Below are 56,736 nucleotides of genomic sequence, written 5' to 3' on the forward strand. Positions count from 1 at the left end.
GCATGGGCGGGGATATCACCGTCAGCAGTAAGCCGGGAGAAGGTTCGCTGTTCACGCTGACCGTGCAGGCCCCACGCGTGGCGGATGAGGTTGAAGATACCCTCGACGATGACCATATGCCGCTGCCAGCGCTGCATGTGCTGCTGGTGGAAGATATTGAACTGAACGTTATCGTTGCCCGTTCGGTGCTGGAAAAGCTCGGCAATAGCGTCGACGTCGCCATGACGGGCAAAGAGGCGCTGGAGAAATTTACGCCGGGTGAATATGACCTGGCGCTGCTGGATATTCAGCTGCCGGATATGACCGGGCTGGATATTTCCCGCGAGCTGAAGGCTCGCTTTGACAAAGAAGATCTTCCGCCGCTGGTAGCGCTGACCGCTAACGTGCTGAAAGACAAAAAAGAGTATCTGGATGCCGGAATGGATGACGTTCTGAGCAAGCCCCTTGCGGTGCCGGCGCTGATGGCCGTCATCCAAAAATTCTGGGATAACCAACAGCCTGACGCCGAGAAGGAGCCCGTAATGACTCAAGTTGATAATCAGAAACAGCAAGCATTACTTGATATACCGATGCTCGAACAATATCTGGAACTAGTCGGACCGAAGCTAATTACCGATGGCCTCGCGATATTTGAAAAAATGATGCCGGGTTATTTAAGTATTCTGGATTCCAATATGACCGCCCGCGACTGGAAGAGCGTGGTTGAGGAAGGGCATAAAATCAAAGGCGCCGCAGGGTCGGTCGGCCTGCGCCATTTGCAGCAGGTTGCCCAGCAAATCCAGTCGCCGGACCTTCCTGCATGGACAGATAATGTGGGTGAATGGATTGAAGAACTGAAACAAGAATGGCAGCACGATGTGAATATTTTGAAGGCCTGGGTTGCGAGCGCCGCCAAAAAATGACCCCGGATAAACCGGGGTGCGCGAACACTGCGCCAACACCAGGGAAACCGTGGATTGCGCCAATTATTTGTTTTTCATCAAGCGGCACAACCCGTTATTCGCGAGTTGCTCAAAATTAAGATAGCAAATCTTAAAAATTTTGTTACATGAACCAGTAAAATATGTGAACCATAGCGGCCAAATTATCATAGCTGATAATTCTGGCCGCATGACCAAAAGGAAGAGCCATATGAAAAAAGTTGGCGTGGTGCTCAGCGGTTGCGGCGTCTGCGATGGCAGCGAAATCCATGAGGCGGTGATTACGCTGCTGGCGATAGCGCGTGCGGGGGCTGAAGCTGTCTGCTTCGCACCCGATAAACCTCAAGCAGAGGTTATTAATCACCTTACCAATGATAAGGTAAATGAATGTCGCAATGTCCTCGTTGAGGCTGCCCGAATCACACGTGGTGCCATAACGCCATTAGCGAAAGCGGAGGCTGATGAGCTTGATGCTTTGATCGTACCTGGCGGATTTGGCGCGGCTAAAAACCTCAGCAATTTTGCTCTGGAAGGTGCCGGGTGTCTGGTCGACAGCGAATTGCGTCGGCTAACCCGCGACATTCACGCGCAGGGTAAACCGATTGGCTTTATGTGTATTGCGCCGGCCATGTTGCCAAAAATTCTGGATATGCCGGTGCGCCTGACAATTGGTACAGACATCGACATTGCTGAAATACTCGAAGAGATGGGCGCGGAACATATTCCCTGTCCGGTGAACGATATCGTAGTCGATGAAGAGCATAAGGTGGTCACTACGCCGGCTTACATGCTCGCCACTCGTATTGATGAAGCCGCTAGCGGTATAGAGAAACTGGTAGCGCGCGTACTGGATCTCAGCGCATGAAGAAAGGGCGTTTTGCGCTGCTGACAGGGATTAAGCGCTGGGTTTTACGGATAATATTGACCGTTGTAGGGCTATGGATAGCCGGCATTATTCTGTTTAGCTTTCTTCCGGTGCCGTTTTCAGCGGTGATGGCCGAGCGGCAGCTAAGCGCCTGGCTGACGGGCGATTTTGGCTACGTAGCGCATTCGGGCTGGGTAAGCATGGATGAGATTTCCCCGTGGATGCCGCTTGCGGTGATTGCCGCCGAGGACCAGAAGTTCCCTGAACATTGGGGGTTCGATATGGCCTCTATCGAAAAAGCGATCTCCCACAACGAGCGCAACGAGAATCGCATTCGCGGCGCTTCCACGCTATCGCAGCAAACGGCCAAAAATCTCTTTTTATGGGATGGACGAAGCTGGGTGCGCAAAGGCCTGGAAGCCGGGCTTACGCTCGGGATGGAGGCAGTGTGGACGAAGCGCCGTATTCTGACCGTTTATCTGAATATCGCTGAGTTTGGCGAAGGCACGTTTGGCGTCGAAGCGGCGGCGCAACGTTATTTTCATAAGCCAGCAAGCCGTTTGACGGCGGCAGAAGCCGCATTGCTTGCCGCAGTGCTGCCCAATCCAGTTCGTTTTAAAGCGAATGCGCCATCAGGCTACGTGCAGCGGCGACAGCAGTGGATCCTGCGGCAAATGCGCCAGCTCGGCGGCGAAGGTTTTCTGTTCCGGCACCAGCTGCGTTAGACGCCTGACTGGCGCATTTGCCTGGTATGCCGGTATTCCTGCTGCCCTTAATCCAGGCCTTCTGCTTCTGATAAGACGGCTTTGCTAAGCAGCGGATCCTGAATAAACCGCTGCCACTGCCGCGCCTGTTTGCGCCTGCAAAACCAGCCGGACCAGGTTGCCAGCGGCAGCAGGGCTGCTTCTCCAATATTATCCACCACGACCGGGACGACCCTGGATTCGCTGACGCGCTGGCACAGAATGTTCTGCGCCTTGAGGTTCATCGTGACAATGCGGTTGTTGGTCAGCCACGCTCTTAGCTCGTCCAGCACCGCTCGCAGAGCGCGGCCGTTGCCGTTTTCAAGACACTGGTGCGCAAAGGCGGTTAGCGAAACGGAGTTGCTGCCGTCGTAGTCCTTCACTATATCGTAAAGGTAGCCCGTTCCCAGACTGGTGCTAACCGTGCCGTGGTAAGCCGGTAACCCTGACCAGTCTTTCAGACGGCGGGAAAGATGAGCGTAATAGCCAAGCTCGCGCTTTAACTCTTTGGCCCCGCTGCTGTCCTGGTTATAGACGATTTTAATGCATAAATTCGGATTATCCGGGTGAGCGTAGCATTTTCGGTGGCGACCGGTACCGAGCAGCGTTGTGTTAGAAAGCGAAATCATAGCGCTCTTCCTGATCCTCATTCTTTGCGGAGTTATTACTGATGATTTCAAGTCTACAGAGCGAACTTCAATGACGGTAAAACGAGCAGGCGATTCAGGGCTGTCATTCTTAAGAAAACCTTAAGAAAGCGCTAAAAGCTAAAAATTTATCGCACGCAAAGCCAGGAATAATTTTTTTGTGCGATCTGCCACGGCATGCTTTGACGCACGGGAAGCGCCGAATGAGGGAAGCGGGGCGATTTTTACCGCAGGTTGACGGCGGCTGTGAAAAGCGTTAACCGGCTTTCTGGTGGTATGTATGACAGAGGGTTGCTAAGCGCCGGGCTGCGCTGGCGGAAAAGAGCGCGTGGGGAAAAAGATCAGTCTTCGTCAAAACCGGCGTTGAACAGCGCGATAACCGCTGCCAGCGCCTGCTCTTCCTGCGGACCGGTGACTTCAATTTCAATCTGCCCGCCTTTGGCCGAATCCAGCATCAGCAGGGCGATAACGCTGCTGGCTTCGGCTTCGGTTCCCGCTTCATTCCGCAGCATCACTTCTGCATCAAAGCTCTGCACCAGCTCAAACAGTTTCATCGCCGGACGCGCGTGCATGCCCAGCTTATTGGTGATTTCAACGGTATGTTTTACGGTCATGTTTTACGTTTTTCCAGCGTACGGTGGCGAGACTGAACGTTCTTACCGCGCGAGCGGAAATAGTCGGCCAGCTGCTCGGCAATATAAACCGAACGGTGTTTACCGCCGGTGCAGCCGATGGCGACGGTCAGGTAGCTACGATTGTTGGTTTCCAGCATCGGCAACCATAGCTCAAGGTAGCTGCGAGTCTGGTAGATAAAGTTATGGACTTCCGTATGCCTGTCGAGGAACGCGGCGACAGGGCGATCCAGACCGGTCATTGGACGCAGTTTAGGGTCCCAGTGCGGGTTCGGCAGGAAGCGCACGTCAAACACGTAATCGGCGTCAATCGGAATACCGTGCTTAAAGCCGAAGGACTCAAAGACCATCGTCAGCTCACGCTCGCGTTTGCCCAGCAGGCGTGTGCGCAGCATTTCCGCCAGCTCGTGCACCGACATTTCCGAGGTATCGATGATCAGATCGGCTCGGGACTTTAGCGGCTCAAGCAGATCGCTCTCTTCGTCGATGGCGCTTTCCAGCGATAAATTTTTGCTGGAAAGAGGATGCAGGCGGCGGGTGTCGCTATAGCGTCGGATCAGCGTGTTGCGATCCGCATCAAGGAAAAGAAGCTGCGGGGAGAAAGCATCAGGCAGATTTGTCATTGCCTGTTCGAAGATCTCCGGGTTTTCCGGCATGTTACGCACGTCGATACTGACCGCCGCAGATATTTGCCGCTCGGCGAGGGTTTTTGCCAGATCCGGCAGCAGCACTACCGGCAGGTTATCCACGCAGTAGAACCCCATATCTTCCAGTGCACGCAAGGCTACAGACTTCCCTGAACCAGAGCGGCCGCTGACTATCATCAGCACCATGTCATCTTTCCCCCGACATCTCAGGCTGTGGCATGCGCGATGCCACAGCCAGATTATTCACTTTCACTACCGTTTTCAGTATTGGTAATGATCTGATAAAGCTCTTCGTCGCTGCTCGCCGCACGCAGCCGGCGGCATATCGTTTTGTCCGCCAGGCGCTTTGCCACCAGGGACAGGGTATGCAAATGTGTTTTGGTCTGATCGGCAGGCACCAGCAAAGCAAACAGCAGGTCGACAGGCTGGTTATCAATCGCATCGAAAGCGATAGGCGTTTCCAGCTGAATGAAGACCCCAACGGCGCGCAGGGTATCTTCTTCAAGCTTCCCGTGTGGAATGGCGATGCCATTACCAATACCGGTGCTCCCCATGCGTTCACGCGTCAGCACCGCTTCAAAAACGATTTGTGACGGCAGGCCAAGCTGCTTTGCCGCCAGCTCGCTGACGATTTCCAGCGCGCGTTTTTTGCTCTGGCAGTGAACGCCACTTCGGGTACATTCCTGGTTAAGGACATTACTAAGCTGTAGAACGGAATCGTTGTTCATCATAAGTTCACCTAAGCATCCTGTTATGCTAACGGCCCGTTGACCTTGGGACAACGAGCCGTCGAGGCGTAAACAGATACCTGGATTATCAATGTTGTTTTAGTTTATCTTTATGTTTAGTTAACTGGCGAGCCAGTTTATCGATGAGGCCGTCAATGGCCGCGTACATGTCCTGGCCTTCGGCACTGGCATGTAATTCGCCCCCGTTCACATGCAGCGTAGCATCCGCAAGGTGGGTAACTTTTTCCACTTTTAACACAATGTAGACCTGATTAATGCGTTCGAAGTACTGCTCCAGTTTGGCAAACTTCGCATTCACAAAATCGCGCAGTGCGTCCGTGATCTCGACGTTTTGTCCCGTAATGTTGAGCTGCATAGTGTCTTCCTTATCAGTTGAGTCAGACCAGCTGCTTACGCTGATTTGACGGTGGTATGGATAAAGACTCTCGGTACTTCGCAACGGTGCGGCGTGCCACCATGATGCCCTGATCTGACAGCATAGTCGTTAACTTGCTGTCGCTAAGAGGTTTCACCGGGTTTTCCGCAGCAATTAATTTCTTCACCAGCGCACGTATTGCCGTAGAAGAGGCTTCGCCACCGCTCTCGGTATTCACGTGGCTTGAGAAGAAATATTTCAGTTCAAAAATGCCCCGCGGGCTATGCAGATATTTCTGAGTCGTCACGCGTGAAATGGTGGATTCGTGCATTTCCACCGCCTGCGCAATGTCTGCCAGCACCATCGGCTTCATATGTTCTGCGCCGTGCTCAAAAAAACCTTGCTGCTGTTCGACGATGCAGCGACTGACGCGCAGCAGCGTATCGTTGCGGCTTTCCAGGCTTTTAATCAGCCATTTCGCATCCTGCAGATTGCTGCGGATATACTGCGAATCGCTGTCGCTTCTACTGCTGGTGCCGAGCGCGGCATACTGCTGATTTATTTTCAGGCGTGGAATGCTATCTGAATTGAGCTCAACGGTCCATTGTCCCTGGGCTTTACGCACCAGCACATCCGGGATCACATATTCAGGTTCACCGGTTTGAATGGACTGTCCGGGACGAGGATCCAAAGACTGGATCAGGCACATCGCCTCTTTCAGCACGTCTTCTTTCAGACGCGTGACGCGCATCAGGCTACGAAAGTCGTGATTGGCAAGCAGATCCAGATGTTCGCTGACAATCAGGCGCGCTTCGTTCAGCCACGGCGTCTCTTTAGCGTATTGGGAAAGCTGAATCAAAAGACAGTCGCGCAGATCGCGTGCCGCCACGCCAACGGGATCAAAACGCTGTACGCGTTTGAGCACCGCTTCCACTTCATCAAGGCTCACCTCGTCGTTGCCCATGCTTTCCAGAATTTCTTCAAGCGTGACGGTGAGATAGCCGGTTTCATCAACGGCATCAACGATGGAGGTGGCAATGGCGGTGTCGGTGTCGGTAAAAGGAGTCAGGTCTACCTGCCACATCAGATAGTCCTGAAGTGACTGGGTGGTTTCGCCCTGATAAACGGGAAGCTCGTCGTCGATGTAATCAGTACCGGTGCCGGAAGGGGTGCCTGCGGTGTAAATTTCATCCCAGCTTGCATCCAGCGGAAGCTCGTCAGGCATCTCTTTTTGCTCAAGCGCCTCCCGGGTATCCAGCGCTTCGTTTTCGCGGGTTTCCTGAGTGTCGATCTCTTCATGCAGCTCGGTTTGCTCAAGCAGTGGATTGCTTTCCAGCGCCTGCTGAAGCTCCTGCTGTAACTCCAGCGTCGACAGCTGCAGCAGACGGATGGCCTGTTGCAGTTGCGGAGTCATAGCAAGTTGTTGGCTAAGCCGAAGTTGCAAACCTTGCTTCATATTCAGAGCGAACTTCCTCAGATATATACTCGCCATACTTCAAGCTGCAGGGGCGCTGGCTGCACTCTCACCGGTCACTTACTTAAGTAAGCGGCCGGGATTACTTCCCTTTCCAGGGGCCGCTGTGTGCAGCGTTCAAAATTGCTTACGCAGATTTTGTCATTCTCTTGCCGCCTGGCTGCAACTTGGATTAGTTAGAGTATTCGTATTTATACTGCCTACCCTATCAGAGTCTGAACTCTTCGCCCAGATAGACGCGCTTAACTTGCTCATCTTCCAGGATTTCACCCGGCGTGCCGTGCGCGATTAAATGCCCCTGGTTGACGATATAGGCACGTTCACAAACCGCAAGGGTTTCGCGTACGTTATGGTCCGTAATCAGCACGCCTAGCCCGCTGTCGCGTAAATGCTCGATGATCCGCTTGATGTCGATAACTGAAATGGGATCAACGCCGGCAAAAGGTTCATCCAGCAGAATAAATTTTGGATTGGCGGCTAAAGCCCGGGCGATTTCCACACGACGGCGTTCACCGCCGGACAGCGACTGACCGAGGTTGTTACGCAAATGCTCAATGTGGAACTCTTCCATCAGTTCGTTCGCACGATCTTCACGCTGCTCTGTGCTCAGATCGTCGCGGATTTGCAGCACCGCCATCAGGTTATCAAACACGCTCAGACGACGGAAAATCGAAGCTTCCTGAGGCAGGTAGCCGATACCCCGACGCGCACGGGCGTGAAGCGGCAATATGCTGATATCTTCATCGTCAATGATGATGTTGCCCGCATCACGCGGCACAATGCCAACGACCATATAGAACGTCGTGGTTTTACCCGCGCCGTTGGGTCCGAGCAGGCCGACAATTTCGCCGGATTTAACGGTCAGACTAACGTCTTCCACCACACGACGGCCCTTATAGGCCTTGGCGAGGTTTTTCGCGATTAAAGTTGCCATAACGAATCAGTTGCTCTTTTTGGGTGCCGTTGCCTGGCCATTTTTATTCTGCAATTGTGAAGGCACCAGAATGGTGGTCACGCGCTTACCTTTCTCGCTAAAGGCCTGCATTTTTTGCTCTTTGACCAGATAAGTAATTTTGTCGCCTTTGATATTGCTGTCGAGCTGTTCCAGGAACGCATCGCCGGTCAACACCACAAAGTCGTTCTGCAATTCATAATGCATGGTGGAGGCGTGGCCTTTTACCGGCTTGCCGCTGTCCTGCATCTGATAAAACGTGGCTGGCTTACCAAAGCCGTCGATAACCTCTTTACCCTGTTCACCGCCAGGGCGGGTCACCACGACTTTATCGGCGTTGATCTTGATGCTGCCCTGCGTAACAACAACGTTGCCGGTGAAGGTAACGACGTTGCCCTGCATATCCAGCGACTGCTGATCTGATTCAATATGAATAGGCTTCTCTGTATCACCGGTCAGCGCAAAGGCCGAAAAGCTGGCTGCCAAAAGCGTACTGGTTAATACCAGGTTACGGCTGAGATTGTTTATTCTGGATTTCATAGGATGTTCTAACCTTTTCAATCAGCTCGGCATTTTTGCTGCGTAAGTTTCCGCGCATTTTCAGGCCGCTGGAGTTAAAGCTGGTACCGTACAGCGTCACCAAATCATCGGACGCAACATCCTGAGTGATGAGGTTAACCTGCGCATTGTCTGTGGTAATTTTGCGTAGCTGCGAATCGGGAGTCAGAGCTGTGAGAACAACGTTCCCATACAGATACAGCATGCGATCATTAGTTAGTTTGGCGCGATCTGCCCGTAATGACCAGGTCGCAACTTTATTTTCATCGTACTGCGTCATTACCGGGTTGGTGAACCACGAAATGGCCGCTTCAGAAAAATATTCAACGTGTTCTGCCACCAGACGATAATTCAACGCTCCTTGCGGGTCATAGACTATCGTCGTGGAATGTTCGCTTTTATAGGTTGGCTCGTTATTGTTCACGGAGACCGGCGCAACGATGTCTTTATCGGCCAGGTTTATGCCGATCAGCACCAGTGCTGCAAGCGACAGCAGGATGATAAACCAACGCCTTGTTTTACTCATATGGATAGCCCTTTGGCCTCATCAAGCTTTCCTTGCGCCAGTAATAACAGGTCACAGACTTCGCGTACGGCGCCGCGTCCGCCGTTGATGCGGGTAACGTAATCCGCACGCGGCGTCAGCAGCGGATGCGCATCGGCAACGGCGACGCCGAGCCCGCACTCCGCCATCACCGGCCAGTCGATAAGGTCGTCACCGACATACGCTACCTGTTCTGGCCGCAGGGCGAGTTTATGCAGCAGATCGCGAAAAGCCAGCAGCTTATCCGATTGGCCCTGATAAAGATGGCTGATGCCTAACGTTGCACAGCGGTCTTCGAGCAGCTTTGCCTTGCGACCGGTAATAATAGCGATTTCAATTCCGGAGGTGAGGGCGCAACGAATACCGTAGCCGTCACGCACGTTAAAAGCCTTCAGTTCTTCGCCGCTGTTGCCCATATAGATCAGGCCGTCTGACATAACGCCGTCGACATCCAGAATAAGCAGGCGCACGTTTGCTGCCCGCGCCATCACGCGCGCGCTCACGGGCCCATAGCAGGTATCGAGCGGCGCTTCATGGTTACTCATTAATTCTAATCCTTTGTTAAACCACGCCTGCGCGCAGCATGTCGTGCATATGTACCACACCGAGCAGCTGGTCGCCATCGGCAACCAGCACTGAAGTAATATGGCGTGACTGCATCAGGTTTAAAGCATCTACCGCGAGCGTTCCTGGACGGACGCGAATACCGCCTGTGGTCATCACATCTGCAATGTTGAGGGTGTGCAAATCGACGCCCATATCAAAGACGCGGCGCAGGTCGCCATCGGTAAAGATGCCTTCGATTTTCATCAGGTCGTTACAGATAACCGTCATGCCCATATTTTTACGGGTAATTTCCAGCAACGCATCGCGCAGCGACGCCTCTTTGCTGACATGCGGGATCTCATCGCCGGTGTGCATGATATCGTTGACGCGTAATAACAGTTTACGTCCCAGCGCGCCGCCAGGATGCGAAAGCGCGAAATCCTGTTGGGTAAAGCCGCGTGCTTTCAGCAGCGCGACCGCCAGCGCATCGCCCATCACCAGCGTGGCCGTAGTGCTGGTGGTAGGGGCCAGACCCAGCGGGCAGGCTTCCTGGGGAACTTTGATGCAAAGATGGATATCGGCGGCGCGGCCCATGGCGCTTTCAGGACGGCCCGTCATACAAATCAGCGGCACCTGAAGGCGCTTAAGCACGGGAATCAGCGCCAGAATTTCGTTGGACTCGCCGGAATTGGAAATGGCGATGACCACGTCCTGCGCGGTAACCATACCCAGATCGCCGTGGCTTGCTTCACCAGGATGAACAAAAAAGGCGGGCGTACCGGTGCTGGCAAAAGTCGCCGCCATTTTTTTACCGATATGGCCTGATTTACCCATTCCCATGACGACAACTTTGCCTGAGCAATAGAAAATCTTTTCGCAGGCCAGGGAGAAGTCTGCATTGATGTATTGATCAAGCTGCGCCAGGCCTTCACGTTCAATATTCAGGACGTCCTTGCCTGCCTGTTGAAAGTCAAAACCCGGCTGTAAATCTACATGTGACATATTTTCCGTTTCCGCTTTATCCAACGACCGGTGATGCCACAAACCATAGCATCACTATCCATACGATGAACCCACATGTTAACAGAGCGCCCGCCGCCTTGCCGATAGAGCGAGGCCTGCGCCAGCAAAGTAATGTGAAAATGGCACTTACCGCTAACATTACCCAGTAATCCCGCGCGAAGGCCAGAGGGTCAATATCGCCCGGGGCGATAAGAGCCGGGATACCCAACACAAAAACAATATTGAAAATATTCGAACCAATGATATTGCCGATGGCAATGTCATCTTCACCTTTTCGCGCGCCCGCGATAGTGGTCGCCAGTTCCGGAAGGCTGGTGCCGACGGAGATAATCGTCAGGCCAATAACCAGCTCGCTTACGCCGAAGAAATTCGCAAGCACGGTGGCATTGTCGATAACCATGCGTGTCGCCATAGGCAAAACGATAAGCGACACCGCAAGCCACAGATACGCCACGGAGCGGCTGCCTTCGCGCGGTAATTCGGCCATTTGTTCCCGCGTCAGGCTGTCGTCTCCTTGCCGCTCGGCCAGGCGCGCGATCTTCACAATAAACAGCAGGTACAACACGGCCATCGCGATAAGCAGCAGGCCTTCGATTCGGCTGAGCCGATTATCAAAAATGAAAAATCCAGCCACTACGCTCAGAATTAACATTAGGGGTAATTCGCGCCGCAGGATATCGGAATTCACGGTAAAGGGGTGTAAAAGCGCCGCGAGCCCGAGTATCAGCATGATGTTAGTTATATTGGAGCCCAGCGCGGTACCGATCGCTAAATCCTGCTGGCCGTGCAGCGCTGCGGAGCCTGCAACTATTATCTCCGGCAGAGAGGTGCCGATACTCACAACGGTCATGCCGATAATTAACGGCGGGACCCCAAAATTGCGGCAAAGTAGAGAAGCGGCAAACACCAGGCGGTCAGCACCATAGACCACCAGAAGTAAACCGATAATTAACAGAGCCGTAGCTAACAGCATGCAAAATCCTTTATTAAGGTATAATCGCCGGTCCTGGCCTGGAAAATGCCGGCTTGCGTACAGATCTGAAGAGCGTGGCAATCATTCTTAATTCTGACTTTATGCGTCCGAAAAGTAAAACAAATGCCTGCTTTCGCTAAGTGCCGCAGGTAATATTCTGTAAAAATGACGGGTTTCCGCTGTGTTTTAACACCAAGCTTTATCAACAGACTCTTTAAAAGGAAGGATGATGAGCCAGACCGCGACGAATCTGGTCGACATCCGCGGGGTGAGTTTTTCCCGTGGCGATCGGCGCATTTTCGACAATATCTCTCTGACCGTACCGCGGGGCAAGATCACTGCTATTATGGGGCCTTCCGGGATAGGGAAGACCACATTGCTGCGTCTGATCGGCGGCCAAATCCCACCGGATAGCGGCGAAATTCTGTTTGATGGTGAAAACGTTCCGGCTATGTCACGCTCGCGGCTATTTACCGTGCGTAAGCGCATGAGCATGCTGTTCCAGTCCGGCGCGCTGTTCACCGATTTCAACGTTTTTGAAAACGTCGCCTATCCGCTGCGCGAGCATCGCCGCCTGCCGGAGCCGCTGTTGCGCAGCACGGTAATGATGAAACTTGAAGCGGTTGGCCTGCGTGGCGCGGCGAAGCTGATGCCTTCTGAACTCTCCGGTGGGATGGCTCGTCGTGCGGCGCTGGCCCGTGCTATTGCGCTGGAGCCGGACCTCATCATGTTCGATGAGCCATTTGTTGGCCAGGACCCTATTACCATGGGCGTGCTGGTAAAATTAATCTCAGAACTGAACAGCGCGCTGGGTGTGACCTGTATCGTGGTTTCCCACGATGTCCCGGAAGTGTTGAGTATCGCTGATTACGCCTACATCGCCGCCGATCGGCATATCGTGGCTGAAGGCAGCCCTGAAGCGCTGCGTGAGAATCAGGATCCGCGCGTGCGCCAGTTCCTTGACGGTATCGCGGACGGCCCCGTGCCATTCCGTTATCCCGCAGCGGACTATCAACACGATCTACTATCAGAAACAGGGAGTTAGCGGAAATGCTCTTTAATGCACTGGCATCGTTCGGACGACGCGGCTTAAAAACCTGCGCCTCGTTTGGCCGGGCCGGGTTGATGCTCTTTAATGCGCTGGTAGGGAAACCGGAATTCCGTAAACACGCGCCGCTGCTGATGCGTCAGCTCTATAACGTTGGCGTCCTGTCGATGTTAATTATTATCGTCTCCGGCCTGTTTATCGGTATGGTGCTCGGCCTGCAGGGCTATCTGGTGCTGACCACCTATAGCGCGGAGTCAAGCCTTGGCATGCTAGTGGCGCTCTCGCTGCTGCGCGAGCTGGGGCCGGTGGTTGCCGCATTGCTCTTTGCCGGGCGGGCCGGTTCCGCCTTAACCGCTGAAATCGGCCTGATGAAAGCGACTGAGCAGCTCTCCAGCATGGAGATGATGGCCGTCGACCCGCTACGCCGCGTCGTATCGCCGCGTTTTTGGGCCGGCGTTATTTCGCTGCCGCTGCTTACGCTGATCTTCGTTGCCATCGGCGTCTGGGGCGGGTCGCTGGTTGGGGTGAACTGGAAGGGTATTGATTCTGGCTTCTTCTGGTCTGCCATGCAGAACGCCGTTAACTGGCGTCTCGATTTAGTTAACTGTGTCATTAAAAGCGTGGTATTTGCCATTACCGTAACGTGGATTGCGTTATTTAATGGTTACGATGCTATTCCGACGTCCGCAGGGATTAGCCGGGCAACGACACGTACCGTTGTGCACGCTTCTCTGGCCGTTCTTGGCCTTGATTTTGTGCTCACAGCACTGATGTTTGGGAATTGAGTTCATGCAAACAAAGAAATTTGAAATTTGGGTTGGGGCGTTCTTACTGGTGGCGCTGGTCGCGGTTATCTTCCTGTGCCTGAAAGTCGCTAACGTTACCTCGCTGCGCAGCGAACCGACCTATCGTGTATACGCCACCTTCGACAATATTGGCGGGCTAAAAGTCAGTTCTCCGGTTCGTCTGGGCGGCGTGGTCATTGGTCGCGTGGATGATATCTCGCTTGATGAGAAAACCTACCTGCCGCGCGTCACGATGGAAATCGAGCAACGCTACGACCACATCCCGGACACCAGTTCGCTGGCGATTCGCACCTCCGGCCTGCTGGGCGAGCAATATCTTGCGATGAATCTTGGTTTTGACGACCCGGAACTGGGCTCGTCTATCCTTAAAGATGGCGGCACCATTCAGGATACGAAATCAGCCCTGGTGCTTGAAGACCTGATCGGCCAGTTCCTGTATAAGAGCGGCAACGGCGATAAGCAGAATGCCGGGGATACCCATCCGGCGCCCGCTGAGAATAATGAAGCAGCGCCGCAGTCAGGCACGACGAACTAATCAAAGAGGATATTATGTATGTTTAAACGTCTTGTGATGATCGCCATGCTGGTGATTGCGCCGTTGGCGATGGCGGCAGACCAAAGCAACCCTTACAAGCAGATGGAAGAGGCGGCGCAAAAAACATTTGACCGTCTGAAAAACGAACAGCCTAAAATTCGTCAAAACCCGAACTATCTGCGTGACATTGTAGGCCAGGAACTTCTGCCATATGTGCAGATAAAATATGCAGGCGCGCTGGTTCTGGGCCGCTATTACAAAGAAGCAACGCCGGCTCAGCGTGACGCGTACTTTAAGGCTTTCGAAGAATACCTGAAACAGGCCTATGGCCAGGCGCTGGCTATGTATAACGGTCAGACCTACCAGATTGCGCCGGAACAGCCGCTGGGGAACGCCGATATCGTCGCCATTCGGGTGACGATAGTCGATCCGAACGGCCGTCCGCCGGTGCGTCTGGATTTCCAGTGGCGTAAAAACAGCCAGACCGGTAAGTGGCAGGCTTACGACATGATTGCCGAAGGGATCAGCATGATCACCACCAAGCAAAACGAGTGGAGCGATATTCTGCGCACCAAAGGCATTGACGGCCTGACGGCGCAGCTGAAATCTATCTCCAGGCAGCCGATTACCCTGGAACAGAAAAAGTAATGGCAGAGCAGCTAAGCTGGGAACGTGAAGGCAGCACGCTGGTTCTGGCGGGTGAACTGGACGGCGATACCGTCCATTCTCTTTGGCAGGAGCGGGCGCAGGCGATGGTCGGCGTGCAGGCGTTCAGTCTTGCAAAGCTGACACGCGTGGATACGGCAGGGCTGGCGTTACTTATCCATCTTGTCGCCCTTGTCAGAAAGCAGGGTGGCGAGCCGGTATTGCAAGGCGCGAGCGACAAACTCCAGACGTTGGTCAAACTTTATAACCTGCCGGATGGCCTGTTACCCGCCTTTGCAAGCTAGTGTTTTCATAGCGTTACTCTTCGCGCCCTCGATCTGTTGAGATCGGGGGCTTTTTGCTTATTTAAGCCGACGCCACTTTCCTCTAAGATGTGTGGCTAATTCATTAACCGACGAATATATATCCCATGGAAAATCATGAAATTCAGACAGTGCTGATGAACGCACTGCCCCTCCAGGAAGTCCACGTTTCCGGTGACGGTAGCCACTTTCAAGTGATTGCGGTGGGTGAACTGTTCGGCGAGTTAAGCCGCGTGAAGAAGCAGCAGACGGTTTATGCGCCGCTGATGGAGCTTATCGCCGATAACCGTATTCACGCCGTTTCGATCAAAACCTATACCCCACAAGAGTGGGATCGCGATCGTAAGCTAAATGGTTTTTGAGCAATCCGCCCTGCCGGGTTGTAAAGAGTTGAATTTAATAGAGAGCTGTTGCAATGGATAAATTTCGTGTGCAGGGTCCAACCCGCTTAAGCGGTGAAGTGACGATCTCAGGCGCAAAAAATGCAGCCTTGCCGATCCTCTTCGCAGCGCTGTTGGCTGAAGAGCCGGTTGAGATTCAGAACGTTCCAAAACTGAAAGACATCGATACCACGATGAAGCTGCTCAGCCAGCTGGGAACCAAAGTTGAACGCAATGGCTCCGTGTACATTGATGCCAGCCAGGTCAACATCTTCTGTGCGCCTTATGAGCTGGTGAAAACCATGCGCGCTTCTATCTGGGCGCTGGGTCCGCTGGTGGCGCGTTTCGGTCAGGGCCAGGTTTCTCTGCCGGGCGGCTGCGCCATCGGCGCTCGTCCGGTCGATCTGCATATTACTGGCCTTGAGCAACTGGGCGCGGAGATCAAACTGGAAGAAGGCTACGTTAAAGCTTCCGTCCAGGGTCGTCTGAAAGGCGCACACATCGTGATGGATAAAGTAAGCGTGGGCGCCACCGTGACTATCATGAGCGCCGCAACGCTTGCCGAAGGCACTACCATCATTGAAAACGCCGCACGTGAGCCGGAAATCGTCGATACGGCGAACTTCCTCAACACGCTGGGGGCAAAAATCAGCGGCGCAGGCAGCGATCGCATCACTATCGAAGGCGTTGAGCGTCTGGGCGGCGGCGTTTATCGCGTACTGCCAGACCGCATTGAAACCGGTACTTTCCTGGTGGCGGCGGCTATTTCCGGCGGCAAAATTGTCTGCCATAAAGCCCAGCCGGATACGCTGGATGCGGTGCTGGCGAAGCTGCGCGAAGCGGGTGCCGACATCGAAGTGGGTGAAGACTGGATTAGCCTTGATATGCACGGCAAGCGCCCAAAAGGCGTGACGGTGCGTACCGCTCCGCATCCGGGATTCCCGACGGACATGCAGGCCCAGTTCACGCTGCTGAACCTCGTTGCCGAAGGAACCGGCGTAATCACCGAAACCATCTTCGAAAACCGCTTCATGCACGTGCCTGAGCTTATCCGTATGGGCGCGCATGCTGAAATCGAAAGCAACACGGTTATCTGCCACGGCGTGGAAAAACTCTCCGGCGCGCAGGTCATGGCGACCGATTTACGCGCTTCTGCAAGCCTGGTGCTGGCAGGTTGTATCGCGGAAGGCACGACCGTTGTTGACCGTATCTACCACATCGATCGCGGCTATGAGCGCATTGAAGATAAGCTTCAGGCGCTGGGTGCCAACATTGAACGTGTTAAAGGCAGCGGCGGCGGCGAATAAGCCTGCTCGTTCAGAAAGCAAAAACCGGGGTTTCCCCGGTTTTTTGCTTAAATGAAACCTCTTACTGTCGAAGCAGCGCTGGCATTTTTAAAGGCTGGCTTCTTCTTCGGCCAGCCGCACATCCGCTTCGCTGACAATGGCTTCCAGCTCGCTCAGCATATCGTCGTAGCTCAGTTCAGATTCAACGGCGCTTGTTACCGCAGCCGCTGATGAAGTTGATTGCACCACTTTCTTGCTATGTTTCCTGGTAGTTGCTTTCTTGCTCATTGAATACTCCCGGTTTTAACAGCCCAGACCGTGCTTCAGACGGGCAAATCTATCAGCAATGCACGCAGCGGGGTATCGGCGACCAGCGTAATGTTAGCCTCGTCACGGATAAACGCGCCGTCGCCGCAGGTCAGCCCTTCTTGTTCTTCCGTATGCGTTACGGCATGAACCGTACCGTGAATGGACTGTAAATAGGCGCGCGGTCCGTGCAGCTCAAAGCTCAGCTCTTCGCCTTTTTCCAGCTCAATATGATAGAGCCACACCTGCTGGCGCAGTTGCAGACTCCCTTTACTGCCGTCTGGCGAGGCGATTAACTGCCGGGCCACGTTAGCAATGTCGATTTTTTGCAGCAATGCATTTTCCCGCTCAGGGCAGGCGTCCAGCCAGATTTGCAGGCGAGTCAGCGACTTATCTTTACTGAGGTTATGCTCGCTGTAGCTGATGCCCGGCTGCGTGGAAAGCAGCAGCGCCTCCCCGGCTCTGGCCTGCACGTGATTGCCTTCGCTGTCGCGGTATCCTGCCTCGCCCTCCAGAATCAGATTCAGAATATCGACCTTCGGATAGGTACGCGGCTGGAATGATGCGCCGGGCGCCAATACTTCCTGGTTGAGAACACGCAAAGAGGCATAGCCCAGCAATTTCGGGTCGAAATAATGTCCAAAGGAAAACGTATAGCGCGCCTGCAGCCACCCGTAGTCCGCTTTCCCGCATTGTTTGGCAGTTCTTGGCGTAATCATATTCTTGACCTCTTTTTTCACTCAACCCATGGTAAAGGCCTGGACGATGCATTGTTAGCCAGTTAATCTGCTTGGTATGTTCAAATTTCCTGAATGAGAACGAGATGGCCAGAGAGAGAGCATTGACGCTTGAGGCGTTAAGAGTAATGGACGCAATTGACCGGCGTGGCAGCTTTGCCGCCGCGGCGGATGAGCTGGGGCGCGTTCCCTCAGCGTTAAGTTATACCATGCAAAAATTAGAAGAAGAGCTGGATGTCGTCCTGTTTGACCGTTCGGGTCATCGCACAAAATTCACCAATGTCGGGCGCATGTTGCTTGAGCGTGGCCGCGTGCTGTTGGAAGCGGCTGATAAATTAACGACGGATGCCGAAGCGCTGGCGCGCGGCTGGGAAACTCACCTGACTATCGTCACCGAAGCGCTGGTGCCTACGGCGCGGCTGTTCCCGTTGATTGATAAACTGGCCGATAAAGCTGATACCCAGCTTTCTGTCATCACCGAAGTGCTGGCCGGGGCATGGGAGCGTCTTGAACAGGGTCGCGCGGATATCGTGATCGCACCGGATATGCACTTCCGATCGTCAGCAGAGATTAATTCACGCAAGCTCTACAAGGTGATGAATGTCTATGTCGCCGCACCCGACCATCCTATTCATAGCGAACCGGAACCGCTGTCAGAAGTCACACGCGTGAAATATCGCGGTATTGCGGTGGCGGATACCGCACGCGAACGCCCGGTGTTAACGGTGCAACTGCTGGATAAGCAGCCGCGCCTTACCGTGAGTACCATTGAAGATAAACGTCAGGCGTTGCTGTCAGGGCTTGGCGTGGCAACCATGCCTTACCCGCTGGTGGAGCAGGACATCGCCGAAGGGAGACTGCGCGTGGTCAGCCCCGAATACATCAATGAAATAGACATAATTATGGCGTGGCGACGCGACAGCATGGGTGAAGCGAAAGCCTGGTGCCTGCGTGAGATACCGAAGCTGCTGAAATAGTCAGGATGCTTTCGCCCTCTCGCTGGAGAAAGGGCGAAGTGAGAGGATAATTATTCGCTTACTAACCGTGGTTCCGAAAGCTTCGGATCGCTCCCGAATCGGTTTTCATCCGGCGTACCGTTCTGGCAGTTAAACGCCAGAATGACCAGCCAGCCAACAATCGGAATCAGCAGCAGCAACAGCCACCATGCAGAACGATCGGTGTCGTGCAGACGGCGGAACTGAACGGCCCAGTACGGCAGGAAAATAAGCACGCCGTAAATCGTCGTCAGCGCGCCTTCGTCTTCTGCGATTCGCAGCCCCAATATCTTATCCAGCACGCTTAACACCCCGGTCAATACCAGGTTGACGAGAATAAACATCCAGTATTCTTTACGGCGCGCGCGCCCGCCAAAACCAACATAATTTCGTACTACCTTGAGATACCAATCCATATGCGCCTGCCTTGGTTAAACTTCAATCACTTGATCTTTAAGCGATCTCCTTCAAGAATAGCCGTGAATGGCAGAGACGTAAAACGTCAGTATTATGAATATCAGCCTCTTCTAAAGCGGTCATCGCGTCCATGTGGCTCATCAAGATCCTGCGCAGGACCGATGGAGACGATCCCGGTCGGATTGATGTTTTTGTGGCTGCGATAATAGTGGTTACGAATATGCAGCAGGTTGACGGTTTCCGCGACGCCAGGCGTCTGGTAAATATCCCGCAGGAAGCCATACAGATTCGGATAATCGCTGATGCGGTGTTTGTCGCATTTAAAATGCGTAACGTAAACCGGATCGAAGCGCAAAAGCGTGGTCCACAGGCGAATATCTGCTTCGGTCAGGCGGTTGCCGGTAAGGTAACGATGTTTATCGAGGATCTGCTCCAGGCGCGCCAGCGACGCAAACACTTTTCTCACGGCTTCATCATAGGCTTCTTGCGTGGTGGAAAAGCCGGTTTTGTATACGCCGTTATTTACACTGTCATAAATCCAGCCGTTAAGCTCATCAATCTGGTCGCGTAGCTCTGGTGGATAGTAATCTCCGGCACGGGCTCCCTGCGCATCGAAAGCGGTATTGAGCATGCGGATAATTTCCGCTGATTCATTGCTGACGATGGTCTGCGTTTTCTTATCCCACAGCACGGGAACGGTAACGTGCCCTGTATATTCCGCATCGGCCTGCAGGTAAAGCTGGTAGAGATACTCATGTTGATAAAGCCCGTCGCCGGTGGCACCTGGAAAATCATCGTCGAACGTCCAGCCATCCTGCAGCATCAGGGGATGAACGACAGAAACGGAGATAAAAGATTCCAGCCCCTTCAGAGCGCGCATGATCAGGGTGCGGTGCGCCCACGGGCAGGCGAAAGAGACATAAAGATGATAGCGATCCTTCTCGGCGGCAAAACCACCTTTGCCCGTTGGACCCGGTTCGCCATCGGCGGTCAGCCAGTTGCGGAAGGCGGATTCAGAACGTTTAAAGCGCCCGCCGGTGGATTTGGTGTCATACCAGGTATCGTGCCAGACGCCATTGATTAACTGCCCCATGTTTCTCTCCTTTATGGCATAAAACAAAAAGCGAAGGGGTAGCCTTCGCTTCAGGCCGATAACAAATTATTTGCTGGCGAAGGACTGAAAGATGTCATCCGAAAATTAACAGGAAAATCAACTGATTGATTTTCGGCTGCTAAGCAAAAAGAAGGGAAAACCATGCTTTTTCCTTCTTTTTCAGCAAATCAAGCGAAGGGGTTAACCTTCGCTTGATTGCTATTTAGTATAGAACTCTTACCACTTTTTATTCAGCACGCGGTCAATGCTGTAAGCGCCAGGCCCGAAGATCGCCAGCAGCAGATAGCCGCCCGCGATAGTAAAGTTCTTCATGAACATTACGGAGTTCGGGCCCTGAGCAAAGTCACTGTGGAACAGGAAGGCCGTCAGCAGAGTAAACACCGCGGTAATGATGGCGGTAGTGCGGGTCAGGAAACCGAACAGAATCGCCAGACCGCCGCCGAACTCCAGCAAAATGGTCAGCGGCAGCAGGAAACCCGGCACGCCCATGGCTTCCATGTATTGTTGAGTGCCGGCATAGCCCGTAATTTTGCCCCAGCCTGCCACAATGAACAGAACGGGCATCAGGATACGCGCTAACAGTACGCCAGCATCATCTAATTTTTTCATTTTACTCTCCAATGATTTTTAGTTGGGCGCTATCGGCCCACGGGATTATGTCTTAGCGTTTTCCGGCAGTTACCGGCATCTGCTGTTGTTGGAGAGGATAATAGACGGGGCACAAAAGGATTGTTAGCAAGGAAAACTGTCATTCTCCTTCAAATATATTGAGCAATAATTACGGAGGCAAAAAAATGCCGCCCGGCAGGACGGCATAGCATTTAGTGCGTTTGTTGCGCCACGGTACTGCGTATCAATCGCCAGGCGCTCCAGGCTCCAAATCCGCGTTTGGCCCAGCGCATTAAGAAGCTGGGGTGGCGAACGGTCCAGATAGCCATGATGCTGCTTGCGACTACCGCATAGCTGCGCAGGCTCACCAGCGTATGCCAGCCGCGGTCATAGGCACCCGTCGCTTCCAGCCAGTCACGTTTGCCTGCGCTCAGATCCAGCCTTTGCTGCTGGATACGGCTCAGTAAAAGCGCTTTTCGCTTGTCGAGTTCGCGGTTGCTCATGATTTGTCGTTCTCCAGCAGCTCACGGTCGTTTTCCAGCTCGCGGCGAGTATGGCGCAGCAGCGTTGACTGACGGGATTTGCGGAGCGTCCAGATGCCGCCAATCAGCGCCAGGACCAGCAACACAACCGTGGTGGCGATCATCGCGTTGAGGCGATATTGCGGATCGACCGCCCAGATAATCAGCACCATCAGGCTCATAAGCCCGAAAGCGGCAAAAAGCATGGTTAATCCAAGCATAAGCAGCAGCTGGACGATATGCGCCTTCTCTTCTTCCAGCTCAACCACCGCGAGACGCACCCGAGTTTCCACCATGCCAACGATGACGGTGACCAGACGCTGGCCGATGCCTAGGACCCCTTTACCCGGCCCCTGGGTTTGACGGGAATCAGCCATAATCAGCGACGCGTCAGCAGAACGCCCAGCACGACGCCAATCGCCGCACCGATCCCAACGCCAGTCCATGGGTTTTCACGCACGTAATCCTCCGCTTTAGCCGCTGCTTCACGCGTTTGTTTCGCAATAACATCGCTGGTCTCGCCCAGGCGATAACGGCTTTCTTTAAGCGCCTTTTCCGCCTTGCCGCGCAGTTTTTCCAGTTCGCTTTTCGATTTATCCGTCGATGCGCTCAGCACCTCTTCAAGGGTATCTGCCAGGGATTTCAACTCAGCGCGTAAATGTTCTGATGTAGTATCTTTTGACATAGTTCTCTCTCCAGGTGTTTGAGGATAATCCTTAAGCTTTAGTAATCACGCGCTTCTAACGTTTTCAGCTCGTGTTCTGCTGCAGATAACTTTTGTTCCCGCTTGCTAATTTTGTCCGGGTCACCTTTCTGACGCGCTTTCTGAAGATCCGCTTTACGTTCGGCGATCTCTTCTTTTTGTTTGTTGATTTTCTTCTGATGCTCAGCGCGCAATCCGCTGTCGCTACAGTTAGCGCGCAGCTCTTTGAGCGCTTTGTTCAGACCGTCGATACGGTGCTGATTATGATGCTTTTCCGCATAGCCTATTTCACGTTGTATATCCGCCTCTTTCTCGCTGCACAACGAGGCAGCCTGCGTGGCGGAAGTGAGTGACAACAGAGCGATAGCCAGTACGGTACGGTAATTCATGATAGTGACCTTCCATTGTGATCGAGCGTAATGGCCGTAAAGCCTGACGCTCATAGTCCAGTAATGCTGATAAAGACGCTGATTTCTGACGCTTAACGCAAATTCAAGCATAGTCAGAAATTGGGTAAAAACCCAATCCCGGATTAACAAATTAAGAATTCTGAAGAGGGCTTAGCCGATGCGATCGCCGTGGTTACGCAGGCGCGACAGCCAGGTGCGGGCGCTGTTATCGTCATCGTGCTGCGCGATAACGTAGCCATGCGGCAGCGTTTTATAGAGCACCGCTTTGGCGGCTTCACTCTGCGCGCTGGAATCAAATTTAATCAATAACGAGTCGTTTTCCGGCGTAATGCTGTTAAAGCGAATGCCGTTGGCGTCCAGATGATGCCAGACAAAAAAACCATCAGGCATGCTAATGCCCTGCCGGCTGGCGCGGATTTGCAGGGTGGACTCCGTTCGTTGCATACCGGACCACACAAGACATGCGCTTGCAGCAAGGCAGACGAACAGCGCGGCCACCTGCAGACGACGCGTAAATTCTATTTTCATTGTTATTCCTCTAGCCGCGGTTACCGTATTTCTTACGCCAAAGCACAATTAACGAACCGATCAGGCCAAACACCAGCAGCACAACGGGCAGCAGCATCAGGCAGGACATCAAGGCATCTTCATATTTCAGGAACACCGGCGTTTTGCCGAGTAAATATCCCAGCGTGGTGAGGATCGCTACCCACAGCAGGGCGCTTATCCAGTTGAAAAACTGAAAGCGCGCGTTATTCAGACCAGAGATACCGGCAATAGTTGGTAACAGGGTGCGAACAAAAGCAATAAATCTGCCGATTAGCAGCGCGGACAGCCCATGTTTATGAAAAAGATTATGCGCGCGTTGGTGGTAATGGGCGGGAAGGTGCGAAAGCCAGTTCTGCACGATGCGCGTGTTTCCAAGCCAGCGCCCTTGAATATAGCTGAGCCAACAACCCAGGCTTGCTGCGGCCGTCAGTAAAATAATGGTTTCCGGAAAACCCATCGCGCCTTTAGCAATCAGCACGCCAACTAACACTAAAAGACTGTCACCCGGCAGAAAAGCGGCTGGAAGTAATCCATTTTCCAGAAAGAGAATCATGAACAAGACAAAATAGAGCATGCCAATCATCCCAGGATTTGCGAGCGTTTCAAAATCCTGGCTCCAAAGAGCGTTAAGCAGTTGCGTCAAAAGTTCCATTCAGTGTTCCTGGCACATCGATTAAGGTCGCCGGTTTAAATCGGGTCGGAGAAGTTTAACGGCATCGTCAGAATTTTTATTAAGCCGTCCGCGCCCACAGCCTGATGAAAGCGTATCGCCAACGTTCCCTGTGAAGGTGATACAGGCCGGTGAAGGATAAGCGAGCCTGCACCGACAGTGGAATTACGTCTAATTGTAACAAAGCCATGCGTAATGCGTCACAGTATTTATGCTCTGTTGCGCTTTGATTTTGCTTACCGGGGGCGGGGCTGGCGAGGGTATTTACAAACGCTGACACTATTGGTTGGTTTGCTTACCCTCGAACGAAGAAAGGACTATTTTTGACCGTTTGCCGCGGTATCAAGATGAACAACGGGATTTTCGGCAAACAGATAACGGTCGGCGTTGAATTCAAAGTCATCGCTGGTTGCGTTAAATAACATCTGCTTGGTATTTTCAAGATGCTGCCACATAGCGAGTTTTGCTGCGTGCGGATCTTTACGGATCAACGCCTTAAGGATGTTGTCATGATCATCGCACCAGTTGTCTACCGTGCGCTTATCGATATGTTCGTGAAGTTTTTGCCAGTAGGGGTTGTGAATACGCTGGCTCCACATTTTCTCAACGATTGCCGCCAGCGCGCTGTTCTGCGTAGCAAGGGCTACCTGAATATGAAAATTAAGATCCCATGCAGAATCACGGAAACTCTGCTCATTACGCGCCATTTCCTGAATTTCCATTAGCTTAACAATATCCTGCTTGGTAACCTGGGTCGCCGCGAACTCGGCGATATTGCTCTCAATAAGCTGGCGCGCCTGTAGCAGCTCGAAGGGACCAAAGCTTGCGAATTCGAAGCGTTCATCGGCTATATGGGTGTGTTTTGCCTGACTGGAAATAACGTGAATGCCCGAGCCTTTACGCACCTCCACATAGCCTTCCACTTCCAGCATGATAATCGCTTCGCGCACCACGGTGCGGCTGACGTTTTTCTCTTCAGCAATAAAGCGCTCCGCCGGAAGTTTATCACCCGGCTGGTATAAGCCACTTTCAATGCGATGTTTTAGCTCGGCGGCCAACTGTTGATAAAGGCGACGAGGTTCCATGACTTCCATAAACGGCTCCGGAGATACGGCGAGGCGAGATGATTTGTTATACCACTTTTCTCACCTTCGCTCCACCGCGCAGAGAGGGCCAGAAATGGAAAAAGCCGCCATAAAGGCGGCTTGATGAAGAAGGGCAGAATTAAGGCTGGGTGACAGCCGGGCCAGCCCTGTTTGTATTCGTCAGCTCGTTAATCGGTTGGTTCTTCAGCACGGTCCAGATAACAGCGGCGCCGAGCAGGTCAAACACGGCAAGCGCTGCGAACAGCGGACTAAAGCCAAGGGTATCCGCCAGCGCGCCCACCACCAGAGCAAACAGAGTACTTGCCGTCCATGCAGCCATACCGGTCAGGCCGTTGGCGGTTGCGACTTCGTTACGACCAAATACGTCTGAAGAAAGGGTAATCAGCGCGCCGGAAAGCGCCTGGTGAGCGAAGCCGCCGACGCACAGCAGGGCAATCGCTGCGTAAGGGCTGGTAAACAAACCGATAGTTCCTGGCCCAATCATCAGTACCGCGCCCATGGTCACTACCATTTTGCGGGAAACAATCAGGTTCACGCCAAACCAGCGCTGGAACAGAGGAGGAAGATAGCCGCCAAGGATACAGCCGAGGTCGGCGAACAGCATCGGCATCCAGGCGAACATCGCAATATGTTTTAAGTCAAAGCCATAGACTTTAAACATAAACAGCGGGATCCAGGCGTTGAACGTACCCCAGGCCGGTTCTGCCAGGAAACGCGGCAGGGCGATGCCCCAGAACTGGCGGTTCTGCACGATCTGCCAGGCTGACATTTTTTTGCTGTTGTTGACCTGGTGATGGGCTTCCTGGCCATCAATGATGTACGCGCGTTCATCTTCGGTTAATTTTTTCTGATCGCGAGGATGCTTGTAAAAGAACAGCCAGGCCATCGCCCAGGCAAAGCTCAGCACGCCGGAAATCACAAAGGCCATCTGCCAGCTATGCATCAGAATTGCCCACACGACCAGCGGTGGAGCGACCATCGCGCCGATAGAAGAACCGACGTTAAAATAGCCTACCGCAATAGAACGTTCTTTTGCCGGGAACCATTCGCTGCTGGCTTTCAGGCCGGCTGGGATCATCGCGGCTTCTGCGGCGCCGACTGCGCCACGCGCCACGGCCAACCCGCCCCAGCTTCCCGCCAGCGCCGTTGCGCCACAGAATATGGCCCAGGCGATAGCGAAGAAGGCGTAACCGATTTTTGTACCAAGAATATCAAGGATATAGCCCGCAACAGGCTGCATGATGGTATAGCAGGCCGAATAGGCCGCGATAATATAAGAATATTGCTGAGTGGAGATGTGCAACTCCTGCATCAGCGTCGGTGCGGCGGCGGCCACGGTATTACGAGTTAGATAGCCCAGCACGGTGCCCAGCGTTACTAACGCAATCATGTACCAGCGTAAGCCTTTAATCTTTCGCATTTCTAACCTCATCCCGTCTTATAAACAACCACGCAAACGTGGCCGTAGGTGTCAGGCTGTGCCTGAGCGTTAGTTATTGGTGGGGTTCATGCCGGGGTGATACCCGATAAGACCCGTATATTGCCATTTGAAAAAGTGCCTTCGGCAAATCCGGCGTCCGTACCGTTGTGCGCTGTTCGGTATGCCAGCGCCTGAAGCTGTCCGTAGTCAGAGATAGTGCGACGGCAGCAAGATAACTTGTCATACAGCTTTAAAAGTTGAGTGACATCACAAAAGCGTTTTTCAGCTCCCTCCATGGAAGTAGCGGCTTCGGGACCAGTAATGGCGCGGGTCCGGGGCGTTTTTTAGCCAAAATATTGTCAATAATTGTGAGGTTTTTGTGATGCACACCCCAAAAATCCATTCGGTCCGCGTAAATTGGTGTGATAACTTTATCCACATTATGCGCAAGCATCGAACCGATACGTACAGAGGAAGCACATCCATGAACCAGTTTATGACTGAAGATTTTCTTCTTGATACCGAATTCGCCCGCCGTCTGTTCCATGAATATGCTAAGGACGAGCCGATTTTTGACTACCACTGCCATCTACCGCCGCAGCAGGTCGCGGAAAATTACCGCTTTAAAAACCTGTATGACATCTGGTTAAAAGGCGATCACTACAAGTGGCGCGCGATGCGCACTAACGGGGTGGCAGAGCGCCTGTGTACCGGCGATGCGAGCGATCGCGAAAAGTTCGACGCCTGGGCTGCGACCGTGCCGCATACCATCGGCAACCCGCTCTATCACTGGACGCACCTGGAATTGCGCCGTCCTTTTGGCATTACCGGCAAGCTGCTTTCTCCTGCGACCGCCGATGAAATCTGGAGCCAGTGCAACGATCTGCTGGCGCAGGACGATTTCACCGCCCGCGGCATCATGAAACAGATGAACGTGAAAATGGTGGGCACTACCGACGATCCCGTTGACGATCTGCGCTATCACCGCCAGGTTGCAGAAGACGGTTTTGCTATCAAAGTGCTGCCAAGCTGGCGCCCGGACAAAGCCTTCAATATCGAACAGCCGACTTTTGCCGACTACATGAGTAAACTGGCTGAAGTCTCTGATACCAATATCCGTCGTTTCAGCGATCTGCAAGCCGCGCTGAGCAAACGTCTCGACCACTTCGCCGCTCATGGCTGCAAGGTATCGGACCACGCGCTGGATGTGGTGCTGTTTGCCGAAGCGGATGAAGCCACGCTTGATGGCATTCTGGCGAGCCGTCTGTCCGGCAATGCGTTAAGCGAACATGAAGTGGCGCAGTTTAAAACGGCCGTGCTGGTCTGGCTGGGGGCGGAATACAGCCGTCGCGGCTGGGTGCAGCAGTACCACATCGGCGCGCTGCGCAACAACAACCTGCGCCAGTTCAAACTGCTGGGTGCGGACGTGGGTTTCGACTCCATCAACGATCGTCCGCTGGCCGTTGAGCTGTCCCGCCTGCTCAGCAAGCAGAACGAAAGCAACGAACTGCCCAAAACCATTCTTTACTGCCTGAACCCGCGTGATAACGAAGTGATCGGCACCATGGTCGGCAACTTCCAGGGCGAAGGAATGCCGGGAAAAATGCAGTTTGGTTCCGGCTGGTGGTTTAACGATCAGAAAGACGGCATGGAACGCCAGATGACGCAGCTTGCGCAGCTGGGGCTGCTGAGCCGTTTCGTCGGCATGCTGACCGACAGCCGCAGCTTCCTTTCCTACACCCGTCATGAATATTTCCGCCGTATCCTGTGCCAGATGATTGGCCGCTGGGTTAGCGCGGGTGAGGCGCCAGCCGACATTAACCTGCTTGGCGAAATGGTGAAAAACATCTGCTTTAACAATGCCCGTGATTACTTCGGCATTGAACTGAACTAATCAGGCACTGAGGGTGATATGCAATATATTAAGATCCATTCGCAGGATAACGTCGCCGTCGCGTTAGTGGACCTGGCTGAAGGCGAAGTTGTGGCCGTTGAAGGCGCAGAGGTTACCCTGCGCCAGCCGGTCGCGCGTGGCCACAAATTCGCTCTGGGCGCGATTGCTCAGGGCGAAAACGTCATCAAGTATGGCCTGCCGATTGGCCATGCTTTGGCGGCGATTGAAGCGGGTGAACACATTCACTCGCACAATGCGCGTACCAATCTGAGCGATCTGGACGAGTATCGCTATCAACCCGATTTCCAGACGCTGGCAGCGCAGGCTGCGGATCGTGACGTGAATATCTATCGCCGCAGCAACGGCGCGGTTGGCGTGCGCAACGAACTGTGGATCCTGCCGACCGTAGGCTGCGTGAACGGTATAGCACGGCAGATCCAGAATCGTTTCCTGAAGCAGAACAACGACGCGGAAGATATCGACGGCGTCTTTTTGTTCGGCCACCCGTTCGGCTGCTCGCAGCTGGGCGAAGACCACATCAATACCCGCACCATGCTGCAAAACATGGTGCATCACCCGAATGCGGGGGCGGTGCTGGTGATTGGCCTGGGCTGTGAGAACAACCAGGTTGACGCCTTCCGCGAAACGCTTGGCGACTACGACCCGCAGCGTGTCCACTTTATGATCTGCCAGCAGCAGGACGACGAAGTGGAAGCGGGGCTGGAACAGCTACAGCAGCTTTATGAAGCAATGCGCCACGACAAACGCGAGGCGGGCAAACTCAGCGAGCTGAAATTCGGCCTGGAGTGCGGCGGTTCAGACGGGCTGTCCGGAATCACCGCCAACCCTATGCTCGGGCGTTTCTCTGATTATATGGTGGCAAACGGCGGGACAACCGTGCTGACGGAAGTGCCGGAAATGTTCGGCGCGGAACGCATTCTGATGAGCCACTGCCGCGACGAAGCAACGTTTGAAAAAACCGTGACGATGGTAAACGACTTCAAACAGTATTTTATCGCGCACAATCAGCCTATTTATGAAAACCCATCGCCCGGCAACAAGGCAGGGGGAATTACCACCCTTGAAGAAAAATCACTTGGCTGCACGCAAAAAGCCGGAGAAAGCAAGGTGGTGGACGTGCTGCGCTACGGTGAGCGTTTAAAAACGCCAGGACTGAATCTGCTAAGCGCCCCGGGTAACGACGCGGTAGCGACCAGCGCGCTAGCGGGCGCAGGCTGCCATATGGTGCTGTTCAGCACCGGACGAGGCACGCCTTACGGCGGTTTTGTGCCAACGGTGAAAATCGCCACTAACAGCGAGCTGGCGGCAAAGAAACCGCACTGGATAGATTTTGACGCCGGGCAATTGCTTCATGGGAGCGATATGCCAACGCTGTTAACCCGGTTTATCGATGCCATCGTTGATATTGCTAACGGCAAAAAGAGCTGCAACGAACGTAATGACTTCCGTGAACTCGCCATCTTCAAAAGTGGCGTGACGTTGTAAGTTGCTCTGTAGAGCAGGTAAGCAACGCGTCACCCGCCAGTTTTTGGTGGGTGACGCTGCCGCTTATCTCTCCTCCGCAGCCCTGAGGCTGGTAAGGACATGGCATGAGCGCATATTGGATTGCCCAGGGCGTCGGCGTACTCGCTTTCCTGGTCGGGATAACCACTTTTATTAACCGCGATGAGCGGCGTTTCAAGCTTCAACTCGCGGGCTACAGCGCTATTATTGGCCTGCACTTCTTTCTGATGGGCGCAACGCCTGCAGGCATGAGCGCTGAGCTCAATGCTATTCGCACCGTCATCTCTTTACGTACCCGCAGCCTGTGGATAATGACGATTTTTATCGCGCTGACGCTTGGCCTTGGGCTGATGAAAATTAACCATCTTATTGAACTGCTGCCGATTATTGGCACAGTGGCCAGCACCTGGGCGCTGTTTCGCTGCAAAGGGCTGACAACTCGCTGTGTTATGTGGTGTTCCACTGCCTGTTGGGTGACGCATAATTTCTGGTTAGGATCGATCGGCGGAACGCTAATAGAAGGCAGTTTTCTGGTGATGAACGGCCTGAATATTATACGGTTCTGGAGGATGCAGAGGCGAGGCATTGACCCGTTTAGCGTGGAAGAGAAAGTGCAGGGCCAGGAATAACTCCCCGCCGCGACCGACGGGGAGAAATAAAGATTAACCGCGTAAAGGCGCTTTGCTCGCCAGACGCGCATCTTCTGCCTGACATGCGGCTGCGGTGAACAGCACATCGGTAGAGGAGTTAAGCGCGGTTTCGCAGGAATCCTGCAACACGCCGATGATAAAGCCAACCGCTACGACCTGCATGGCAATCTCGTTAGGAATACCGAACATGCCGCACGCCAGTGGGATCAGCAGTAACGAACCGCCCGCCACGCCCGAAGCACCACAGGCGCACAGCGAGGCCACGACGCTCAGCAATAATGCTGTCGGCAGGTCTACCGCTATGCCCAGAGTATGAACAGCCGCCAGCGTCAGCACGGTGACGGTAATAGCCGCGCCCGCCATGTTGATGGTGGCGCCAAGTGGAATGGATACCGAATAGGTATCGCGGTCCAGGTTCAGCTTTTCACACAGGGTCATGTTGACTGGAATGTTAGCGGCGGAGCTGCGGGTAAAGAAGGCGTAAACGCCGCTTTCACGCAGGCAGGTAAACACCAGAGGGTACGGGTTGCGGCGGATTTTGTACCACACCAGCAGCGGGTTGACGATTAGCGCGACGCCCAGCATACAGCCAACGAGCACCAGCAGCAGCTGTGCATAGCTCCACAGCGTTTCAAACCCGGTGGTAGCGAGGGTTGAAGCAACCAGCCCGAAGATACCGATCGGCGCAAAGCGAATCACCACCCTGACAAGGAAGGTCACTGCACCAGAAAAGTCGTTAATCAGGTTTTTGGTGGTTTCATTCCCGTGACGCAGGGCGAAGCCCAGACCCACAGCCCACACCAGAATACCGATATAGTTAGCGTTTAACAGCGCATCAATCGGATTGGAAACCATGCTCATCAGCAGGCCGCGCAGAACTTCAACGATGCCGGAAGGCGGGGTGATATCCGTTGCGCCAGCGACGAGATGCAGCGAGGAAGGAAAAATAAAGCTGACGACGACGGCAGTCAGCGCCGCAGCAAAGGTTCCCAGCAGATAAAGGAACAAAATAGGGCGAATACTGGTTTTTTGTCCGTGCTGATGGTTGGCGATAGACGCCATCACCAGCATCAGAACCAGCACCGGCGCGACGGCCTTCAGGGCGCCAACGAACAGCGTACCTAACAAGCCTGTCGCAATAGCGGTAGGTTTTGAAACCAGCGCCAGCGCAATGCCGAGCACCAGACCAACCAGAATCTGTTTGACCAGACTGCCCTGCGCCAGGCGCTTAAACAGTCCCGGAGATTGTGTTGCCATGTAATACCTTCCTGTAGTGTGTCTTCTCATTCCGCCGCGGTACTCTGGGGCACTTCAGTGAGCGGATGTAAAAAAATGTGTTTGCCCGGTCGAGTATAAGGAAAAGTGGCGCAGCAGGAAGCGTTAATGACTAAATATTTAGCGTCTATCCAGGTTTTATAACTGTTTGTTAACAATATTGTGACATTGTCGACAGATCGCGCTCAGACAGACCTCTCTCCCTGAAGGAGAGAGGTCAAGGGGCAGGGATTATTCCGACAGTTTCTTGCGATCGTTACGCGCGTTTACTACAGCATTAATTACCAGCGTCAGCGCCAGAATACCGCCCACCACGCCCAAAGAAATCGCAATCGGGATATGCCAGAAATCGACAATTAACATCTTCACGCCGATAAACACCAGGATAACCGACAGGCCATACTTCAGCATCGAGAAGCGTTCTGCCACACCGGCCAGCAGGAAATACATGGCGCGCAGGCCGAGGATCGCGAACAGGTTAGACGTCAGCACGATAAACGGGTCGGTAGTGACCGCGAAGATCGCCGGGATGCTGTCCACCGCAAAAATCACATCGCTCAGCTCAACCAGAATCAGCACCAGCAGCAGCGGGGTGGCGAATAGCAGGCCATTTTTGCGCACGAAAAAATGCTCGCCTTCGATTTTGTCCGTCATACGCAGATGACCACGCAGCCAGCGCACCAGCGGTTTGTCGCCAATACCGCCTTCGTCTTCTTTCGCCAGCGCCATTTTGATGCCGGTGAACAGCAGGAACGCGCCGAACACGTAGAGCAACCACTCAAACTGCGTGATAAGCCAGCTACCTGCGAAGATCATCACCGTACGCAGCGCAATCGCGCCCAGCACGCCGTAGATCAGCACGCGGCGCTGCAAGGCAGCGGGAACGGAGAAATAGCTAAACAGCATCAGCCAGACGAAGACGTTATCTACCGCCAGCGCTTTTTCAATCAAATAACCGGTGAGGAAGGCGAGAGCCTGGATATCCGCCACTTCGCGCCCGGAAGTACCGGTGAGATACCACCAGAAAGCGGCGTTAAACAGCAGGGAGAGCGTAACCCACACCATGGACCAAGCGGCGGCCTGCTTCATAGACATGGTATGCGAGCCTTTACGGCCCTGAAGCAGGAGGTCGATTGCCAGCATGATGACAACGACAACGGCAAAACCGCCCCACAGTAACGGCGTGCCAACACTATTCATAAGAGATTCCTTGAAAACAAAAACGGCCAACGTCGGAAGACGCCAGCCGCTTTCGCTTGCAACAGGGATCTCGCCTTCCGGCAAGGTCTCACTTACAACGCGGAATCGTTTTTAAGTAAAAAACCATTCCCATTGCCCGGTAACCGGGTGCTGAGCACCGTAATGACGATTAACCGGCAACGAAGTTACTCCCCTTTGCGCGTAACAAAATATTACGAGACATATATGCCGTCAATGCTCTGCCAGATACCCTTACACAGCTTTACGCCGTGAGGGACGCAGGAACGTCATCCGCCGGGAATTTCACCCCGGTTTGCGCACGGATTTCTGTGGCTAACGCAGAGGTAATGCGCGACGTGACCAGCCCCGGATGATTCACCTCGTTGTCCGCCACCAGGCGAGCAAAGGTTTCGGCTTCATACAGCATGGTATTGATATGCTGCGGCAGGGAGAGATCCTGCGGCTTGCCGCCGCGCGGCACAAAGGTGATGCGCTGGCATTCAGAAATCTTCTCAATAACTAAACTACCCGCTTCGCCCTGGATCTCGCTTGGAATCACCGAATCACTTACTTTCGAGTGCAGCAGATTTACGTCGAAATCGCCGTAGTTCATCTGCACGGAACCGTGGGCATCCACACCGCTTTCCAGCAGGCTGGCCGTGGCATGTACAGAATGCGGCTGGCCCCACAGCGCCACGGCTGACGCCAGGGTATAGAAACCGATATCCATAATTGAGCCGTTGGACCAGGCCGGATTAAAGGTATTTGGGTTTTCACCGTCCAGATAGCGCTGATAGCGTGAGGAATACTGGCAGTAGTTGAGCAGCACCTTGCGGATCTTGCCGACCTTCGGCAGCGCCTGTTGCAGAGCGATAAAATTCGGCAGGCTCGCGGTTTTAAACGCTTCGAACAGTACCACCTGGTTTTCGCGCGCGCAGGCGATGGCGGCCTCCACTTCACGAATATTAGAAGCAAGCGGCTTCTCGCAAATTACATGCTTCTTATGACGCAAAAACAGCAGGCTTTGCGGCGCATGCAGGGCGTTCGGACTGGCGATATAAACCGCGTCAATCGCCTCGCTCTTTGCCATCGCGTCAAGATCGGTAAACAGATGCTCAACCGGATAATCGTTGGCAAAGGTCTGCGCCTGCTCAAGGGTGCGGGAATAGATCGCGGTGAGTTTAAAGCGGCCGCTTTCGTGGGCGGCATCGACGAACTGACGGGTGATCCAGTTAGTTCCAACCACAGCAATACGTATCATAGACGGTCATCTCTCCGTTTTAGCTGGCGGGTGGCGCACTGCTTACCCGTCCTACATTTATGCAAATCAGGATGGATAAGCGCAAGCGCCATCCACCATTGTGTTATGCCGATCCTTTTAACGCCAGCTGCGTCAGCCACAGACGCGTATCAAATTCGAGCTGGTGATACTGCGGTTCCATATGGCAGCACAGCGAATAAAACGCCTTGTTGTGATCTTTCTCTTTCAGGTGGGCCAGCTCATGCACCACGATCATGCGCAGAAAGGCTTCGGGCGCGGATTTGAAAACTGTCGCCACGCGAATCTCTGCTTTTGCCTTGAGCTTGCCGCCCTGCACGCGGGAAATCGCCGTATGCAGCCCCAGCGCGTTATTCAGCACGTGAATTTTATTGTCATAAGCTACTTTGTTAACGGGCGGCGCGTTGCGCAGATACTGACTTTTCAGATCCTGCGTGTAGGCGTAAAGCGCTTTATCCGTCGCGACGTTATGGGCATCGGGATAACGTTTTTGCAGCACTTCGCCAAGGCGCTGTTCGGCAATCAGCGTACGAACCTGGGAGAGCAAATGCTCGGGATAGCCGTTTAAGTAAATCAGTTCGCTCATTCATACGCTCTTGAGAAGGAAAAAAGGTATACTCACGCCCCCCGTTCGGGGATAACGCAAAAATTTTACCATCCAGGAGGGCCGATGAGCCAATCAGACAACGGTTTCCGTTCACTGACACTAAAACGTTTCCCGGAAACGGACGACGTCAACCCGCTGCAGGCGTGGGAAGCGGCGGATGATTATCTGCTGCAACAGCTGGACGACACCGAAATCAGCGGCCCGGTCCTGATTTTTAACGATACTTTCGGTGCGCTTGCCTGCGTGCTGGCCGAACACCAACCTTACAGCATCAGCGACTCTTATCTTAGCGAGCTGGCAACCCGTCAGAACCTGAGCAATAACGAGATCCCTGAATCCAGCGTTACCTTCGTGGACAGTACGGCGAAATACCCGGACGCACCGGCTATCGTGCTGATCAAGATCCCTAAAACGCTGGCGCTGCTGGAGCAGCAGCTGCGCGCCCTGCGTAAAGTGGTGACGCCTGAAACGCGTATTATCGCTGGCGCCAAAGCTCGTGATATTCATAACTCCACGCTGGAACTGTTCGAGAAAATCCTCGGGCCAACCACCACTACGCTGGCCTGGAAAAAAGCGCGCCTGATTAACGGCACCTTTACCAGGCCGGATCTGAAAGATGCGCCGGAAACCCTGAGCTGGAAGCTGGCAGGCACGCCGTGGACCATCCATAACCACGCGAACGTTTTCTCCCGCACGGGCCTGGATATTGGCGCGCGTTTCTTTATCGAGAATCTGCCGACTGGCCTGCAAGGTGAGATTGTGGATCTGGGCTGCGGTAACGGCGTGGTAGGTTTGCACCTGCTGGAGCAGAACCCGGAGGCGAAAGTGGTATTTGTTGATGAATCGCCAATGGCGGTGGCATCCAGCCGCCTGAACGTTGAAACCAACATGCCGGAAAACCTTGACCGCTGCGAGTTCATGATTAACAACGCGCTGTCCGGCGTGGAGCCTTACCGCTTCGACACTATTCTGTGCAATCCGCCGTTCCACCAGCAGCATGCGCTGACCGATCAGGTTGCGTGGGAGATGTTCCACCACGCTCGCCGCTGCCTGGTAAACAACGGCGCGCTGTACATCGTGGCCAACCGCCACCTGGACTACTTCCGCAAGCTGAAGAAAATTTTCGGCAACTGCGAAACCGTGGCTTCCAACACCAAATTCGTGGTGTTAAAAGCCGTGAAGCTGGGTCGCCATCGCTAAATTTCCAGTGCTAAACGGGTGCCCTGCGCGATTGCGCGCCGGGCATCCAACTCCATCGCCACATCCGCCCCGCCTATCAGATGCAGCGTTTTCCCCAGCTCGCGCAGCGGCTCCGCCAGTTCGCGCTTAGGATCCTGCCCGGCGCAGATAATCACGTTATCCACCGCTAAAGTCTGCGGTTCGCCGCCAACCGTGATGTGCAGCCCTTCGTCATCAATGCGTTCATAGCTCACGCCTGCCAGCATTTTCACGCCGCGCGCCAGAAGCGTGGTGCGATGTATCCAGCCCGTTGTTTTACCCAGGCCTTCACCCGGTTTACTGGTTTTACGCTGCAGCATCACAATCTGGCGCGGACTTTTCGTCAGATGCGCACCCTCCGGGCGCAGGCCACCCGCGTGTTGCAGGCTGGTATCAATTCCCCATTCTACGCAAAACTCAGCGATATTCTGGCTGGTGGATTCGCCTTGCTGGCTCAGATACATCGCTGCATCAAAGCCAATCCCGCCCGCGCCGATAATCGCCACCCGCTCGCCGACCGGGGCTTTATCGCGCAGTACATCGACGTAGCTAAGCACTTTAGGATGCATAATTCCGTCGATAAGCGGCATACGCGGCTCGATGCCGCAGGCGAGAACCACCTCGTCGAACTCCTGCAACATCGGCGCGGTGACGTATTGATTCAGGCGGATTTCAACGCCCGTCAGGCGCAGCATGCGGCGGTAATAACGCAGCGTTTCATTGAACTCTTCTTTACCGGGAATTTGCCTGGCGATATTAAACTGCCCGCCGATCTCTGCCGCCGCGTCGAACAGCGTGACCTGATACCCGCGCGCCGCTGCATTCACCGCAAAGGCCAGCCCGGCCGGGCCCGCGCCGACAACCGCCAGGTTTTTGATGGTCTGAACCGGAACAATCGGCATTTTAGTTTCATGGCAGGCGCGCGGGTTAACCAGACATGAAGTTACTTTGCCCATAAAAATCCGATCGAGGCACGCCTGATTACAGCCGATGCAGGTATTAATTTCATCTTCACGACCCTGTTGCGCCTTCGACACCAGCTCGGCATCCGCCAGGAAAGGCCGCGCCATTGACACCATATCCGCATCGCCGCTGGCGAGGATCGCTTCGGCGGTTTTCGGATCGTTAATACGGTTGGTGGTCACCAGCGGGATCGAAACCAGACCTTTAAGCTTGCGCGTCACCCAGCTAAAGGCACCGCGAGGAACGGGCGTGGCGATGGTTGGAATGCGCGCCTCGTGCCAGCCAATACCGGTGTTAATCAGCGTCGCGCCCGCTGCTTCAACCGCTTTGGCAAGCTGCACGGCTTCGTCAAAGGTGCCGCCGCCTTCGACCAGGTCGAGCATTGAAAGACGATAGATAATGATGAAATCCGAGCCGACTCTTTCCCGCACGGCGCGTACAACCTCAATGGCAAACCGCATACGGCGCGGGTAATCACCGCCCCATTCGTCGTCGCGCTGGTTGGTGCGGGCGGCTAGAAACTGGTTAATCAGATAGCCTTCGGAACCCATAATTTCCACGCCGTCGTACCCGGCCTGTTTTGCAAGTCCCGCACAGCGGGCAAAATCCTCAATCAGCGCCAGAATTTCGCCGTGCGTCAGCGCGTGGGGCTTAAAGCGGTTTATGGGTGCCTGAATGGCCGAAGGTGCAACCGGGTTGGGCTGATAGCTGTAACGCCCGGTGTGCAGAATTTGCAGGGCAATCTTACCGCCTGCAAGATGCACCGCATCGGTGACCACCCGATGATGAGAAAGCTGGCTTTCATCGTTCAGCACCGCGCCGCTTTCCACGCCAACGCCGGAAGGCGAGGGGGCAATGCCGCCGGTGACAATCAGCGCCACGCCATGACGAGCGCGCTCGGCATAAAACGCCGCCAGCCGTTCGGCACCGTTGGGATGTTCTTCAAGCCCGGTATGCATGGAACCCATCAGCACGCGGTTTTTCAGAGTAGTAAAGCCAAGGTCAAGCGGGGCGAACAGCGACGGATAGCTCATATTCTCTTCCTGGAAATTTATAATAGTTATGTGGTCGGATGAGTTAACAATTTAGCTACATCCTGGCGCAATGGGAAAAGGAGATTGACTGATTGTGATGGGATTCAAAGAACTGTGTGCCGGGAAGAGGAGATATAGTCGTAGGACGAATAAGCCTGCGTCATCCGCCTGCTTTCAATGTGCAGTTGGTGGATGGCGCCGTGCTTCCGCCCTACCAAAATGAGGGGAATGGCCGGGGTAAGAGTAATTAACGTCTGCGACCGCCCATAATACTCCCCAGCACGCCGCGAATAATCTGCCTGGTCACCTGCCGGGCTGCGCTCTTCGCCATTGTCTGCACCACGCCGTCTTTCTTGCCGCCGCGCGGCCCGGTGGTGCCAAACAGAATATCTTTCAGGCCACCAAGGATGCCGCTGTCCACCGCGACCGCGTTGCCTTTAGCCGGGGGCGCATTCTGCTGTTCGCCCGCCGTCTGCACGCCTTTTTGCAGCCGTTCATAGGTGGACTCGCGATCCACTGCCTCATCGTATTTGCCATACAGCGGAGAATGATTCAGCAGGCCGTTGCGCTCATCGTCTGTTAACGGCCCCATGCGTGAACAGGGCGCAATTACCATCACACGCTCCACGACAGACGGGCTGCCTTTCTCGTCAAGAAAAGAGACCAGCGCCTCGCCGGTGCCAAGCTCCTGAATCGCCTTTTCGGTATCAAACGCCGGATTAGCGCGCATGGTTTGCGCGGCAGTTTTCACCGCCTTCTGATCTTTTGGCGTAAAGGCGCGTAACGCGTGCTGAACGCGGTTGCCCAACTGCCCCAGAACGGTATCGGGAACATCCGACGGATTCTGGGAAACGAAATAAACCCCAACGCCTTTGGAACGGATAAGGCGAATCACCTGCTCGATTTTATCCAGCAGCACCTGCGGGGCATCGTTAAACAGCAGGTGCGCCTCATCAAAGAAAAACACCAGCTTTGGTTTATCCAGATCGCCCGCTTCCGGAAGCTGTTCGTACACTTCTGAAAGCATCCACAGCAGGCTTGCGGCGTAAAGCTTAGGCATCTGGTAGAGCTTTTCCGCCGAGAGAATATTGATGATACCTTTGCCGTCGGCGCTGGTGCGCAGCCAGTCTTTAATATCCAGCATCGGCTCACCAAAGAAATGTTCCGCACCCTGCTGTTCAAGCTGCAACAGCCCGCGCTGAATGGTGCCCACGGAGGCGCTGCTGATATTGCCGTACTGGTTCTGGAAGGACTTCGCGTTATCGCCGATATACTGCGTGGCGGCGCGCAGATCTTTAAAATCGAGCAGCAGCAGGCCCTGGTCATCAGCAATGCGGAAGATGATTTGCAGCACGCCGGACTGCACCTCGTTGAGGTTCAATAATCGGGAAAACAGCAGCGGCCCGAGATCTGATACGGTGGCCCGCACCGGGTGGCCCTTCTCGCCAAAGATATCCCACAGCACCACCGGATTACCGTGCGGCGACCAGTCCGTCACGCCGATTTTTGTAAGCCTTGCGAGCAACTTTTCTGACTGCGCGCCTGCTTCGGCCACGCCGGTTAAATCGCCTTTCACATCGGCCATAAATACCGGCACGCCGATTGCTGAGAAGGATTCGGCCAGTTTTTGCAGCGTGACCGTTTTGCCGGTGCCCGTCGCACCGGTAATCAGTCCGTGGCGGTTTGCCATCTCAGGCAATAAATGACGTTCTTTATCGATAGTTCTGGCAATCAGCAGCGGCGCGGTCATGATTGGTTCCCTGGGGCGACATTTCCATAATCATAGCAATCTCATAGAGAACGTCATTAGCACCTTCCCAGGTTTGCGGCAGGCCTCGCAACAGAGTCTATGCTTTTCATACGACTTACAAAAATTCAGGAAACTATGTCCAGATTCTTCTTTAATGACCGCCAGCAACTGGTCAACGATGCCATAGAAGGCGTTATTATCAGCTCCCGCTACCGCAATCTGACGCGCCTTGAGATAGATCCCGCCATCCGCGTAGTGGTGCGTAACGACTGGGATAAAAGCAAAGTCGCGATTATTTCCGGCGGTGGCTCAGGCCACGAACCCGCGCACGTAGGTTTTGTGGGAAGAGGTATGCTCACCGCCGCCGTGTGTGGCGACCTGTTCGCCTCGCCAAGCGTGGATGCGGTGCTGAACGCCATCGTGGCCGTAACCGGCGACCGCGGCTGCCTGTTGATTGTGAAAAACTACACGGGCGATCGCCTGAACTTCGGCCTCGCCGCGGAAAAAGCCAAAAAACACGGCCTGAAGGTTGAGATGGTGATCGTCGGCGACGACATCTCCCTGCCGGATAACAAACAGCCGCGTGGCATCGCCGGAACGGCGCTGGTGCACAAAATTGCGGGCTTTGCCGCAGAACAGGGGAAATCCCTGAGCGATGTAAAAGAGATTGCGCAGCAGGCCTGCGACAGCGTGGCCAGCATGGGCGTGGCGATGCAGACCTGCAACCTGCCGGGCAGCGTTGACGAAGAAGGGCGCATTAAAGGCGGCCACGTCGAGCTGGGGCTGGGCATTCACGGCGAGCCGGGCGCCAGCACCATCGATACGCAGAACAGCAAGGAAATTATTGCCACGCTGGTAAAACACCTGCGTCAAAAAACCGGCGCAAATGCAAAGCTTGCGGTGCTGATCAACAACCTCGGCGGCGTGTCGTCGCTGGAAATGGCGCTGCTGACCAGAGAGCTGGCGCATTCCGCTCTTAAAGATCAGCTTGCGTATCTTATCGGCCCCGCGCCGCTGGTGAGCGCACTGGATATGAAAGGTTTCTCGCTCTCTGCCATTGCCCTGAATGAGAACTTTATCAAAGCGTTGCTGGCCGATGTGGAAACCGCAGGCTGGCAACCGATGGTGAAACACCTGGCGATGCCAATGCAAAAACATAGTTTGCTGCGTCGTGAAGTGGAAATAACGCCGTCTGACAACGCTGCCGTCAAAGCGCTGGTGGCTAGCGTGACCAAAACGCTTATCGGCCAGGAAAATCACCTTAACGCGCTGGATGCGAAAGTGGGCGACGGCGATACCGGCTCCACGTTCGCCGAAGGAGCGCGAGATATTGCGCAGCTAAACGAGCAGGGCGAACTGCCGCTGAACGATGCGGCAGCCCTGCTGGAGCTGGTGGGCGACAGGCTGGCAACGGTGATGGGCGGCTCAAGCGGCGTGCTGATGTCCATCTTTTTTACCGCCGCTGGGCAAAAGGTAGGTGAGAAAAAGCCGTTGCCGGAAGCATTACTCTTTGGCCTTGAGCAGATGAAACGCTACGGCGGCGCGGATCTGGGCGACAGAACGCTTATCGATGCATTGCAACCCGCGTTGGAAGCACTGAAGAATACAGACCTGCAAGCCGCAGCGAAAGCTGCGCAGGAAGGCGCAGACGCAACGGCGAAAATGCAAAAGGCCAACGCGGGGCGCTCGTCCTATGTGAACAGCGGCAACCTGGACGGCGTAAAAGACCCGGGCGCGGTGGCCGTGGCCGAGGTGTTTGCAGACCTGGTGAAATCTGTGGCGTAGGTCGGATAAGCGCAGCGCCATCCGACGCCTTAAGCCATCCGGCACTCAAAACGTAAAGGCTCCGAAACGGAGCCTTTTTTACATCAAAAATCTGCTTTCAGTACCACACGGTAACGGGCCTTGCCGTCGCGCACGTGCTGGATAGCCTCGTTGATTTTCGACATCGGATACAGCTCGGTTTGCGGCGCTACTTTTGCACGCCCGGCCAGCTTCATCAGCGTGCGCAGCTCGTGCGGGGAACCCGTAGCCGAACCGGTAATACTACGGTCGCCGGCAATCAGCTTGAACGCCGGAACGGCGAACGGCTTCATCACCGCGCCGACGGTGTGGAACTTGCCGCCGTAAGCCAGCGCCTCGAAGTACGGCAGCCAGTCCAAATCGACGTTGACGGTATTAATGATGAGATCGAACTGCCCGGCGAGCGCCGTCAGCGCCTGCGGGTCGCGGCTGTTGACCACCTTATCCGCGCCCATCTTGAGAATTTCTTGTTCTTTAGAAGGGTTAGAGCTGAACGCCGTCACCTCGCAGCCCATGGCGTGCAGCAGCTTGATGGCGATATGCCCGAGCCCGCCAATACCGATCACGCCCACGCGGCTGGTGGCCGTAATATGGTGCATCAGCAGCGGTTTAAACACCGTGATACCGCCGCACAGCAGCGGGCCGGCGGATTCGATATCGATGGATTCCGGCAGCGGAATAACCCATTGCCAGTCGGCACGAATTTTATCGGCAAAGCCGCCGCGATTGATAATGGTCGGCACGCTGCCTTCCTGACAGTTCACCTGGCTGCCGCTGATACAGGCATCGCAGTGGCCGCAGCTACGTGCCGTCCAGCCGATGCCCACGCGCTGCCCGACCTTCAGCCCTTTGTTTTGCGCCGCGCTGCCAAGCGCATGCACGCGGCCAACCACCTCGTGCCCCGGCACCAGCGGATATTGCGAGAAGCCCCATTCGTTGTCGATCATCGACAGGTCGGAATGGCAGATACCGCAGTATTCGACTTTGACCTCAACGTCCTCCGGCAGCAGTTCGCCCGCGTCGTATTCATAAAGCTCAAGCTCTGCACCGGCCTGTGGCGCGGCGTAACTTTTTATTATGGACATGTGTTTCCCTCGTGTTGGCTCCGTCAGGAAGTGTAGAGCATGGACGATGCGAGGATGGTGTGCGAGATGTGCTTTTTGGGGAAGGCGGAGTGGAGAAGGGAAGCGCCATCCACCGTGAAAGGCGTAACTATCTTTTATTCAGCACAGCGTTCAGCCACATCTCATCCCGCCCGGGGCGGTTATCCTCGGTCGTCCAGAGTTCAGTGATTTTTATCTCCGGCACGCATTGCAGCAAGGCCTTAAAGCTCGCCTCATTCATATCGGTAAACCGACGCCCGTCCTTCTCACGTTCGCCATCGCCATACTTAAAAGATACATACCAGACGCCGCCGGGCTTAAGAGCTTGAGCTAGTTTTTGCATTACTGCGGGCAGATCGGACGCAGGCACATGAAGCAGGGATGCGCAGCACCAGATGCCGTCGTATTTTTGCCGTGCGGTCACATCAGAAAACGTCATTTGTTCAACCGGCAGGCCGGTATGTTTCCGTGCCAGCGCAACCATTTCAGAAGAGACATCGAATGCCTCAACCTGATAGCCGTTCTCATGGAACGCTTTGCTGTCGCGCCCGGAGCCACAGCCCGCATCAAGCACGTACGCTCCGGGCGAGAGGTGCCGGGTAAAGGATTCGTACAGCGAGGACATATCGACGTTAACCGTGCCGTCGAAAAAGGTCTGTGCGTTTTGCTGGTAATAGTCGTTAGTCATCAGAATATTGCCTCTCCTTCGGCCTGAGGTTCCCAGGTATGGAACAGCCGTAGCTTGGCAGCGTTCCAGTTATCAATAAGGAAATTCCTGCGCTGTTCAGGCTGCTTGCCCGTTTGATTGACGATGGTTCATGCAGCGGAAGTTTACTCTGAATAAAGTATTCATTGCGTGCGTGAAGCCGCGCCAGCAGCTTCGTTCCCGGCAAACGAGCGAACTTGCCCGCCTCGCCGCGATTACAACACTGGCACGCCAGCACCAGGTTCCAGACGCCGTTGATATTCGGCACTTTATCCCGTGCAATCCAGGGAATAAAGTGGTCCACGTCCGCCAGCTCGCTATCTCCCGGCGTGAGGCTGATGGGCCTGAAGCAGTAAAAGCAGCGCCCTTTCTGATAGCCATTAAGGCTGTCGCGACAGCTGGTGATATTTACCCGCCGCGCATTGACCCGGCTATACAGCAGTTGATCATTCGCGTCGAATTCGACGTTGAGAAGATGGCGGGAAATACCCATCGTCCATGCCTGCTCAACCAGGTTCCAGCGCGCGGTAGTTTCAAATGCCAGATTCTGATACTGCTGCCGTTCGCCCAGATGGTAGAAGTTTTCGGTTAGCCGGATGCCGTTATTCGTTTTGCGCTCATCCAGGAAAAAACGTTTCTCAATCTCTCCTGAATTCACATTGTGGAAGGCATCAATAACGTTATTAAAGCCGAGCCGCACCGTAATTTCCGTAAGCTTGCCCTGCGTGAGTTCACCGTTATTGAACTGCACGCAGGCTTCCAGATACCTGCTGCCACGCGAGGTGATTTGTTTTGGGGCATTTAAAAGATGCTGACAGATGTGGCGACTGAAGGGCACGGCAAGCTGCTCAAGAGTAACCAGATCGCTGCCCGACTTGTCTACCTCGTAAAGAGCGTGCGCGAGAGCAAATTTGTAAGTTGCGACATTTCTTCCAAAAAGAATCACGCCCCGCCAGTAGTTCTCAAGCGTGGGGTCCGCCTGGTAAAAATGCATATGTGTTCCTGTTGCGGCCCGGCTCGCAGAAAGCGGCAGGTGAGTTACTAAAACCAGTAACAGGATCACATAACAAATGAAAGATGATGTAAACCTTGAGAGGATAGATTTGGTGAATGTGTGATGCGGAGCGGAAAGCGGCAGACCAGGCGGGGCAGGGAACGAGCTGATGATGCGCTGAAATTTTCAGCACTTAGCGCGGGTTGCGAAGGGCGGCGCTTGCAAGGTGGCGTGCGACAGGTATAATCCACAACGTTTTCCGCATACCCTTCGTGCCGAAGTGGCGAAATCGGTAGACGCAGTTGATTCAAAATCAACCGTAGAAATACGTGCCGGTTCGAGTCCGGCCTTCGGCACCATAAGTATGTAAATGGACCTCAACTGAGGTCTTTTTTTATGCCTAAAATCCAGTCCCCGCAAGGCTTTCCTCGCTTTTTCAGTCAACATAAGTCAACCTGATTCAATCTACATCAACTTACTGATGTGGGTACATCTGCGGGTATATCCCGGTTCGATAATGTTTGTACCCACACAGAACCCTTGAAAGGATACTCAACATGGCTCTGAGTGATGTGAAGGTTCGTTCGGCAAAACCAGAAGAAAAAGCTTATAAGCTTACTGATGGTGACGGCATGGTATTGCTGGTTCATCCTAACGGCTCAAAATACTGGCGGCTACGTTATCGCTTCGGCGGCAAAGAGAAGATGCTTGCGTTGGGCAAATATCCTGAAGTGTCATTGGCTGATGCTAGGGCACGACATGATGAAGCACGTAAGCTCATCGCTAACGATGTTGATCCCAGTGAAAATAAGAAAGTCGTCAAGGTAGAACAGGAGCAGGAAGCGATAACTTTTGAAATGGTTGCCAGAGACTGGCATGCCAGTAATCAGAAGTGGTCCGCACCGCATAGTGCTCGTGTATTGAAAAGCCTAGAGGATAATCTCTTTGCTGCCATTGGTAAGCGGAACATTGCAGAACTGAAAACGCGAGACCTACTTGTACCCATCAAAGCAGTTGAGTCATCCGGACGGCTCGAAGTCGCCGCTCGCTTACAGCAACGAACTACCGTGATTATGCGATTTGCCGTTCAGAGCGGCTTAATCGATTATAACCCCGCGCAAGAGATTGCCGGTGCAGTTGCTACGGCGAAAAGACAGCATCGCGCAGCGCTAGAACTCAATCGCATTCCTGAATTACTTCACCGCATCGATCACTATTCTGGCAGGCCGTTAACTCGACTGGCGGTTGAACTCACTTTGTTGGTTTTCATCCGTTCAAGCGAGCTGCGTTTTGCCCGCTGGTCAGAAGTCGATTTTGAAACGGCCATGTGGACGATTCCAGGTGAGCGTGAACCGCTGGAAGGCGTTAAACACTCTCAGCGTGGATCCAAGATGAAGACTCCACATCTTGTTCCTTTATCGCGACAAGCTCTCGCCATTTTGGAAAAGATCAAAAGCATGAGTGGAAACCGAGAGCTGATTTTCGTGGGCGATCACGATCCGCGTAAGCCGATGAGTGAGAACACGGTGAACAAGGCTCTACGAGTGATGGGCTATGACACGAAAACGGAAGTGTGCGGGCATGGTTTCAGGACGATGGCTTGTAGTTCTCTGATAGAGTCAGGATTGTGGTCGAGGGATGCTGTGGAGCGGCAGATGAGCCATCAGGAACGAAACTCTGTACGTGCGGCTTATATTCATAAGGCCGAACATTTAGGGGAACGTAGGCTAATGGTGCAATGGTGGGCGGATTATCTGGATGCTAACCGAGAGAAAGGGGTGAGTCCTTTTGAATTTGGGAAAGGGGGGTTCTCCAGAGATTAACTGGCTGAGTTGGTATGACTTTGTGATGCAGGCTTAAGTATTCCGTTAGGGCCTGTCAGTTTGTTGTGGCAAACTGACAGACCGAACTTAGTGACCTACGATAGTAAGGCTTACAACATGCGAATGGTGAGACATGGTTTTCCCACGCGATGAGTGCCATCCTGCATCCGTAGCCTATGTTAGACCAAGATTAAGATACAATTCTGAAAATCACCTGGTCGCTTAAAGCTAAGAAGGAACTGAAACGTATTATTTCGATAATGATAACTTTAGGTGTCTTTTGTTAAAAAATAATTATGTAAATCATTTTCGATTTTTTCTACAGCCAAATCAATCAAATTAGTAATATTAGGATTTGGTTTCTTTTTTGAATGTTTACGGGATAAAAGTACAGATTGTGAAATACTATCAACAAATTCCCAGTATTGAAATGCAGTCATCTCATCTTCTCTACAGGAACTCAACGCCTTCATCGTTGAGCCCTCATAGTAAATATGATGAATATCTTGTGAGATATAATATAATTTTTTGTCGTTTGTTCCAACCCAATGTTCAGTCTCAAACTTTACACCATTTATAGTGATGAAGGAACCTATATCTTCTGAAAAATTAGCTCCCGTAAGCCAGTGTAAATCCATCGCTGCATCAAATGCATACCATCGACATTTATCAAGATTGCTTCCGTTCTTATAAAAATTCTCTTTTATATATTTTCGACGCGTATGTATACTCTCTGGCAACTGATTAATGGTGTTTGAGTCAAGATCCCAAAAAGCATATTTTGCTATTTCTAAATCATACGCACTAATCATGTCAATGAAGCTTATCATGCTATAAAGATATACTTCGAATCTTTTTTCAGGCGTGAGATGAGAATAGTTTAATTTTATATTTTGAATTTGAAGCATAGATATATAATGAAGACCATATACTGTCCTTGCTTCAACGGAAAGTTCCTGAAAATTAATTTTCTTTTTTTCAGAGTCTGGGGCGTATTCCCTGAAAGTCGCCTCGGGATCGTCAATATGACCAGGCCAGAATCGGTGGCAAAAGTTCTGATAGGCCGTCATTGATTTCTCAACCCATATATCAGGCATTTCATTAACACCAATTGCGGTTAAACATACATTTCCTGATTGTAATAAATTTACTAACGGCAATAGGCCAACTCGTTTTACATCCTCCAGAGTTGATGTCGATGATAATTCCTCCATTCTTTGTAAAGAGCAATTATCTAAATTTATCTGAACCACTTTTTTCTGCGTCAAACACTGCAAAGCATAAGCTGGGGTCAATACCTTATTATTTTCATATATGGAGAGGCAAGGTCTTATGAATTTAATTTCAGAGCGTTTTCCCATTTGTAGCCTCTTCAATTTTTAAAAAATTGGTTTTAATTCTAATTGACACCCAGCGCCTTATACACCGCATCTACAGGTTCAGAGTAAAAACTGACCTGGAATTTGGTAAACAACTCGGCTGGTACAGTCGGAATATCTACCGCAGAAGACATCGGCAGAAGGACCTTTTTCGCGCCGCTATCGAAAGCAAGTTGTAAGCTAGCCGCCAGATCCTGAACAGGGTTGATCACACCACCGAGCGTCATGCTACCTAACACAACCATTTGTTCCTGAACGGGTTTCGCCAGTAAAACGGAACACAGCGCAATAAGTGCCGCAAGGCTAGTCGCAGTACTTGGTCCGGTATTGTGCAATTCGACTACGTGCAGGTGGTACTCATGTTCAGAAAATTTCGCTGTTGCGCTAACGCGATTGAGGTTGCCTTTGAAATAGTCAAATCCAACTCGGATAGCTTCCTTAGCAGAGGTACTTGATCCCAGACCAGAAACGCTATGCTTACCATTACCAGCGGTCATCTGAGTTTCGAAGCGGTACAGACCCGTCATGCCACTTTCCGCTTGCGTCACTAAATGCACTACGCCTGGCTTTGGCATGCCAGCAGGAATTAATTCGCTGCCGCCCTGTTCTGGCACGCTGACGAAGAATTCTTCCAGCGTCTCGTTATCGATGTAGCTGAAATTCACATCGAAGAACTCCAGACCGCCCAGCTTTTTAAGCTGTTCTTTGACTCGACGACGGGCTTCCATGGCGTAGGTCAGGCAAACACGGACATCTTCTTTACTGTAAGAACCATTGGGATGAAGAAGTTTCAATAGACCAGAAACCGTGCGCCTTACCGCGATAACATCTCGCTGGTTGAGGTTATTACCCAGCTTATAGAACTTATCAATCGCATCGGAGAAGCTGCGTTTGCGCATTTCCCGCATGTATTCGGCGAGATAATCTGTGATAAGGCCGTAGCGGTTGGTAAAGAATTCCGGGCGCATTTTCGGGATTTCCCAGCCGGGTATATAGGCATGGAAGCGGTCGAAAAACGCCGTGTCGATCATCGCGGCAGGAAAGGGGGCTAACAGATGGCTGGTTTTGACTAACGTCTCAACGCTCTGATTGATGTTGCCGACGAACACCATCGACGCTTTGCCTTCAATCGAATCTCTGCCGCGTGAAAACGAGCCAGACGCCATGTAATCCTTCATGATTTGCACGCCGTCTTTGTCTTTGAAAGTGATCCCTGCCACTTCATCAAACGCGACCACATCCCACATGCCGACCAAGCCAATCTGGCGGCTGGCCATGTTGTAAAACAGGTTTGCTACCGTGGTTTGTCCGCCGGAAACTAGCAGCGAGTTTGGCGAACATTCTTTATAGACGTGGCTTTTACCGGTACCGCGTGGGCCCAGTTCGCAGACGTTATAGTTATTTTCCACGAAAGGGATCATGCGGGTGATCAGGTGCCATTTAGTTCGCTGCTCAATGTTGGCAGGTTCCATACCCACGGAACGTAGCAGGACATCAATCCACTGGTCGCGGTTGAAGTGCGTACGTGCGGTAAATACCTCTTCCATGTCCATATTGGGCATCTGGATAGGTTTAAGCGTCATCAGAGAAAAGGGGGACGTTTTCTGTCCTTCCTCAAAAAAGTAGTTCACGGTGATCATGCACCAGATGCCACCGGTCAACAGCTTCTCGTTGTCCTTGACCATCTGCGGCGGAACCAGTGCATCTTTAATGCCGAGGTTGGAGAGCTGGGCTTCGTAAACGTCTTTTTTCTGATTGAGCTTTACCGACACTTTATCGATGATTTTGTAGGAACCTCGCTCACGAATGAGCGATTTCACTTTCTCTGCTTCATCAGGGCGGACGTAGTTATCAGCCAGAATACGCTTAACGTTCTGCAGCCCTTGCTCGACGATCTGGTCATCGTCGGAAGCGCAGTACATACCGAGCAGATACTCCAGCACATAGACCGGGACGTTAGCCCCTTCCTTGAGCTGCTTGGTCAGATCTTTACGCACTACCCGACCACGAAAATGCTGATTCAGTAAGGCGTCCAGATCGTAACCTTCTGCGACGAGTTCCCCTTCGGAGACGGCTGGAACGGGTAAGTCATGATGGGTTTGCATATCGCCTCACTTAAAAGAAATCATCCTGAAATGCCAGATCGATAATCACAGGGTACTTCTGGTAACCCGTTTCCGTTTGTGCATCTTCCAGTATCAGCCAGTACTCATTACGGCGATTGAAATTCGCGCCAATCAGCTTCAGCGTAACGTCACGCACGCGTTTTTCCATTGTGTTGTTATCGCTGTCAAAGCAGATTCGCTCTTTACCGGATACCACATTATTGGCGTTGTCGACGATGAAGATATTCAGGGTACGCGGTTCGTATAACTCACCTACCGGATGGGTTTGCAGCAGGCTGACTTTATCAATGTTATTGACGAGTTTGATCAGCGGATGGTAATTCACAATGTCTACTGGACGACGCTGAGGTTGCTTCTCGGCAGCCGTTTTCTGCAGCGCTTTCACCAGCAATACGGGAACGCAGACTTCCTGCAGCATGGCACCACCGTGGACAAACCGCGCGCCGCCTGAGAAATGGAAACGCTGGATCCCTTTCGGGATCAGGAACTCGCTGCTATCGCTGACGCCTGCGGTATCCGCCACTTTTCCTTTCCAGCAAAAATCATCGGCAGGAAGCTGATGGCCGATAATAAAGCGTTTGTGGTTTTTAATCGTATTGTCTGGCTTGATCTGCAGCGTGGTTTTATCCTGCCCGGAAAGGGGCTGCTGCTGGAACAGGAAACCGTGGTCCGCCGTGACGATAATGCGTGTACCATGAAGACGGTTTATTACACGGGTCACTAAATCCTTCAGTTCAACCACCGCGTTGCGACACGCTTCAAAGGTCTTCTCCTCCGTAGATGCACTGTCACCCATGGCATCAATGGTGTTATGCCAGATATAGACGACTTCGTAATCGCGAATAAGATCCCGTCCTTCCTGATTTTTCCATTTCAGCAGATCGTCCGATTTTACTGCCATCCCTTTATATTTCTTCAGAATGGTATCGCGATTAGGTGTACCTGAGGTGGACAACCCGTCTGCATAGACGATGTCGCCATTACCTGCCTGGTAGCACATCTCGTCATGAGGCAATAATGCCGCCATTCCCAGCTGAGTATAGCTGGGTAACACGCCCAACTGGGAACGCAGTTCGGCAGTAAAGCGTTTCTCGGTATTGATCTGGTTGCCCAGCTCTTCTGCCACTTCATAACGCAGCGCATCGGAGATAATCACGAACACACGCTTGATTTGTGGATTGTTAAACTGTGGCTTAACCACCTCATTGTAGAAGTTCTGCTGCCGTGGAACGCCCGCGATACGCCACTCCTGCATACGGTTTTCGGCTTCCAGAACCTTATTCCAGCTCCGGCTTAATTCTGCCAGGTACCAGTTGGAATACAGCGCTTCGATATAGTCATCCAGGCTTTTCAGGATCATTGCGCCTTTGCTGTGAACCAACAGCGCGTATTCGTTAAACAGGCGGTAGGCTTGGTCAAAGCGGAACAGCTCTTCGCAGTACGCTTTCCAGAACGTTGCGCTGTCCTGATAGTGGAAACCATCAATATGACGATTGCGCAGATTCAGCAGCCGCTCAGCCTGACGAAGTGCATCATAAATAGCGTAGTATTCCTGACGCGTCTGGCACCAGTATTTGCTCTGGCGTTCAGACAGAAGCTTCTTGAAGGCTTCACGGTTAAGCGTGGTGCTCTCTTCCAGAAGCTGCGTCACCAGCGCATGAATAATGGTCTGTTCAATGCTCAGTGTGGTTTCGCACTCGTGCAGATCATATGGCGAGCTGAGACGATACTGGTCTTCTGGTCGCAGCGCATCTTGCATCTGTTGTGCGCAGTAATCATAGGCTTCTTTGTAGCGACGGTCGGCACGCCAGGTGACCATAAAGGCCAGCGCGGATGCTTTGCCTGACGGCGTGGTCAGCACGTTTTTTTCCAGCCATTCGCGTTTCTGCGGATCAGCCTGCGCGGAGAGATCGGTACAGAACAGCTTGAGGATCAGGTTCTCCAGAGAAGGCTGTTCGGCCTGGTAGCCCATTTCCTGATTCAGAGTGTCCCACAGAACGCCTTCCAGGTCGTGGCGTTTCAGCATTGCCAGCGTGTTTTCCAGGTCGCTGTCGTCATCTTTTTGCTGATTAACGTATTGGGTAATCAGGCTGAACAGAATCTCTTCCGTTTTTGCGGTTTTTACGCCAGCGATGACCGCAACCATCTTCTTATCAAGAGAAGCTTCGTTTTCCTGCTCAGTGACCAGACCTTTTAAGGCAGCAAGACGTTTAGTGCTGAAAAATGCCTTCCGGCGTTGAATATGCTCGCGTAGGCCAAGCTGCGGAATGCCTAACGTATTCAGCGTGATGGCGGCGAAATCGGCATGGAACTCCGTACTATAAAGACGAATATCCAGCAGCCAGTCGAACTCTTTGGGAGGCACATCGTGGGGGAACCATAGCAAAAACTGCTGTTCAGGCTCATCAATTTCAATGCGCTTTTTAACCGCCAGCTGCGACTGGTCGGACATGTCGAGCAGCGTGACGTTCTCCAGTTCGAGATTACCCAGCTCTTCGAGGAAACGCTTATCGGGATCGTGCCAGAAAACGATGCGATGTTCGGCGAATTTTGCTTTAAGGCCGGCAATAAATTCCTGATTTTGCAAGGTCACAATCCCATGTTGATTCGGTAGATTCGAAGATGTCTGAACGCCTGGAAACCGTGTTCCGCGTTCTGACACAAGGACGCATTTTATCATGAACTGGAGGTGACGGATGCCTGAATAAGGCCAGTTTCCCGTATCGAGATCACCACCGGGCTAAAGCCCGGTGGTGTGGGAAGGAATGCTATCTGACTTACATCACCTCAGGCGCATTGCCGGTAATGGCTTTTACATCTGCCAGCAGATCGCCAAATTTACCGTAGTTAACCTTAACGCCGTCGTCGAGATCAATACTGATTCTCATATCAGCATAGTGACGCAGGCGATCGTCGAAGCTGCGCAGTTCGTTGAATTTCTTGCTCAGATTGTCGCGATCGCGCTTCAAACGGGTGGCTTCGCCGCCGGAGGCACCATCGACCTGTTCGTTCAGGCGATCGATATTGGCCTGGTAGCGTGCCAGCAGCGGCACCACATATTCGGTACGCATTCTCGCCAGCGTCGCGTCGTTGTAGCGATGCAGATAGACCAGGCACTCGAACGCTTTCTCTTTACCGGAGCTGAACAGCCAGTAGATCGGGCGCTTTTTATACATCTTCAGATGATCTTTCCAGAACCGGGTGGAAAGATAGCGACGGATGGTATCCAGCGCAGATTCGCCTTTTTTAGGACTGATCGCGTATAAACAGAGACTTTCAGCGATAAAATCGAGGTTTCCCTGCAAATGTTCTTCGCCCCAGACGGTGCGGACAAACTCTTTAACGCGAGAGGTGACGTCATCGTCAAACCACTCGTCATCCATCAGAGGCAGGATGCCGTCTTTATCGGCAGGGAAGGTTTTGTAGGCACCTTCAGCGACCAGTTCAGCAAAGCCTTTGTTGCCTTCGTGGGCGTAGACCAGGCCTTCGCGATCGAGGGAGTAGCGGCCCATCATGCAGCCGATGGAAAAACTTAATAAATTAAAGATATTGAAAATGCAATTAACAATTGAACTTTCCCTTGGCTCAAATGAAACATTCAGAGCTTGGGAAATTATTATATCGATGTTTTTTTCAATTTTTTCTTTTTCAGTGATTTCATTTTTTATATATATGTCAATATCATTCAATGAACTCATTAAAACATTTTTTGTTAAATGAAATGTCGGTGATGTTTCATTTAAGGAATATAGTTTTTTCTCGAGACTGACAGCACTCTTTCCAAGAGTACCTAACTCTTTTTTCTGTTCTTCGGTTAGTGCAAGTGGTAATGAAAGCAAACTTTCAATTTTAATTCTTGGTGATGGTGAGTAAGCTTTTAGAAAAACTTGAGCTTGCTCTGAATTTAAATAAGCAAGAATATAATATAAATCCCCATCTGAAAATGCCATAGACCCCGTGGTATCAAATAAATATCCATGTTCAACGTACCTAAAGGATAAACCTCCATTACTGAAAGCTGACCATGTTATGCCCTCTTTTAAAGAGTACTCACCATTATAATTATGAGATCTAACTCTCCCTGAAACAATATCTTTATGATTTTTTATTTCTTCGCCATCTTTTTCCCAATTAACAACCCATTCGTTATTGCCATACCACTTTCTGGCTTCTCCTCCTTTTTGATAAGGATACCATTTATTACTATCTTGTTTTAAATTATATATTTTTCTATTATTTACTTCCCACCAAAATCGCAGGAATCTATCATTGTCAGCAGTGGTCATGCCTTCCCTAGCATCCAAATAGGAAGACAATGGATTGTATTCTTGGAAGAAATCCACTTGGCGCTTTGTTAATTTAAATGCTAGTTCTTGATTTGGGAGTTTATTAAAATAAACTAATGGCTTATTTATACTGTTACTTTTTATACTTGAGGGATCGTAACAAGAAGGTGTATTTTCAATACTTTTGTAGCTACATGAATACAGTTCTAATTTTTCATTGCAGATAATAAATGCAGATGTTTGGAAAGAGATTCCCATAACACCATTATCCATATGTAGTAAGTTTTCAACATATGCATTAGAAAACAGATCACGTCTCAATTTGGTGAAGTTAGACAAATACATCCATGTATGCATGGTAACGTATGCTATACGAGAATAGTTCTTAGCGAGTCCTTTTCCGGCGAGAAGAAAAGCTGAATAAAGATCAGATTTACCATAATTATAAAAATCCGAAATGAATTTTTTTAAAGTTGGGTATAAAAAATTACTACCCATATACGGCGGATTCGCCACTACCGCATCATACCGCTGCGCCAGTATCCACGCCTGCTGAATATACGGAATAAACACCTTCGCCGCAGTCTTCTGCTGGAAATCGCCTTTCTGCTCAAGGCGATATAGCGCATCGAGAAACGCCTTCAGCTCCGCTTCCTCTTCCTGCTGCACCTGAATCAGTGAGCCCAGCGTTTTGGCGTTCACAAAGCGTTTCAACGTGCACATTAGCAGCTGATATTCGGCGCTGTCGGTATGGGGCAATGCGGTATTTTCGGCAAACATATCTCCCATACTGCCGGTCTGGTTCTGCTGGTGGAAGTTCAGCTGCTGCCACAGCTTAGCAATATCCAGATGCAGGCTTTCCTGCAGGGAAAGAATATTCAGGCGCACGTCGCGGGTGAATATCCGGCGGTCATCCTGACGGGCCATCATTAATAATGCAAAGCCGGAAAGCTGGGCAGCACGGTCGTCAATGTCGAGACCAAAAATATTATTTTCCAGAATCAGCTGTGGAATATCACGGGCGCGATAGCCGCGCTCTTCGTAGATATTTTTCAGCACGTTATAGGCTTCAATCAGAATATGCCCTGAGCCGCAGGCCGGGTCGAGCACCTTGATGCTTTCCGGTTCAATGCTGGCAGGCGTTATGGCTGCCAGCTGTGCCTGTACTTCTGGCGTCTGTTCAGCTGGCTCAATGTAGTAGTCCATTTTGCCTTTCAGCGGGGAATCCGGGTAGGTCTGTAACCACTGGCGACCGACGGAGTTCTGCACCAGGTACTGCACAATCCAGTTTGGGGTGAACAGCTGGGTGGCGGCAGGGATATCTTCGCTCTTTACCACCTTGCCAATAACGGCCTCTTTTTTCTCGGAGATATAAAACTGATACAGCCAGCCGATAACCTCAACGTCATCCCAGTCTTCAGGTGGAATACCGTCCACCAGACCGCGCAGAATGGAGTCGGTGCGGGTCAGGTTATCCGGCAACAGCAGTTCGGCTTCATCATCGACGGCTTCAAACAGGAACGGCATCGCGCGGTGCAGGGCATGGCACTGTGCCAGCAGCAATTCACGGTAGATGGCTTCGTCATGGTTGCCGGAAAGCTTCATCTCGACCAGCTGCGCTTTTTTCTCCGGCAGCAGCGCTTCCGCCACTTCCGGCACATGGTCCAGCACTTCAAAGCCGGTTGGATTATCCGGGTGCGAGAGCATGCGGAAACCGTGGTCAAGGTATCCCTGGATCTCCATATAGCGAATGGCGCACAGGCGGTTGAACCAGGTATAGGCACAATGTTCAACCAGCACGTCAAAGCCCTGTTCCTGTGCGCGTTTAACCAGACGATCGCGGCGGGTGAGGGTGGATTTGGGGTAGTCGAACTGACCATAGCGCACGGTCTCGCCGACGATCTCGGCATCAGCAATTTGCAGAGTGCCTTTTTTATCGACGGAAACCCCCAGCGTGGTTAGCTTCTGGATAACAGCATCGCGGAACTGGTTACGGGCCTGTGGAGCGTATTTTTTGATGTTATTGGTATTCATAGAAAATCCTGCAAAGGGCAGCAGAGCGCTGCCCTGAAATGGGGTTACTGAAGACGGATCCGGTCACCTGCCTCAATGGCTGCCAACAGGGCAGCACGAAGCGTATCCAGCGCTTTTTCTACCTGCTCGGCGGTTTCCAGCACTTCACCACCGGTGGCTTTGCGCATCTCGCTGGCGACATTCACCAGATGTGTTTTTTTCGGTACCGGTTGGATAACGGGTTTTTCTACCACAACATAGGTCTGCTGTGATTCTGCAGCGCGTGTAGCTTCATTCGCTGCTCGTAGCTGGGCTTCTTGCTTTTTACGCAGCTCGTCAATCCACTGGTTAATCTTCTTCTCAGCATCCGTTTGCAGCGCTTTCGTCTCTTGCTGTTCCGCCAGAATTTCCGGAATCGAATGGCTGACCTCAGCGCGCTTTCTGGCTTTTTGCATCGGCAGCAGAACGCTGTTTTGCAGCTCCGATGTGGCATGCGCTTCCTGCAAGCGTTGACGACTCTCTTCGATGCGGGCGTCAATACGTTCCAGGGCGTGCTGGCGGTGCTGTTCAACTAACTGATGGTTAACGTTCTGAACCTGTTCAATCAGCGGCGTGATGCGATTGAGATGCTTGTAAGGCTCCGGCATCTGCCAGATGTTTTCCAGCTCACCTAACGCTTTTACCGCCACGGCGTCTTTTTCCAGTGCGCTGCGGTTGGATTTAAAGCTTCCGTTCAGCGCAGCCCCCAGCTTTTGCCAGGTGGAGAACTGCTTGCGGTAGAAATCGACCAAATCTTCGCGATCTTCGCTGAAATCCAGCAATTCGTTTGCCTGGGTGGTGACCTTCTCAATCAGAGCAAACTCTTCTTTTTCGCTAAGAATGGAATTCAGCAGGCGCAGAC

55 protein-coding genes, 1 tRNA gene and 1 pseudogene (2 of these 57 running past the window's edge) are annotated in these 56,736 nt (G+C 52.8%); 18 read left to right on the top strand and 39 right to left on the bottom strand.

Going from position 1 to position 56,736, the window contains the following annotated elements; all coding sequences use genetic code 11:
- The 3 genes from arcB to mtgA form a co-directional block, all read left to right on the top strand.
- Positions 1 to 902, top strand: the final stretch of a protein-coding gene (gene arcB, locus E2L00_RS19315; RefSeq protein WP_167614571.1) for an aerobic respiration two-component sensor histidine kinase ArcB. 1,447 nt of this gene lie to the left of the window's left edge; only the last 902 of its 2,349 coding nucleotides appear in the window; its start codon lies beyond the left edge, outside the window; its stop codon occupies positions 900 to 902.
- 229 nt (positions 903 to 1,131) lie between these two features.
- Positions 1,132 to 1,785: an isoprenoid biosynthesis glyoxalase ElbB gene (elbB, locus tag E2L00_RS19320; RefSeq protein WP_167614572.1), complete on the top strand. Its 654-nt coding sequence runs from the start codon at positions 1,132 to 1,134 to the stop codon at positions 1,783 to 1,785.
- The gene (gene mtgA, locus E2L00_RS19325) at positions 1,782 to 2,510 is read left to right on the top strand and encodes a monofunctional biosynthetic peptidoglycan transglycosylase (protein ID WP_167614573.1); all 729 of its coding nucleotides are present in this window, start codon (positions 1,782 to 1,784) and stop codon (positions 2,508 to 2,510) included. Before elbB ends, mtgA begins: the two co-directional genes overlap by 4 nt.
- A 47-nt stretch (positions 2,511 to 2,557) precedes the next feature.
- Here mtgA and yrbL read toward each other — a convergent pair whose 3' ends face one another.
- The 12 genes from yrbL to E2L00_RS19385 form a co-directional block, all read right to left on the bottom strand.
- Entirely contained in the window at positions 2,558 to 3,157 is a 600-nt protein-coding gene (gene yrbL, locus E2L00_RS19330; protein ID WP_167614574.1) for a PhoP regulatory network protein YrbL, read from the bottom strand.
- A 359-nt stretch (positions 3,158 to 3,516) separates the two neighbouring features.
- Entirely contained in the window at positions 3,517 to 3,789 is a 273-nt protein-coding gene (gene npr / locus E2L00_RS19335; protein WP_167614575.1) for a PTS phosphocarrier protein NPr, read from the bottom strand.
- Positions 3,786 to 4,640 carry an RNase adapter RapZ gene (gene rapZ / locus E2L00_RS19340; protein ID WP_121266407.1) on the bottom strand — a complete coding sequence of 285 codons (855 nt, stop codon included), beginning with the start codon at positions 4,638 to 4,640 and terminating at the stop codon, positions 3,786 to 3,788. Before rapZ ends, npr begins: the two co-directional genes overlap by 4 nt.
- Positions 4,641 to 4,693: 53 nt before the next feature.
- Complete coding sequence (ptsN, locus tag E2L00_RS19345) at positions 4,694 to 5,185, bottom strand: PTS IIA-like nitrogen regulatory protein PtsN (protein WP_167614576.1); 492 nt, start codon at positions 5,183 to 5,185, stop codon at positions 4,694 to 4,696.
- 85 nt (positions 5,186 to 5,270) lie between these two features.
- Entirely contained in the window at positions 5,271 to 5,558 is a 288-nt protein-coding gene (gene hpf, locus E2L00_RS19350; RefSeq protein ID WP_121266403.1) for a ribosome hibernation promoting factor, read from the bottom strand.
- A 22-nt stretch (positions 5,559 to 5,580) separates the two neighbouring features.
- Positions 5,581 to 7,014, bottom strand: coding sequence for an RNA polymerase factor sigma-54 (gene rpoN / locus E2L00_RS19355; RefSeq protein WP_167614577.1), 1,434 nt, complete (start codon positions 7,012 to 7,014; stop codon positions 5,581 to 5,583).
- Positions 7,015 to 7,240: 226 nt separating this feature from the next.
- Positions 7,241 to 7,966: an LPS export ABC transporter ATP-binding protein gene (gene lptB / locus E2L00_RS19360; protein WP_167614578.1), complete on the bottom strand. Its 726-nt coding sequence runs from the start codon at positions 7,964 to 7,966 to the stop codon at positions 7,241 to 7,243.
- 6 nt (positions 7,967 to 7,972) lie between these two features.
- Complete coding sequence (lptA, locus tag E2L00_RS19365) at positions 7,973 to 8,524, bottom strand: lipopolysaccharide ABC transporter substrate-binding protein LptA (RefSeq protein ID WP_167614579.1); 552 nt, start codon at positions 8,522 to 8,524, stop codon at positions 7,973 to 7,975.
- Positions 8,493 to 9,068 (bottom strand): LPS export ABC transporter periplasmic protein LptC, encoded by a 576-nt coding sequence (gene lptC / locus E2L00_RS19370; protein ID WP_167614580.1) that lies wholly within the window; start codon positions 9,066 to 9,068, stop codon positions 8,493 to 8,495. Before lptC ends, lptA begins: the two co-directional genes overlap by 32 nt.
- Positions 9,065 to 9,631, bottom strand: coding sequence for a 3-deoxy-manno-octulosonate-8-phosphatase KdsC (kdsC, locus tag E2L00_RS19375; protein WP_167614581.1), 567 nt, complete (start codon positions 9,629 to 9,631; stop codon positions 9,065 to 9,067). Before kdsC ends, lptC begins: the two co-directional genes overlap by 4 nt.
- Before the next feature lie 16 nt (positions 9,632 to 9,647).
- Positions 9,648 to 10,634, bottom strand: coding sequence for an arabinose-5-phosphate isomerase KdsD (kdsD, locus tag E2L00_RS19380; protein WP_167614582.1), 987 nt, complete (start codon positions 10,632 to 10,634; stop codon positions 9,648 to 9,650).
- Positions 10,635 to 10,650: 16 nt separating this feature from the next.
- A complete protein-coding gene (locus tag E2L00_RS19385) occupies positions 10,651 to 11,628 on the bottom strand; it encodes a calcium/sodium antiporter (RefSeq protein ID WP_167614583.1) in 978 nt (325 codons plus the stop codon).
- Between the two features lie 229 nt (positions 11,629 to 11,857).
- On the opposite strand from E2L00_RS19385, the gene mlaF reads away from it, so the two are divergent.
- The 7 genes from mlaF to murA all read left to right on the top strand — a co-directional run bounded on the left by mlaF (position 11,858) and on the right by murA (position 16,672).
- Complete coding sequence (gene mlaF, locus E2L00_RS19390; RefSeq protein ID WP_167614629.1) at positions 11,858 to 12,673, top strand: phospholipid ABC transporter ATP-binding protein MlaF; 816 nt, start codon at positions 11,858 to 11,860, stop codon at positions 12,671 to 12,673.
- Positions 12,674 to 12,678: 5 nt separating this feature from the next.
- Positions 12,679 to 13,461 carry a lipid asymmetry maintenance ABC transporter permease subunit MlaE gene (mlaE, locus tag E2L00_RS19395; protein WP_167614584.1) on the top strand — a complete coding sequence of 261 codons (783 nt, stop codon included), beginning with the start codon at positions 12,679 to 12,681 and terminating at the stop codon, positions 13,459 to 13,461.
- Positions 13,462 to 13,465: 4 nt separating this feature from the next.
- Positions 13,466 to 14,017 carry an outer membrane lipid asymmetry maintenance protein MlaD gene (gene mlaD, locus E2L00_RS19400; protein ID WP_167614585.1) on the top strand — a complete coding sequence of 184 codons (552 nt, stop codon included), beginning with the start codon at positions 13,466 to 13,468 and terminating at the stop codon, positions 14,015 to 14,017.
- Between the two features lie 18 nt (positions 14,018 to 14,035).
- Positions 14,036 to 14,665, top strand: a complete 630-nt coding sequence (gene mlaC, locus E2L00_RS19405) for a phospholipid-binding protein MlaC (protein ID WP_167614586.1) — start codon at positions 14,036 to 14,038, stop codon at positions 14,663 to 14,665.
- On the top strand, positions 14,665 to 14,967 hold the full coding sequence (gene mlaB / locus E2L00_RS19410) for a lipid asymmetry maintenance protein MlaB (protein ID WP_167614587.1): 303 nt from the start codon (positions 14,665 to 14,667) through the stop codon (positions 14,965 to 14,967). Before mlaC ends, mlaB begins: the two co-directional genes overlap by 1 nt.
- Before the next feature lie 125 nt (positions 14,968 to 15,092).
- Positions 15,093 to 15,347, top strand: coding sequence for a BolA family iron metabolism protein IbaG (ibaG, locus tag E2L00_RS19415; protein ID WP_167614588.1), 255 nt, complete (start codon positions 15,093 to 15,095; stop codon positions 15,345 to 15,347).
- A 53-nt stretch (positions 15,348 to 15,400) separates the two neighbouring features.
- Positions 15,401 to 16,672, top strand: coding sequence for a UDP-N-acetylglucosamine 1-carboxyvinyltransferase (murA, locus tag E2L00_RS19420; RefSeq protein WP_167614589.1), 1,272 nt, complete (start codon positions 15,401 to 15,403; stop codon positions 16,670 to 16,672).
- A gap of 87 nt (positions 16,673 to 16,759) precedes the next feature.
- Here the strand turns inward: murA and E2L00_RS19425 are convergent, their stop codons facing one another.
- Together E2L00_RS19425 and E2L00_RS19430 are read right to left on the bottom strand one after the other, a co-directional pair.
- Positions 16,760 to 16,939 carry a hypothetical protein gene (locus E2L00_RS19425; protein ID WP_167614590.1) on the bottom strand — a complete coding sequence of 60 codons (180 nt, stop codon included), beginning with the start codon at positions 16,937 to 16,939 and terminating at the stop codon, positions 16,760 to 16,762.
- A gap of 35 nt (positions 16,940 to 16,974) precedes the next feature.
- The gene (locus tag E2L00_RS19430) at positions 16,975 to 17,676 is read right to left on the bottom strand and encodes a pirin family protein (protein WP_167614591.1); all 702 of its coding nucleotides are present in this window, start codon (positions 17,674 to 17,676) and stop codon (positions 16,975 to 16,977) included.
- A gap of 104 nt (positions 17,677 to 17,780) precedes the next feature.
- Between E2L00_RS19430 and E2L00_RS19435 the strand changes: the two genes are divergently transcribed.
- Positions 17,781 to 18,671, top strand: a complete 891-nt coding sequence (locus tag E2L00_RS19435) for a LysR family transcriptional regulator (protein ID WP_167614592.1) — start codon at positions 17,781 to 17,783, stop codon at positions 18,669 to 18,671.
- A gap of 50 nt (positions 18,672 to 18,721) precedes the next feature.
- Here E2L00_RS19435 and E2L00_RS19440 read toward each other — a convergent pair whose 3' ends face one another.
- From E2L00_RS19440 to E2L00_RS19490, 11 genes are all read right to left on the bottom strand, one after another.
- Positions 18,722 to 19,105 carry a DUF805 domain-containing protein gene (locus E2L00_RS19440; protein WP_167614593.1) on the bottom strand — a complete coding sequence of 128 codons (384 nt, stop codon included), beginning with the start codon at positions 19,103 to 19,105 and terminating at the stop codon, positions 18,722 to 18,724.
- A 101-nt stretch (positions 19,106 to 19,206) separates the two neighbouring features.
- A complete protein-coding gene (locus E2L00_RS19445) occupies positions 19,207 to 20,199 on the bottom strand; it encodes a glutathione S-transferase family protein (RefSeq protein WP_167614594.1) in 993 nt (330 codons plus the stop codon).
- Positions 20,200 to 20,436: 237 nt separating this feature from the next.
- Positions 20,437 to 20,829: a DoxX family protein gene (locus E2L00_RS19450; protein WP_167614595.1), complete on the bottom strand. Its 393-nt coding sequence runs from the start codon at positions 20,827 to 20,829 to the stop codon at positions 20,437 to 20,439.
- A gap of 212 nt (positions 20,830 to 21,041) precedes the next feature.
- Complete coding sequence (locus E2L00_RS19455; RefSeq protein WP_420808867.1) at positions 21,042 to 21,335, bottom strand: YqjK-like family protein; 294 nt, start codon at positions 21,333 to 21,335, stop codon at positions 21,042 to 21,044.
- A complete protein-coding gene (locus E2L00_RS19460; protein WP_167614597.1) occupies positions 21,329 to 21,727 on the bottom strand; it encodes a phage holin family protein in 399 nt (132 codons plus the stop codon). Before E2L00_RS19460 ends, E2L00_RS19455 begins: the two co-directional genes overlap by 7 nt.
- A 2-nt stretch (positions 21,728 to 21,729) precedes the next feature.
- On the bottom strand, positions 21,730 to 22,035 hold the full coding sequence (locus E2L00_RS19465) for an ElaB/YgaM/YqjD family protein (RefSeq protein WP_167614598.1): 306 nt from the start codon (positions 22,033 to 22,035) through the stop codon (positions 21,730 to 21,732).
- A 38-nt stretch (positions 22,036 to 22,073) separates the two neighbouring features.
- Positions 22,074 to 22,442, bottom strand: coding sequence for a DUF1090 domain-containing protein (locus E2L00_RS19470; RefSeq protein WP_167614599.1), 369 nt, complete (start codon positions 22,440 to 22,442; stop codon positions 22,074 to 22,076).
- Positions 22,443 to 22,613: 171 nt separating this feature from the next.
- Positions 22,614 to 22,991 (bottom strand): EnvZ/OmpR regulon moderator MzrA, encoded by a 378-nt coding sequence (mzrA, locus tag E2L00_RS19475; protein ID WP_167614600.1) that lies wholly within the window; start codon positions 22,989 to 22,991, stop codon positions 22,614 to 22,616.
- Positions 22,992 to 23,001: 10 nt separating this feature from the next.
- On the bottom strand, positions 23,002 to 23,664 hold the full coding sequence (yqjA, locus tag E2L00_RS19480) for a DedA family general envelope maintenance protein YqjA (RefSeq protein ID WP_167614601.1): 663 nt from the start codon (positions 23,662 to 23,664) through the stop codon (positions 23,002 to 23,004).
- A gap of 335 nt (positions 23,665 to 23,999) precedes the next feature.
- Positions 24,000 to 24,776 (bottom strand): transcriptional regulator ExuR, encoded by a 777-nt coding sequence (exuR, locus tag E2L00_RS19485; RefSeq protein ID WP_167614602.1) that lies wholly within the window; start codon positions 24,774 to 24,776, stop codon positions 24,000 to 24,002.
- A gap of 130 nt (positions 24,777 to 24,906) precedes the next feature.
- Entirely contained in the window at positions 24,907 to 26,208 is a 1,302-nt protein-coding gene (locus tag E2L00_RS19490) for an MFS transporter (RefSeq protein ID WP_167614603.1), read from the bottom strand.
- Positions 26,209 to 26,692: 484 nt separating this feature from the next.
- On the opposite strand from E2L00_RS19490, the gene uxaC reads away from it, so the two are divergent.
- The 3 genes from uxaC (at position 26,693) to E2L00_RS19505 (ending at position 30,255) form a co-directional block, all read left to right on the top strand.
- A complete protein-coding gene (gene uxaC / locus E2L00_RS19495; RefSeq protein WP_167614604.1) occupies positions 26,693 to 28,102 on the top strand; it encodes a glucuronate isomerase in 1,410 nt (469 codons plus the stop codon).
- 18 nt (positions 28,103 to 28,120) lie between these two features.
- Positions 28,121 to 29,608: a UxaA family hydrolase gene (locus E2L00_RS19500; protein WP_167614605.1), complete on the top strand. Its 1,488-nt coding sequence runs from the start codon at positions 28,121 to 28,123 to the stop codon at positions 29,606 to 29,608.
- Between the two features lie 104 nt (positions 29,609 to 29,712).
- On the top strand, positions 29,713 to 30,255 hold the full coding sequence (locus E2L00_RS19505) for a YgjV family protein (protein WP_167614606.1): 543 nt from the start codon (positions 29,713 to 29,715) through the stop codon (positions 30,253 to 30,255).
- 33 nt (positions 30,256 to 30,288) lie between these two features.
- Here E2L00_RS19505 and sstT read toward each other — a convergent pair whose 3' ends face one another.
- The 4 genes from sstT to E2L00_RS19525 all read right to left on the bottom strand — a co-directional run bounded on the left by sstT (position 30,289) and on the right by E2L00_RS19525 (position 34,616).
- Complete coding sequence (gene sstT / locus E2L00_RS19510) at positions 30,289 to 31,533, bottom strand: serine/threonine transporter SstT (RefSeq protein WP_167614607.1); 1,245 nt, start codon at positions 31,531 to 31,533, stop codon at positions 30,289 to 30,291.
- Between the two features lie 249 nt (positions 31,534 to 31,782).
- On the bottom strand, positions 31,783 to 32,751 hold the full coding sequence (locus E2L00_RS19515) for a TerC family protein (RefSeq protein ID WP_167614608.1): 969 nt from the start codon (positions 32,749 to 32,751) through the stop codon (positions 31,783 to 31,785).
- 262 nt (positions 32,752 to 33,013) lie between these two features.
- On the bottom strand, positions 33,014 to 34,012 hold the full coding sequence (locus E2L00_RS19520; protein WP_167614609.1) for a Gfo/Idh/MocA family protein: 999 nt from the start codon (positions 34,010 to 34,012) through the stop codon (positions 33,014 to 33,016).
- Between the two features lie 103 nt (positions 34,013 to 34,115).
- A complete protein-coding gene (locus E2L00_RS19525; RefSeq protein ID WP_167614610.1) occupies positions 34,116 to 34,616 on the bottom strand; it encodes a M48 metallopeptidase family protein in 501 nt (166 codons plus the stop codon).
- Positions 34,617 to 34,700: 84 nt separating this feature from the next.
- Between E2L00_RS19525 and rlmG the strand changes: the two genes are divergently transcribed.
- Positions 34,701 to 35,837 (top strand): 23S rRNA (guanine(1835)-N(2))-methyltransferase RlmG, encoded by a 1,137-nt coding sequence (gene rlmG / locus E2L00_RS19530; RefSeq protein ID WP_167614611.1) that lies wholly within the window; start codon positions 34,701 to 34,703, stop codon positions 35,835 to 35,837.
- Here the strand turns inward: rlmG and E2L00_RS19535 are convergent.
- Together E2L00_RS19535 and E2L00_RS19540 are read right to left on the bottom strand one after the other, a co-directional pair.
- On the bottom strand, positions 35,834 to 37,852 hold the full coding sequence (locus E2L00_RS19535; protein WP_167614612.1) for an NADPH-dependent 2,4-dienoyl-CoA reductase: 2,019 nt from the start codon (positions 37,850 to 37,852) through the stop codon (positions 35,834 to 35,836). The genes rlmG and E2L00_RS19535 overlap by 4 nt on opposite strands.
- A gap of 247 nt (positions 37,853 to 38,099) precedes the next feature.
- Positions 38,100 to 39,602, bottom strand: a complete 1,503-nt coding sequence (locus tag E2L00_RS19540) for a helicase HerA-like C-terminal domain-containing protein (protein ID WP_167614613.1) — start codon at positions 39,600 to 39,602, stop codon at positions 38,100 to 38,102.
- Between the two features lie 135 nt (positions 39,603 to 39,737).
- Between E2L00_RS19540 and E2L00_RS19545 the strand changes: the two genes are divergently transcribed.
- Positions 39,738 to 41,387: a dihydroxyacetone kinase subunit DhaK gene (locus E2L00_RS19545; protein WP_167614614.1), complete on the top strand. Its 1,650-nt coding sequence runs from the start codon at positions 39,738 to 39,740 to the stop codon at positions 41,385 to 41,387.
- A gap of 83 nt (positions 41,388 to 41,470) precedes the next feature.
- Here E2L00_RS19545 and ahr read toward each other — a convergent pair whose 3' ends face one another.
- The 3 genes and pseudogenes from ahr to E2L00_RS19560 form a co-directional block, all read right to left on the bottom strand.
- A complete protein-coding gene (gene ahr / locus E2L00_RS19550) occupies positions 41,471 to 42,490 on the bottom strand; it encodes an NADPH-dependent aldehyde reductase Ahr (protein ID WP_167614615.1) in 1,020 nt (339 codons plus the stop codon).
- Between the two features lie 127 nt (positions 42,491 to 42,617).
- Positions 42,618 to 43,196: a class I SAM-dependent methyltransferase gene (locus tag E2L00_RS19555; protein WP_167614616.1), complete on the bottom strand. Its 579-nt coding sequence runs from the start codon at positions 43,194 to 43,196 to the stop codon at positions 42,618 to 42,620.
- Positions 43,196 to 44,208 (bottom strand): annotated as a pseudogene (locus E2L00_RS19560) (HNH endonuclease family protein). The gene E2L00_RS19555 and the pseudogene E2L00_RS19560 overlap by 1 nt, the downstream one beginning before the upstream one ends.
- Positions 44,209 to 44,482: 274 nt before the next feature.
- Here E2L00_RS19560 and E2L00_RS19565 point away from each other — a divergent pair.
- Positions 44,483 to 44,567 (top strand) — tRNA-Leu (locus tag E2L00_RS19565).
- Positions 44,568 to 44,765: 198 nt separating this feature from the next.
- Positions 44,766 to 46,031: a tyrosine-type recombinase/integrase gene (locus E2L00_RS19570; RefSeq protein ID WP_167614617.1), complete on the top strand. Its 1,266-nt coding sequence runs from the start codon at positions 44,766 to 44,768 to the stop codon at positions 46,029 to 46,031.
- 269 nt (positions 46,032 to 46,300) lie between these two features.
- On the opposite strand, the gene E2L00_RS19575 is transcribed toward E2L00_RS19570, so the two are convergent.
- The 5 genes from E2L00_RS19575 to brxC all read right to left on the bottom strand — a co-directional run.
- Entirely contained in the window at positions 46,301 to 47,392 is a 1,092-nt protein-coding gene (locus tag E2L00_RS19575) for a hypothetical protein (protein ID WP_167614618.1), read from the bottom strand.
- A gap of 38 nt (positions 47,393 to 47,430) precedes the next feature.
- The gene (gene brxL / locus E2L00_RS19580) at positions 47,431 to 49,515 is read right to left on the bottom strand and encodes a protease Lon-related BREX system protein BrxL (protein WP_167614619.1); all 2,085 of its coding nucleotides are present in this window, start codon (positions 49,513 to 49,515) and stop codon (positions 47,431 to 47,433) included.
- Between the two features lie 10 nt (positions 49,516 to 49,525).
- Entirely contained in the window at positions 49,526 to 52,123 is a 2,598-nt protein-coding gene (pglZ, locus tag E2L00_RS19585; protein ID WP_167614620.1) for a BREX-1 system phosphatase PglZ type A, read from the bottom strand.
- 190 nt (positions 52,124 to 52,313) lie between these two features.
- A complete protein-coding gene (gene pglX, locus E2L00_RS19590) occupies positions 52,314 to 55,856 on the bottom strand; it encodes a BREX-1 system adenine-specific DNA-methyltransferase PglX (protein ID WP_167614621.1) in 3,543 nt (1,180 codons plus the stop codon).
- A gap of 44 nt (positions 55,857 to 55,900) precedes the next feature.
- Positions 55,901 to 56,736 carry the end of a BREX system P-loop protein BrxC gene (gene brxC, locus E2L00_RS19595; protein WP_167614622.1) on the bottom strand. It continues 2,806 nt past the right edge of the window, so only the last 836 of its 3,642 coding nucleotides appear in the window; its start codon lies beyond the right edge, outside the window; the stop codon is at positions 55,901 to 55,903.

It is taken from the genome of Cedecea colo, assembly GCF_011808225.1.
Lineage (GTDB): Bacteria > Pseudomonadota > Gammaproteobacteria > Enterobacterales > Enterobacteriaceae > Dryocola > Dryocola colo.

Excerpts from the sequence above, each read along its gene's own strand:
- rpoN (WP_167614577.1), bottom strand. The coding sequence starts at position 7,014 with ATGAAGCAAGGTTTGCAACTTCGGCTTAGCCAACAACTTGCTATGACT.
- hpf (WP_121266403.1), bottom strand. The coding sequence starts at position 5,558 with ATGCAGCTCAACATTACGGGACAAAACGTCGAGATCACGGACGCACTG.
- E2L00_RS19445 (WP_167614594.1), bottom strand. The coding sequence starts at position 20,199 with ATGGGGCAGTTAATCAATGGCGTCTGGCACGATACCTGGTATGACACC.
- ptsN (WP_167614576.1), bottom strand. The coding sequence starts at position 5,185 with ATGATGAACAACGATTCCGTTCTACAGCTTAGTAATGTCCTTAACCAG.
- E2L00_RS19570 (WP_167614617.1), top strand. The coding sequence starts at position 44,766 with ATGGCTCTGAGTGATGTGAAGGTTCGTTCGGCAAAACCAGAAGAAAAA.
- kdsC (WP_167614581.1), bottom strand. The coding sequence starts at position 9,631 with ATGAGTAACCATGAAGCGCCGCTCGATACCTGCTATGGGCCCGTGAGC.
- ibaG (WP_167614588.1), top strand. The coding sequence starts at position 15,093 with ATGGAAAATCATGAAATTCAGACAGTGCTGATGAACGCACTGCCCCTC.
- E2L00_RS19435 (WP_167614592.1), top strand. The coding sequence starts at position 17,781 with ATGGCCAGAGAGAGAGCATTGACGCTTGAGGCGTTAAGAGTAATGGAC.
- mlaF (WP_167614629.1), top strand. The coding sequence starts at position 11,858 with ATGAGCCAGACCGCGACGAATCTGGTCGACATCCGCGGGGTGAGTTTT.
- E2L00_RS19430 (WP_167614591.1), bottom strand. The coding sequence starts at position 17,676 with ATGATTACGCCAAGAACTGCCAAACAATGCGGGAAAGCGGACTACGGG.
- lptA (WP_167614579.1), bottom strand. The coding sequence starts at position 8,524 with ATGAAATCCAGAATAAACAATCTCAGCCGTAACCTGGTATTAACCAGT.
- lptB (WP_167614578.1), bottom strand. The coding sequence starts at position 7,966 with ATGGCAACTTTAATCGCGAAAAACCTCGCCAAGGCCTATAAGGGCCGT.
- npr (WP_167614575.1), bottom strand. The coding sequence starts at position 3,789 with ATGACCGTAAAACATACCGTTGAAATCACCAATAAGCTGGGCATGCAC.
- mlaD (WP_167614585.1), top strand. The coding sequence starts at position 13,466 with ATGCAAACAAAGAAATTTGAAATTTGGGTTGGGGCGTTCTTACTGGTG.
- E2L00_RS19425 (WP_167614590.1), bottom strand. The coding sequence starts at position 16,939 with ATGAGCAAGAAAGCAACTACCAGGAAACATAGCAAGAAAGTGGTGCAA.
- ahr (WP_167614615.1), bottom strand. The coding sequence starts at position 42,490 with ATGTCCATAATAAAAAGTTACGCCGCGCCACAGGCCGGTGCAGAGCTT.
- brxL (WP_167614619.1), bottom strand. The coding sequence starts at position 49,515 with ATGCAAACCCATCATGACTTACCCGTTCCAGCCGTCTCCGAAGGGGAA.
- elbB (WP_167614572.1), top strand. The coding sequence starts at position 1,132 with ATGAAAAAAGTTGGCGTGGTGCTCAGCGGTTGCGGCGTCTGCGATGGC.
- mtgA (WP_167614573.1), top strand. The coding sequence starts at position 1,782 with ATGAAGAAAGGGCGTTTTGCGCTGCTGACAGGGATTAAGCGCTGGGTT.
- E2L00_RS19540 (WP_167614613.1), bottom strand. The coding sequence starts at position 39,602 with ATGACCGCGCCGCTGCTGATTGCCAGAACTATCGATAAAGAACGTCAT.
- E2L00_RS19465 (WP_167614598.1), bottom strand. The coding sequence starts at position 22,035 with ATGTCAAAAGATACTACATCAGAACATTTACGCGCTGAGTTGAAATCC.
- lptC (WP_167614580.1), bottom strand. The coding sequence starts at position 9,068 with ATGAGTAAAACAAGGCGTTGGTTTATCATCCTGCTGTCGCTTGCAGCA.
- mlaC (WP_167614586.1), top strand. The coding sequence starts at position 14,036 with ATGTTTAAACGTCTTGTGATGATCGCCATGCTGGTGATTGCGCCGTTG.
- mlaE (WP_167614584.1), top strand. The coding sequence starts at position 12,679 with ATGCTCTTTAATGCACTGGCATCGTTCGGACGACGCGGCTTAAAAACC.
- E2L00_RS19440 (WP_167614593.1), bottom strand. The coding sequence starts at position 19,105 with ATGGATTGGTATCTCAAGGTAGTACGAAATTATGTTGGTTTTGGCGGG.
- E2L00_RS19555 (WP_167614616.1), bottom strand. The coding sequence starts at position 43,196 with ATGACTAACGACTATTACCAGCAAAACGCACAGACCTTTTTCGACGGC.
- mlaB (WP_167614587.1), top strand. The coding sequence starts at position 14,665 with ATGGCAGAGCAGCTAAGCTGGGAACGTGAAGGCAGCACGCTGGTTCTG.
- uxaC (WP_167614604.1), top strand. The coding sequence starts at position 26,693 with ATGAACCAGTTTATGACTGAAGATTTTCTTCTTGATACCGAATTCGCC.
- yqjA (WP_167614601.1), bottom strand. The coding sequence starts at position 23,664 with ATGGAACTTTTGACGCAACTGCTTAACGCTCTTTGGAGCCAGGATTTT.
- E2L00_RS19470 (WP_167614599.1), bottom strand. The coding sequence starts at position 22,442 with ATGAATTACCGTACCGTACTGGCTATCGCTCTGTTGTCACTCACTTCC.
- mzrA (WP_167614600.1), bottom strand. The coding sequence starts at position 22,991 with ATGAAAATAGAATTTACGCGTCGTCTGCAGGTGGCCGCGCTGTTCGTC.
- pglX (WP_167614621.1), bottom strand. The coding sequence starts at position 55,856 with ATGAATACCAATAACATCAAAAAATACGCTCCACAGGCCCGTAACCAG.
- E2L00_RS19545 (WP_167614614.1), top strand. The coding sequence starts at position 39,738 with ATGTCCAGATTCTTCTTTAATGACCGCCAGCAACTGGTCAACGATGCC.
- rapZ (WP_121266407.1), bottom strand. The coding sequence starts at position 4,640 with ATGGTGCTGATGATAGTCAGCGGCCGCTCTGGTTCAGGGAAGTCTGTA.
- E2L00_RS19490 (WP_167614603.1), bottom strand. The coding sequence starts at position 26,208 with ATGCGAAAGATTAAAGGCTTACGCTGGTACATGATTGCGTTAGTAACG.
- sstT (WP_167614607.1), bottom strand. The coding sequence starts at position 31,533 with ATGGCAACACAATCTCCGGGACTGTTTAAGCGCCTGGCGCAGGGCAGT.
- E2L00_RS19575 (WP_167614618.1), bottom strand. The coding sequence starts at position 47,392 with ATGGGAAAACGCTCTGAAATTAAATTCATAAGACCTTGCCTCTCCATA.
- murA (WP_167614589.1), top strand. The coding sequence starts at position 15,401 with ATGGATAAATTTCGTGTGCAGGGTCCAACCCGCTTAAGCGGTGAAGTG.
- E2L00_RS19515 (WP_167614608.1), bottom strand. The coding sequence starts at position 32,751 with ATGAATAGTGTTGGCACGCCGTTACTGTGGGGCGGTTTTGCCGTTGTC.
- exuR (WP_167614602.1), bottom strand. The coding sequence starts at position 24,776 with ATGGAAGTCATGGAACCTCGTCGCCTTTATCAACAGTTGGCCGCCGAG.
- E2L00_RS19500 (WP_167614605.1), top strand. The coding sequence starts at position 28,121 with ATGCAATATATTAAGATCCATTCGCAGGATAACGTCGCCGTCGCGTTA.
- E2L00_RS19535 (WP_167614612.1), bottom strand. The coding sequence starts at position 37,852 with ATGAGCTATCCGTCGCTGTTCGCCCCGCTTGACCTTGGCTTTACTACT.
- E2L00_RS19505 (WP_167614606.1), top strand. The coding sequence starts at position 29,713 with ATGAGCGCATATTGGATTGCCCAGGGCGTCGGCGTACTCGCTTTCCTG.
- rlmG (WP_167614611.1), top strand. The coding sequence starts at position 34,701 with ATGAGCCAATCAGACAACGGTTTCCGTTCACTGACACTAAAACGTTTC.
- E2L00_RS19450 (WP_167614595.1), bottom strand. The coding sequence starts at position 20,829 with ATGAAAAAATTAGATGATGCTGGCGTACTGTTAGCGCGTATCCTGATG.
- kdsD (WP_167614582.1), bottom strand. The coding sequence starts at position 10,634 with ATGTCACATGTAGATTTACAGCCGGGTTTTGACTTTCAACAGGCAGGC.
- E2L00_RS19460 (WP_167614597.1), bottom strand. The coding sequence starts at position 21,727 with ATGGCTGATTCCCGTCAAACCCAGGGGCCGGGTAAAGGGGTCCTAGGC.
- E2L00_RS19525 (WP_167614610.1), bottom strand. The coding sequence starts at position 34,616 with ATGAGCGAACTGATTTACTTAAACGGCTATCCCGAGCATTTGCTCTCC.
- E2L00_RS19385 (WP_167614583.1), bottom strand. The coding sequence starts at position 11,628 with ATGCTGTTAGCTACGGCTCTGTTAATTATCGGTTTACTTCTGGTGGTC.
- yrbL (WP_167614574.1), bottom strand. The coding sequence starts at position 3,157 with ATGATTTCGCTTTCTAACACAACGCTGCTCGGTACCGGTCGCCACCGA.
- E2L00_RS19520 (WP_167614609.1), bottom strand. The coding sequence starts at position 34,012 with ATGATACGTATTGCTGTGGTTGGAACTAACTGGATCACCCGTCAGTTC.